This window comes from Aureimonas ureilytica (assembly GCF_001475935.1).
GTDB lineage: Bacteria > Pseudomonadota > Alphaproteobacteria > Rhizobiales > Rhizobiaceae > Aureimonas > Aureimonas ureilytica_A.
Map to the genome: position 1 here is coordinate 1 of NZ_LDQA01000056.1, position 55,633 is coordinate 55,633.

The 55,633-nt window shown below is 65.7% G+C and carries 55 protein-coding genes and 1 tRNA gene (1 of these 56 cut by a window edge); 28 read left to right on the forward strand and 28 right to left on the reverse strand.

The genetic code is table 11. From position 1 onward, the window contains the following. Positions 1-61: 61 nt before the first annotated feature. Positions 62-138 (forward strand) — tRNA-His (locus NS365_RS18785). 406 nt (positions 139-544) lie between these two features. Continuing rightward, positions 545-2,173: a Na+/H+ antiporter gene (locus NS365_RS18790; protein WP_058601836.1), complete on the forward strand. Its 1,629-nt coding sequence runs from the start codon at positions 545-547 to the stop codon at positions 2,171-2,173. Positions 2,174-2,188: 15 nt separating this feature from the next. Here NS365_RS18790 and NS365_RS18795 read toward each other — a convergent pair whose 3' ends face one another. The 5 genes from NS365_RS18795 to NS365_RS18815 all read right to left on the reverse strand — a co-directional run bounded on the left by NS365_RS18795 (position 2,189) and on the right by NS365_RS18815 (position 7,137). Next, positions 2,189-2,845: a Crp/Fnr family transcriptional regulator gene (locus NS365_RS18795; protein ID WP_082675529.1), complete on the reverse strand. Its 657-nt coding sequence runs from the start codon at positions 2,843-2,845 to the stop codon at positions 2,189-2,191. 214 nt (positions 2,846-3,059) lie between these two features. Further along, positions 3,060-4,565 (reverse strand): tripartite tricarboxylate transporter permease, encoded by a 1,506-nt coding sequence (locus NS365_RS18800; protein ID WP_058601837.1) that lies wholly within the window; start codon positions 4,563-4,565, stop codon positions 3,060-3,062. An 11-nt stretch (positions 4,566-4,576) separates the two neighbouring features. Continuing rightward, positions 4,577-5,044, reverse strand: coding sequence for a tripartite tricarboxylate transporter TctB family protein (locus NS365_RS18805; protein WP_058601838.1), 468 nt, complete (start codon positions 5,042-5,044; stop codon positions 4,577-4,579). A gap of 124 nt (positions 5,045-5,168) precedes the next feature. Continuing rightward, positions 5,169-6,152: a tripartite tricarboxylate transporter substrate-binding protein gene (locus NS365_RS18810; RefSeq protein WP_058601839.1), complete on the reverse strand. Its 984-nt coding sequence runs from the start codon at positions 6,150-6,152 to the stop codon at positions 5,169-5,171. Positions 6,153-6,927: 775 nt separating this feature from the next. Then, positions 6,928-7,137 carry a cold-shock protein gene (locus NS365_RS18815; RefSeq protein ID WP_058601840.1) on the reverse strand — a complete coding sequence of 70 codons (210 nt, stop codon included), beginning with the start codon at positions 7,135-7,137 and terminating at the stop codon, positions 6,928-6,930. A 144-nt stretch (positions 7,138-7,281) separates the two neighbouring features. Here NS365_RS18815 and NS365_RS24210 point away from each other — a divergent pair, with 144 nt between their 5' ends. Continuing rightward, complete coding sequence (locus NS365_RS24210; protein ID WP_153003851.1) at positions 7,282-7,665, forward strand: hypothetical protein; 384 nt, start codon at positions 7,282-7,284, stop codon at positions 7,663-7,665. 52 nt (positions 7,666-7,717) lie between these two features. On the opposite strand, the gene NS365_RS18820 is transcribed toward NS365_RS24210, so the two are convergent. From NS365_RS18820 to epmA, 6 genes are all read right to left on the reverse strand, one after another. Continuing rightward, positions 7,718-7,918, reverse strand: coding sequence for a hypothetical protein (locus NS365_RS18820; RefSeq protein WP_058601841.1), 201 nt, complete (start codon positions 7,916-7,918; stop codon positions 7,718-7,720). Between the two features lie 58 nt (positions 7,919-7,976). After that, positions 7,977-8,876: an EamA family transporter gene (locus NS365_RS18825; RefSeq protein WP_058601842.1), complete on the reverse strand. Its 900-nt coding sequence runs from the start codon at positions 8,874-8,876 to the stop codon at positions 7,977-7,979. Positions 8,877-9,281: 405 nt separating this feature from the next. Beyond that, the gene (locus tag NS365_RS18830) at positions 9,282-9,464 is read right to left on the reverse strand and encodes a hypothetical protein (RefSeq protein WP_058601843.1); all 183 of its coding nucleotides are present in this window, start codon (positions 9,462-9,464) and stop codon (positions 9,282-9,284) included. A 175-nt stretch (positions 9,465-9,639) separates the two neighbouring features. Further along, positions 9,640-9,909 carry an HNH endonuclease gene (locus tag NS365_RS18835; protein ID WP_058601892.1) on the reverse strand — a complete coding sequence of 90 codons (270 nt, stop codon included), beginning with the start codon at positions 9,907-9,909 and terminating at the stop codon, positions 9,640-9,642. Positions 9,910-9,964: 55 nt separating this feature from the next. Continuing rightward, entirely contained in the window at positions 9,965-11,014 is a 1,050-nt protein-coding gene (locus NS365_RS18840) for a lysine-2,3-aminomutase-like protein (protein ID WP_058601844.1), read from the reverse strand. Beyond that, positions 11,011-12,063, reverse strand: a complete 1,053-nt coding sequence (gene epmA, locus NS365_RS18845; RefSeq protein WP_058601845.1) for an EF-P lysine aminoacylase EpmA — start codon at positions 12,061-12,063, stop codon at positions 11,011-11,013. Before epmA ends, NS365_RS18840 begins: the two co-directional genes overlap by 4 nt. Before the next feature lie 103 nt (positions 12,064-12,166). Between epmA and efp (NS365_RS18850) the strand changes: the two genes are divergently transcribed. Then, positions 12,167-12,736, forward strand: coding sequence for an elongation factor P (gene efp / locus NS365_RS18850; RefSeq protein ID WP_058601846.1), 570 nt, complete (start codon positions 12,167-12,169; stop codon positions 12,734-12,736). A 220-nt stretch (positions 12,737-12,956) separates the two neighbouring features. After that, positions 12,957-14,234, forward strand: coding sequence for an O-antigen ligase family protein (locus tag NS365_RS18855; protein WP_153003852.1), 1,278 nt, complete (start codon positions 12,957-12,959; stop codon positions 14,232-14,234). Between the two features lie 76 nt (positions 14,235-14,310). Here the strand turns inward: NS365_RS18855 and NS365_RS25060 are convergent, their stop codons facing one another. Then, on the reverse strand, positions 14,311-14,610 hold the full coding sequence (locus NS365_RS25060) for a general stress protein (protein WP_058601848.1): 300 nt from the start codon (positions 14,608-14,610) through the stop codon (positions 14,311-14,313). 418 nt (positions 14,611-15,028) lie between these two features. Here NS365_RS25060 and NS365_RS18865 point away from each other — a divergent pair, with 418 nt between their 5' ends. Beyond that, the gene (locus tag NS365_RS18865; RefSeq protein ID WP_058601849.1) at positions 15,029-16,996 is read left to right on the forward strand and encodes a methyl-accepting chemotaxis protein; all 1,968 of its coding nucleotides are present in this window, start codon (positions 15,029-15,031) and stop codon (positions 16,994-16,996) included. A 107-nt stretch (positions 16,997-17,103) separates the two neighbouring features. On the opposite strand, the gene hemH is transcribed toward NS365_RS18865, so the two are convergent. The 4 genes from hemH to NS365_RS18885 form a co-directional block, all read right to left on the reverse strand. Then, positions 17,104-18,165, reverse strand: a complete 1,062-nt coding sequence (gene hemH, locus NS365_RS18870; RefSeq protein ID WP_058601850.1) for a ferrochelatase — start codon at positions 18,163-18,165, stop codon at positions 17,104-17,106. Between the two features lie 115 nt (positions 18,166-18,280). After that, entirely contained in the window at positions 18,281-18,655 is a 375-nt protein-coding gene (locus NS365_RS18875; protein ID WP_058601851.1) for a hypothetical protein, read from the reverse strand. A 61-nt stretch (positions 18,656-18,716) separates the two neighbouring features. Continuing rightward, a complete protein-coding gene (locus tag NS365_RS18880) occupies positions 18,717-19,175 on the reverse strand; it encodes a hypothetical protein (RefSeq protein WP_058601852.1) in 459 nt (152 codons plus the stop codon). A gap of 131 nt (positions 19,176-19,306) precedes the next feature. Continuing rightward, positions 19,307-20,752, reverse strand: a complete 1,446-nt coding sequence (locus NS365_RS18885) for a homospermidine synthase (protein WP_058601853.1) — start codon at positions 20,750-20,752, stop codon at positions 19,307-19,309. A gap of 171 nt (positions 20,753-20,923) precedes the next feature. Here NS365_RS18885 and NS365_RS18890 point away from each other — a divergent pair, with 171 nt between their 5' ends. After that, positions 20,924-21,895: a small ribosomal subunit Rsm22 family protein gene (locus NS365_RS18890; protein ID WP_058601854.1), complete on the forward strand. Its 972-nt coding sequence runs from the start codon at positions 20,924-20,926 to the stop codon at positions 21,893-21,895. Positions 21,896-21,899: 4 nt separating this feature from the next. Here the strand turns inward: NS365_RS18890 and NS365_RS18895 are convergent, their stop codons facing one another. Next, positions 21,900-23,741 carry a M3 family oligoendopeptidase gene (locus NS365_RS18895; RefSeq protein ID WP_058601855.1) on the reverse strand — a complete coding sequence of 614 codons (1,842 nt, stop codon included), beginning with the start codon at positions 23,739-23,741 and terminating at the stop codon, positions 21,900-21,902. A 114-nt stretch (positions 23,742-23,855) separates the two neighbouring features. Here NS365_RS18895 and NS365_RS18900 point away from each other — a divergent pair, with 114 nt between their 5' ends. The 3 genes from NS365_RS18900 to NS365_RS18915 all read left to right on the forward strand — a co-directional run bounded on the left by NS365_RS18900 (position 23,856) and on the right by NS365_RS18915 (position 28,546). Next, positions 23,856-25,289: a sigma-54-dependent transcriptional regulator gene (locus NS365_RS18900; protein ID WP_244498500.1), complete on the forward strand. Its 1,434-nt coding sequence runs from the start codon at positions 23,856-23,858 to the stop codon at positions 25,287-25,289. 175 nt (positions 25,290-25,464) lie between these two features. Next, positions 25,465-27,360 carry a DUF882 domain-containing protein gene (locus tag NS365_RS18905; RefSeq protein WP_058601856.1) on the forward strand — a complete coding sequence of 632 codons (1,896 nt, stop codon included), beginning with the start codon at positions 25,465-25,467 and terminating at the stop codon, positions 27,358-27,360. 757 nt (positions 27,361-28,117) lie between these two features. Continuing rightward, entirely contained in the window at positions 28,118-28,546 is a 429-nt protein-coding gene (locus NS365_RS18915; RefSeq protein ID WP_153003853.1) for a MucR family transcriptional regulator, read from the forward strand. Between the two features lie 125 nt (positions 28,547-28,671). On the opposite strand, the gene NS365_RS18920 is transcribed toward NS365_RS18915, so the two are convergent. Then, a complete protein-coding gene (locus NS365_RS18920) occupies positions 28,672-28,929 on the reverse strand; it encodes a DUF2312 domain-containing protein (RefSeq protein ID WP_058601858.1) in 258 nt (85 codons plus the stop codon). A gap of 124 nt (positions 28,930-29,053) precedes the next feature. Further along, positions 29,054-29,371 (reverse strand): DUF1244 domain-containing protein, encoded by a 318-nt coding sequence (locus NS365_RS18925; RefSeq protein ID WP_058601859.1) that lies wholly within the window; start codon positions 29,369-29,371, stop codon positions 29,054-29,056. A gap of 199 nt (positions 29,372-29,570) precedes the next feature. Between NS365_RS18925 and NS365_RS18930 the strand changes: the two genes are divergently transcribed. After that, a complete protein-coding gene (locus tag NS365_RS18930) occupies positions 29,571-30,041 on the forward strand; it encodes a DUF1036 domain-containing protein (RefSeq protein ID WP_058601860.1) in 471 nt (156 codons plus the stop codon). After that, positions 30,038-31,474 carry a pyruvate kinase gene (gene pyk, locus NS365_RS18935; RefSeq protein WP_058601861.1) on the forward strand — a complete coding sequence of 479 codons (1,437 nt, stop codon included), beginning with the start codon at positions 30,038-30,040 and terminating at the stop codon, positions 31,472-31,474. The genes NS365_RS18930 and pyk overlap by 4 nt, the downstream gene beginning before the upstream one ends. 83 nt (positions 31,475-31,557) lie before the next feature. On the opposite strand, the gene NS365_RS18940 is transcribed toward pyk, so the two are convergent. From NS365_RS18940 to NS365_RS18960, 5 genes are all read right to left on the reverse strand, one after another. Beyond that, positions 31,558-32,166: a hypothetical protein gene (locus NS365_RS18940; RefSeq protein WP_058601862.1), complete on the reverse strand. Its 609-nt coding sequence runs from the start codon at positions 32,164-32,166 to the stop codon at positions 31,558-31,560. 248 nt (positions 32,167-32,414) lie between these two features. Beyond that, positions 32,415-32,540 carry a type B 50S ribosomal protein L36 gene (gene ykgO, locus NS365_RS18945; RefSeq protein ID WP_058601863.1) on the reverse strand — a complete coding sequence of 42 codons (126 nt, stop codon included), beginning with the start codon at positions 32,538-32,540 and terminating at the stop codon, positions 32,415-32,417. Positions 32,541-32,689: 149 nt separating this feature from the next. Then, positions 32,690-33,778, reverse strand: coding sequence for a 5-(carboxyamino)imidazole ribonucleotide synthase (locus NS365_RS18950; protein WP_153003854.1), 1,089 nt, complete (start codon positions 33,776-33,778; stop codon positions 32,690-32,692). After that, entirely contained in the window at positions 33,775-34,269 is a 495-nt protein-coding gene (purE, locus tag NS365_RS18955) for a 5-(carboxyamino)imidazole ribonucleotide mutase (protein ID WP_058601896.1), read from the reverse strand. Before purE ends, NS365_RS18950 begins: the two co-directional genes overlap by 4 nt. Positions 34,270-34,298: 29 nt before the next feature. Then, a complete protein-coding gene (locus NS365_RS18960) occupies positions 34,299-34,502 on the reverse strand; it encodes a YdcH family protein (RefSeq protein WP_058601864.1) in 204 nt (67 codons plus the stop codon). Between the two features lie 241 nt (positions 34,503-34,743). Between NS365_RS18960 and NS365_RS23775 the strand changes: the two genes are divergently transcribed. The 7 genes from NS365_RS23775 to NS365_RS18990 all read left to right on the forward strand — a co-directional run bounded on the left by NS365_RS23775 (position 34,744) and on the right by NS365_RS18990 (position 40,747). Beyond that, positions 34,744-34,917, forward strand: coding sequence for a YdcH family protein (locus NS365_RS23775; protein WP_082640277.1), 174 nt, complete (start codon positions 34,744-34,746; stop codon positions 34,915-34,917). A 171-nt stretch (positions 34,918-35,088) separates the two neighbouring features. Next, entirely contained in the window at positions 35,089-35,748 is a 660-nt protein-coding gene (locus NS365_RS18965; RefSeq protein ID WP_058601865.1) for a thiamine phosphate synthase, read from the forward strand. A 2-nt stretch (positions 35,749-35,750) separates the two neighbouring features. Beyond that, positions 35,751-36,914, forward strand: coding sequence for a tetratricopeptide repeat protein (locus NS365_RS18970; protein WP_058601866.1), 1,164 nt, complete (start codon positions 35,751-35,753; stop codon positions 36,912-36,914). A gap of 95 nt (positions 36,915-37,009) precedes the next feature. After that, entirely contained in the window at positions 37,010-37,573 is a 564-nt protein-coding gene (efp, locus tag NS365_RS18975) for an elongation factor P (protein ID WP_058601867.1), read from the forward strand. A 121-nt stretch (positions 37,574-37,694) separates the two neighbouring features. Further along, positions 37,695-38,528 carry an inositol monophosphatase family protein gene (locus tag NS365_RS18980; RefSeq protein WP_058601868.1) on the forward strand — a complete coding sequence of 278 codons (834 nt, stop codon included), beginning with the start codon at positions 37,695-37,697 and terminating at the stop codon, positions 38,526-38,528. 151 nt (positions 38,529-38,679) lie between these two features. Next, entirely contained in the window at positions 38,680-39,717 is a 1,038-nt protein-coding gene (locus NS365_RS18985) for a hypothetical protein (RefSeq protein ID WP_058601869.1), read from the forward strand. 4 nt (positions 39,718-39,721) lie between these two features. After that, positions 39,722-40,747 carry a peptidoglycan -binding protein gene (locus NS365_RS18990; protein WP_058601870.1) on the forward strand — a complete coding sequence of 342 codons (1,026 nt, stop codon included), beginning with the start codon at positions 39,722-39,724 and terminating at the stop codon, positions 40,745-40,747. 164 nt (positions 40,748-40,911) lie between these two features. Here NS365_RS18990 and NS365_RS18995 read toward each other — a convergent pair whose 3' ends face one another. Then, positions 40,912-42,723 (reverse strand): ABC transporter transmembrane domain-containing protein, encoded by a 1,812-nt coding sequence (locus NS365_RS18995; protein ID WP_058601871.1) that lies wholly within the window; start codon positions 42,721-42,723, stop codon positions 40,912-40,914. A 166-nt stretch (positions 42,724-42,889) separates the two neighbouring features. Here NS365_RS18995 and rpmE point away from each other — a divergent pair, with 166 nt between their 5' ends. Next, positions 42,890-43,111 (forward strand): 50S ribosomal protein L31, encoded by a 222-nt coding sequence (gene rpmE / locus NS365_RS19000; protein ID WP_058601872.1) that lies wholly within the window; start codon positions 42,890-42,892, stop codon positions 43,109-43,111. 152 nt (positions 43,112-43,263) lie between these two features. Here the strand turns inward: rpmE and NS365_RS19005 are convergent, their stop codons facing one another. Further along, positions 43,264-43,788: a DUF1465 family protein gene (locus NS365_RS19005; protein ID WP_058601873.1), complete on the reverse strand. Its 525-nt coding sequence runs from the start codon at positions 43,786-43,788 to the stop codon at positions 43,264-43,266. Positions 43,789-44,175: 387 nt separating this feature from the next. Between NS365_RS19005 and NS365_RS19010 the strand changes: the two genes are divergently transcribed. Together NS365_RS19010 and NS365_RS19015 are read left to right on the forward strand one after the other, a co-directional pair. Continuing rightward, positions 44,176-45,177: an NAD(P)H-quinone oxidoreductase gene (locus NS365_RS19010; protein ID WP_058601874.1), complete on the forward strand. Its 1,002-nt coding sequence runs from the start codon at positions 44,176-44,178 to the stop codon at positions 45,175-45,177. 115 nt (positions 45,178-45,292) lie between these two features. Further along, entirely contained in the window at positions 45,293-45,991 is a 699-nt protein-coding gene (locus NS365_RS19015) for a DUF1013 domain-containing protein (RefSeq protein WP_058601875.1), read from the forward strand. Between the two features lie 56 nt (positions 45,992-46,047). Here the strand turns inward: NS365_RS19015 and NS365_RS19020 are convergent, their stop codons facing one another. Both NS365_RS19020 and NS365_RS19025 read right to left on the reverse strand, forming a co-directional pair. Then, complete coding sequence (locus NS365_RS19020) at positions 46,048-46,863, reverse strand: SDR family oxidoreductase (RefSeq protein ID WP_058601876.1); 816 nt, start codon at positions 46,861-46,863, stop codon at positions 46,048-46,050. After that, the gene (locus tag NS365_RS19025) at positions 46,850-48,730 is read right to left on the reverse strand and encodes a glycoside hydrolase family 15 protein (RefSeq protein WP_244496414.1); all 1,881 of its coding nucleotides are present in this window, start codon (positions 48,728-48,730) and stop codon (positions 46,850-46,852) included. Before NS365_RS19025 ends, NS365_RS19020 begins: the two co-directional genes overlap by 14 nt. 247 nt (positions 48,731-48,977) lie before the next feature. Here NS365_RS19025 and NS365_RS19030 point away from each other — a divergent pair, with 247 nt between their 5' ends. From NS365_RS19030 to pstB, 6 genes are all read left to right on the forward strand, one after another. Continuing rightward, positions 48,978-49,958 carry a hypothetical protein gene (locus NS365_RS19030; protein ID WP_058601877.1) on the forward strand — a complete coding sequence of 327 codons (981 nt, stop codon included), beginning with the start codon at positions 48,978-48,980 and terminating at the stop codon, positions 49,956-49,958. 140 nt (positions 49,959-50,098) lie between these two features. Next, positions 50,099-51,379 carry an ATP-binding protein gene (locus NS365_RS19035; RefSeq protein ID WP_193753486.1) on the forward strand — a complete coding sequence of 427 codons (1,281 nt, stop codon included), beginning with the start codon at positions 50,099-50,101 and terminating at the stop codon, positions 51,377-51,379. 145 nt (positions 51,380-51,524) lie between these two features. Continuing rightward, positions 51,525-52,571 (forward strand): PstS family phosphate ABC transporter substrate-binding protein, encoded by a 1,047-nt coding sequence (locus NS365_RS19040; protein WP_058601898.1) that lies wholly within the window; start codon positions 51,525-51,527, stop codon positions 52,569-52,571. Between the two features lie 117 nt (positions 52,572-52,688). Next, positions 52,689-54,164 (forward strand): phosphate ABC transporter permease subunit PstC, encoded by a 1,476-nt coding sequence (pstC, locus tag NS365_RS19045; protein ID WP_058601879.1) that lies wholly within the window; start codon positions 52,689-52,691, stop codon positions 54,162-54,164. Beyond that, positions 54,164-55,489, forward strand: a complete 1,326-nt coding sequence (gene pstA, locus NS365_RS19050) for a phosphate ABC transporter permease PstA (RefSeq protein ID WP_058601880.1) — start codon at positions 54,164-54,166, stop codon at positions 55,487-55,489. Before pstC ends, pstA begins: the two co-directional genes overlap by 1 nt. 17 nt (positions 55,490-55,506) lie before the next feature. Continuing rightward, a protein-coding gene (gene pstB, locus NS365_RS19055; protein ID WP_058601881.1) for a phosphate ABC transporter ATP-binding protein PstB crosses the window boundary here: on the forward strand, positions 55,507-55,633 show its 5' end (the start). The gene runs 683 nt beyond the window's last position; the window shows 127 of its 810 coding nt (coding positions 1-127); the start codon lies at positions 55,507-55,509; its stop codon lies off the right edge, out of view.

The window sequence follows — 55,633 nt, forward strand, 5'->3', positions numbered from 1 at the left end:
GCGCGGCCCTTGCCATCCCTTTCGAAAAGCCGTATTGGCGGTCTCGTCGTCACGACGATATGCGGTTGTAGCTCAGTTGGTTAGAGCGTCGGATTGTGGCTCCGAAGGTCGGTGGTTCGAACCCACTCAACCGTACCATCTCAAAATCTCCAAACGATCATCGCTGGCGACTGCGCATTGAGCTGAGGCCATTGCGCCGAGTATGCCTCATGTCCAAGCCCATGGGACGGCACGTGATGGCGCGGAGTGTTGATTTCAGCCGGTAGTGTCTTCTGTTTCAGCGCTTTTGGTGGCCGATCGGCGGAACAAGCGCGCCATGCGATCGCTCGCCATCTGTCTTCGGCGAGAGCGTCCCTGTGTCGCCTCGTGCGGGGTGGTCCGTGGATGGGGCCGGGATTTCGCCGCGTGAGTCCGGCTACAAAGCCGCGTTGCGGTTGACAAGCGACGGGCCCGCCGGGACATGTGCGGGCGGATCGGTTCCGATCCGTTGAGCGAGTGGCACGTAGCCTCCCGCGCTCGGCCACCAGCCTGCCCGGAGACGTCTTTGGAAACCGTCACGATCACGCTCGTGCTTCTTCTGGCCGTCGTCGCCAGCGGCATTTTCCTGCGCGTCCTGCCGTTTCCCGTGCCGCGTCCCCTGTTTCAGATCGTACTGGGGGCCGCCATCGGCCTGTTCGCGGACCTGCGCGTCAGCCTCGACCCTGAAATCTTCTTTCTTCTCTTCCTGCCCCCGCTTCTGTTTCTGGATGGCTGGCGCATTCCACGCGAGGAACTGTTCAAGGACCGGATCATCATCGTTGAACTGGCCTTGGGTCTCGTGGTCGTCACGGTCGCGGGCATGGGCCTGTTCATTCACTGGCTGGTGCCGGCCATGCCCTTGGCTGTGGCCTTCGCGCTGGCAGCCATCGTCTCGCCCACCGATCCGATCGCGGTGTCCGCCATCGCCAACCGCGTGCCGATCCCCAAGCGGATGCTGCATATCCTGGAGGGCGAGTCGCTGTTGAACGACGCGTCGGGCCTCGTCTGCTTCCGCTTTGCGGTCGCCGCCGCGCTGACGGGCACGTTCTCGTTGGGCGACGCGGTGCTGAATTTCGTCTGGGTGGCGCTGGGCGGGCTGGCGGTCGGGACCTTTGTCACGCTCGCCATCACGCGGGCCAAGGATTGGGTGTCCGAGCGCTTTGGCGAGGACACGGGCTCGCAGATCCTGATCAGCCTGCTGATCCCCTTTGCCTGCTATCTTCTGGCGGAGCATCTCGAATGTTCCGGCATTCTCGCCGCCGTCGCGGCGGGCGTCACGATGAGCTTCGCCGAAAGCCGGGGCCGCGTCATGGCCGTCACGCGCGTTCGCCGCAGCACGGTCTGGGACACGATCCAATATGCCGCCAACGGCATCATCTTCGTGCTTCTGGGCGAGCAATTGCCGGCCATCGTCTCGCGCGCGGCCGAGACGGTCGGCCAGCCCGGCCAACACGAGATCACCTGGCTGATTCTCTATGCGGTCGCCATCACGGCCGGGCTCGCCGCCCTGCGCTTCACCTGGGTCTGGCTGTCGCTGCAACTGACGCTTCTGCGGCGGCGCGACCGTACGACCTCGCCGAGCTGGCGCATCGTGGCGGCCATGTCCTGCGCGGGCGTTCGCGGCGCGGTGACGCTGGCCGGCGTCCTGACCTTGCCGCTGACGCTGAGCGACGGCTCGCCCTTTCCGGCACGCGATCTCGCCATCTCGCTGGCGATGGGCGTCATTATCGTGTCGCTTCTGGTCGCGACCTTCGGATTGCCGCTGCTCCTGCGCGGCCTCGAACTGCCCCCCGAGCCCTCGCAGCAGGCGGAAGAGGATGCCGCCCGCATCGCGGCGGCCGAGGCGGCGATTGCCGAGATCGGCCGACTCCTCAGCCAGACCGCCGATCAGGGCAAGGACGCCGATCTTTATGTCGCGGCCGCCTCGCAGCTCACCGATCTCTACCATCGGCGCATCGAGCGCCGTTCGGCGGAGGGCGACAGTGCCGAGACGGCGCAGCGCTCGGACCGGATCGAACGCGAGATGCGGTTGGCGGCCTTGAACGCCGAGCGGGCCGAAATCTTTCGCAAGGTGCGCCGCCGGCAGCTGGGCTCCGAAACGGCGCGCCGGCTGGTGCGCGAAATCGACCTGTTGGAAACGCGCTACGCCGGGTGAGGGCGCAGACGCGTCTCAAGCCACCGTCCCGGCCACAGCCTCCAGCGAGCGCCGGTCCACGATCTCCACCAGATGCGCGTCGGGCAGGCGAATGAGGCCCTGGTTGCGCAGCTTGGTGAAGGAGCGGGACACGGTTTCGATGGTGAGGCCGAGATAGTCCGCAATATCGGCACGCGTCATGGCGAGCGGCACGGGATTGTCGGCCAGCTTGTTTTCCGCCATCCGGCGCGACAGGGCGAGAAGAAAGGCCGCGAGCTTTTCCACCGGGGCCAGCCGGCCGAGAATGACCTGATTTTCCCGCGCCTGACGCAGCGCCGCTCGCGTGAAGCGGAACAGGCGGTCCTTCAGCCGGGGATAGGTTTCGATCAGGGCATCCATTTCCCGCACCGGGAAGGAGCAGAGCGCGGCCGGCACCACCGCTTCGACGCTGGCCGTATAAACCTCGTCGTCGGCCAGGCCGAGATAGTCGCCGGGCAGCAGGAAGCCTGTGATCTGGCGGCGACCGTCCGGCAGGGCGATCGACAGGCGCAACATGCCCTCCGTCAGGCTGTAGACGCGCTTGCGGGTTTCGCCTTCCACCACCAGCGTTTCATCCGCGCCCAGCCGGCGCGCGGTCATGATCCGCTCCAGCGCGCTGATCTCGTCATCCGCCAGGGCCGCGCAGACCGCCATGGTCCGCACACCGCACTCGGCGCATGCGCCGCAGGGCGGACGATGGGCGCGCTCGGGCAGGGGTGAGACGGCGGGGTGGAGGGCGACGGGCCGCGACACGGATCTTCTCCGGAAAGCCGATTGCGAAGGCTTCCATACTGGTGCGCCCGCCGCGACGAAGGGTCAACCCTCGCAGGGACGGGCGCAGCCATGCTCCTAAGTTATGGCATAAGGATCAATCGTCTTCGACGAAGACCTCCTTGCGCTTGGCGCGAATGGAGGGCAGCAGCGCGACGATGACGGCGGCAAGACCAAGGGCGAGCAGCGTGGCCGAGATCGGGCGCTCCAGGAACACCATGGCATTGCCGCGCGAGATGATCATGGCGCGGCGCAGATGCTCTTCGAGCAGCGGGCCGAGCACGAAGCCGAGCAGCAGAGGCGCGGGCTCGCATCCCAGGCGGATCAGCACGTAGCCCAGAAGGCCGAATACGCCGATCGCGTAGACGTCGAACGGGTTGTTGTTGATCGAGTAGCAGCCGATGGCCGCGAAGAGGACGATGGCGGGAAACAGCACGCGGTAGGGAATGGTCAGCATCTTCACCCAGAGCCCGATCAGCGGCAGGTTCAGGATGACGAGCAGCACATTGCCGATCCACATGGAGGCGATGATGCCCCAGAAGAGCGCGGGCTGGGTGTTGATGACGTTCGGGCCGGGCGTAATGCCCTGGAGGATGAACGCGCCGACGATCAGTGCCATGACCGGGTGAGCCGGGATGCCGAGCGTCAGAAGCGGGATGAACGAGGTCTGCGCGGCGGCGTTGTTGGCGCTCTCGGGGCCGGCGACGCCCTGGATCGCGCCATGGCCGAACTCGGACTTGTTCTTGGCGAGGTTCTTCTCCAGCGAATAGGAGGCGAAGGAGGAGAGGACGTGGCCACCGCCCGGCAGAACGCCGAGAATGGAGCCGAGCACCGTGCCGCGCACGACAGGGGCGGCGATGCGCTTGAAATCGTCCTTGGTGAGCCAGAGGCCCGAGACCTTCTTGACGCCGACCTCACGCGTCGTCTCGTTTTCGAGATTGCGGAAGATTTCCGCCACGCCGAACACGCCGACGGCGATCGAGACGAAGTTGATGCCCTGGTAGAGTTCGAGCTGGCCAAGCGTGAAGCGCGGCGTGCCGGTGTAGATGTCCTGGCCGACCGTGCCGAGCAGGAGGCCCAGAAAGATCATCGCCAGCGCCTTGATCACCGAGCCATGGGCGAGCGAAATCGAGACGAGAAGGCCGAGCACGATCAGCGCGAAATATTCCGGCGCGCCGAACTGGAGCGCGACGCGCGACAGAGGCGGGGCGGCGACGGCCAGAAGCAGGGTGGCGACCGAGCCGGCGAAGAAGGAGCCGAGCGCGGCGGTGGCGAGCGCCTTACCCGCATGGCCCTTGCGGGCCATCTGATAGCCGTCGATGGCCGTCACCGCCGAGGAGCTTTCGCCGGGCAGGTTGATCAGGATGGCGGTGGTGGAGCCGCCATATTGCGCGCCGTAATAGATGCCCGACAGCATAATGAGGGCGGTGACGGGCGAGAAGGTGAAGGTGATCGGCAGCAGCATGGCGATGGTCGCCGTCGGCCCGATGCCGGGCAGGACGCCGACAAGCGTGCCGAGCAACACGCCGATGAAGCACCAGAAGATATTGGTGACCGTGAAGGCCGTCTCGAAGCCGAGCGCGAGATTGGACAGGAGTTCCATGCGCTGCTCCGTCAGGAAAAGAGGGGGCCGAAGGTCGGCAGGGTGATGCCGAGCCCGATCTTGAAGACGAGCCAGCACAGCGCCGACATGCAGGCGGCGATGGCGAGCGAGGAGAGGATGGTGTTGCGCGCGGATGCCAGTGCGACGATCGCGGTGCCGACGAACACCACGGGCACGAGGCCGAGCAGGGCGCCGAACTCGCCGAAGATCACCAGCGCCAGAACCACGAGGGCGATGCCCTTCCAGGGTATGGGCGAGGGTTGAATCCGCTCATGCTTGCGCAGGCCGGTAAAGCCGATAATCACGCCGAGAAGGGCGAGAACGACCGCCAGAACCAGTGGAATGAAGCCCGGCCCCATGCGCAGCGCGCTGCCGAGCGGATAGTTCAGCGACTCCAGCCCGAAGGCGAGCGCCACGGTGACGAAGATGAGGGCGGCGAAAAAATCGCGGCGTGAGCGAATATCGGCGCTCGAAGACATCTGGCGCGGGGTTCCCTTCTCTCGATAGTCAAAGATCCCCGTCCGCGCCGGGCCGCTAGGCGGGCGCGCATCGGGCAGGGGCGGGCCCAGCCAGTTCGATCGAACGGCGGGGCCCTGCCGCTCGTCAGTTGGCGTAGACGCCGGCCGCCTCGATGATCGGCTTCCACTGTGCGATCTGCGAGGAAAGCTCCTTGCCCAGAGCCTCGGGGCTGGCCTCGTCGGCCGAAACCGGCGCGGTGCCGAGTTCTGCGAAGCGCGCCTTCACGGTCTCGTTGGTTAGGGCCTTCTTCAGGGATTCCTGAAGGCGGGCGACGATGGCCGGGTCCATGCCCGCCGGCCCGTAGATGCCGTGCCAGACGCCGATGTCGAGCTTTTCGAGGCCCGCTTCCTTGGTGGTCGGCAGGTCGGGCAGGGAAGCCAGACGCTCAGGCGAGGTCACGGCATAGGCCTTCACTTCGCCGGCCTTGATCTGGTTGGTGGTGTTGGTGGTCTGGTCGCAGATCAGATCGACCTGACCGCCCACGATATCGGTCATGGCCGGGGCCGCGCCCTGATAGGGCACCGTCACCATCTGCACGCCCAGCGTTTCCTGAAGCAACATGCCACAGAGATGCGAGGCGGAGCCGATGCCGGCATTGGCATAGGTCACGTTGGTGCCATCCTTCTTGAGATGGGCGACCAGCGCGGCCATATCCGCGGGCTCGAAATCCTTGCGCGCCACGATGGTCATGGGAACCGAGGTGACGAGGCCGACGGGGGAGAAGTCCTTGACGGGGTCGAAGCCGAGATTGCGATAGAGGGTCGGCGCGGTGGACATGCCGATATGGTGGAGAAGCAGCGTGTAGCCGTCCGGCTTGGCCTTGGCGACCTGACCCGCGCCGAGCGTGCCGCCCGCCCCGCCGACATTCTGCACCAGCACCTGCTGCCCGAGATCGCTCGACATGGACTGCGCGATCAGGCGCGTCACCGTATCGGTCGGGCCGCCGGCGGAGAAGGGAACCACGATGGTGATGGGCTGCGTGGGATAGGTGCTTTGTGCTGCGGCCGGCAGTGTCAATGCGGAGGCCAGCGCGAAGGACGCGATCAAGCCCTTGAGTGAGAACGACATGGTTCCTCCCAGAAATGTCGGTTCCGCCTTTCGGCATGACGATATGAGGGACCGAAGGGAGAAGGCTTGTCCAGTCGAGGAAGAGGCAGGTCGGATACGAAGTATGGCTGACAGGTGATGAGGCGACGACGACCGGAGCGTGCCTTCTCCCATGTTTCGAGCGATTTTGATCGATTGAAGCGCGAAAGGGGATTGGCATTTGCTCCTTCATCTCCATAGGCGACGTCACGCTCGTTCACGGCGATTTGATGGGTGGAAGGTCGGGCTTGCCACCGTCGCGTCATGCTTGAACGCAGCCTCGACGCTTGAAGGACGTTTCGGCCGCGAATCAAAAAGGAGACTGCGCCGAAATTTCGAGCGGAAAGCGGGGCGCGAAGGGAGGGCGGCGAGGGTCTCGGGACCTCAAAGGATGGCTCGCCGGGTCGTGTCTGTGTCGCGCAGTGCTGGAGGACGCCTATGCCTTCGGCGCGGACTGCGCATCGCTTCGCGTGGACGGGCGAAAACTCCATTTAAACTTCAGCGGAGAGGCGTTTGGCAACTGCTTGATAGCGCGGATACGGAGCGCTCGACAGACGTAGCTCGTCCTAGCCCTGATCGGAAAAAGCAAAACCCTGCGGCTCGGCAGAGCGCAGGGTTCGCAAAGGAATGGGATCTTGGGAATCGACCATCCCGCCGTCACTATCCCAGGCCGCCAGTACATCCGTGGTCGGCGTTGGGATGAGTGTTGCTGTTGTAACTGGTGGAGCTTGCGTGAAGCTGAACCAGCAGGTCTGGCTTAGAGAGCCTTGAGGCTGTCGGCTGCCATCTTGCCCGTGCGGCGATCGGCCACGAGCTCGAAGCTGACCTTCTGACCGTCCTGCAGGGTCTGCAGGCCGGCGCGCTGCACAGCGCTGATATGAACGAAGGCGTCCTGGCCGCCGTTGTCCGGGGCGATGAAACCAAAGCCCTTTTCGGTGTTAAACCACTTAACGGTTCCCGTAGCCATGGGATACCTTTCTGAATAGTCGTGTGCCCTGAAGGCGCAAAAATTGCGCCCAACTGCATCGAAGTCTGCGAAGAAATGGATTGATCATGCGCTGGGCCGCAGCGCGTCGACAAACTTTCCGGCCATCATTCGATGGGTAATACTATGAGCAGGCCCCATCTCTTTTTCAAGGCGGGCATCCGCATTATTTTGCCGCCCGGCCATCAGCTTCAGGCAAGGATTCGTGACCGATCAAAAGCGGCTGTCCCGCAAGGGGTGGACGCCTTTTCGCCAAAACCTGGGCTGATGTGGCAAGGGGAACACAGCAGGAACAATGTCCGAATTCGGCCATCGTTCCTAACCAATCCTCAACCGAATCGAACCAATTTCGGACGGGCCAGCAAGGATTGGATGACCATGCTTCTCGACCGTTTCATGACCTTTGTCGTCGATATGACCGCTCTCGCCCTGACAGCGGCCGGAATCTTCGCTGCCGCCTGTCTGGCCTTCCCGCCCCTGCCGCAGTTCGTGCTGCGCATGGTGGGCTGAACGCTTCCGCGAATGCGCCGTGCTCTCGGCTTTCGAGCCTATGGCCCCGGCGCTACGACGGATGCGCTTCCACTTCGGCTTCGCCGTCCTCCCCGAGCAGCGTCTTGCGAAGGCGCTGTTCGTCTTGCGGGCTGATATCGAGCGGCTTGGCGCCGTCGTCCGGGAGGCCTGTACCGCTTTGGGCGATGCCATCATGAAGCGGGCGGGAATTCATCCCGTTCGAGATCGCGTCGCGTTCCGTTGAAGAGCTCATGGGAACCTGCCGTGTTAAAGTGTCGGTTCCTTTTCAACGCGCCAAGGCTGGAAAAGTCTCATGCCGGTTTGGCGGATCGCGCGGCCTTCCAGCGAGGATAGAGCAAGCCGATCACCAAGCCGCTCATGACGAGCAGAGCCGCCACGATCTTCCAGACTGGCAGCGGCTCGCCCAGCCAGAAGGCCGAGGCTCCCATTCCGAAGAGTGGCACGAGCAGCGCCAGCGGCGTCACCAGCGCGGCCGGGTGGCGCGACAGGAGCCAGCCCCAGGCGGCGTAACCAAACATCGTGTTGCCGATCGTCTGCCAGAGCACGGCCGCCCAGGTCGCGGCATCCGCCGAGACCAATCCTTGGCGGATGGCCGGCCAGCCTTCCAGGGCAAAGGACAGGATAAAAAGCGGGGGCGCCGAGAACAGGCTGGCCCAGACGACATAGGGAAGCATGTCCGTCGTCTTGCTGGCACGCGACACGATGTTGCCGCCCGCCCAGGCGAGGGCCGCCAGAAGCACGAGCACGAGACCGAGAGGCGTCGCCGATCCGTCCGTATGCGTCAGGATGACGCCGAGGCCGGCGATGCCGAAGAGAAGCGCCACCCATTGATAGGACTGCACCCGCTCGCCCGACAGGCGCATGGACAGGCCGATGGTGAAGAAGACCTGCGCCTGGACCACGAGCGAGGCGAGGCCGGGCGAGATCGATCCGCGCAGCGCCATGAAAAGCAGCCCGAACTGGCCCGCGCCGATCAGGACGCCATAGGCGGCGAGATGGCTCCAGGGCACGTTCGGCCGCTTGAGAAAGAACACGCCGGGAAGCGCCGCAAAGAGAAAGCGCAGGGCCGCGAAGAGAAGCGGGGGTAGATGTTCGAGACCCATATGGATCACGACGAAATTCGTGCCCCAGACGGCGACCACGGCCAGACCCAGCAGAAAATGCCGGAAGGGGAGGAGGGACGTGTCCATGGCCAGCCTTTCGCGATCGGGAAAGCGCCGGGAGAACAAGGCTCCGCCGAAAGCGCTCTCACGTCCTGTCTTGCGCAGTCTCCATGCGGAGGGCGGATGCCGTTCTCGCCGGGAATGCTCGGGTGCAAGGCTGAGAACGATCGGCCTTGCCGGACGCTGGGCAGCGCCCGTCGGCGTCTCGCTTGGGGAGAGCGCAAGGCATCGAGCTTGGGGCGGGAGAAGAACGGGAAACTGCCTGGAGGCAGGATCACCTTTTGTCGCCTCGCGCCGCCCTGTCGGGCCTCGGTCTCGCTCCTGCGAAACACCGCGAGGCAAGCTCTTAGGCTTTTCACATGCGCTTGAACAGCGCCGTCAGCCGAGCGGCAAGCGGGAAGGGCGGCGTGCGCCCTTCCGCGTCATGAAGGGTTAGGCTGCCGGGCGGCGGCGCACATAGCCGGCCGAAACGGTGCGGCTGAGTTCCATTTCCAGTTCGCGCTGGCGCATGACGAGATTGCGCAGGGCCTGAAGCGTGTCGCCATCGACCTCGGCCAAGGCCAGTTCGATGGTGCGGTCGAGTTCGTCCGGGTTCTGTAGGGCGGGATGCGCCATGGCTCGATCTCCGATTCTGATCGGGTCCAGCATCGCATGGAGCTCTCTTGTGAAATCTTGCGTCTCGCTGGATTTCCCCTGCAAAATCAGCACGAAGCGCGTTTTAAATGTCTGGAAAACTCCGGTTTCGGCCTTGCCTTGCGAGGGCGGCGCACCAGGCTTTCTGGGGAATCACTTAACGCGTCGGCGCGTGGAAGTCGGGCGGCTTGCGCGCGATCCAGCTGAGGAACCGCTCCAGCTTGGGATGGGCTGCCAGCGCCACGCCATCGGCCTCGAAGCGCGCCAGTTCGGCGTTGGTGAAGCTCGCATGAATGGTGCGATGGCAGATCGGGTGAACCGGCACCGTGTCGCGCCCGCCCCGGCTTTTGGGCTTGGGGTGGTGCCACTCGACCTTTCGGCCGAGCGGGCGGCGGCAGAGCCAGCATTCGGATGGAAGAGCGCTCATCGCCAAGAGATGAGTCCTCGCCGCCCCGCCTCGCAAGAGCCTGCGGCCAAAGGGATCAGTCGTCGCCCTCGGCTGAGGGAGGATAGGCATGGCGCGCACCGGAGGGATCTTCCACCTGCCAGCCGTCGCCGTCCCCTTCCAGATAGGACGGTCCCACCGGAACCTTGCCGTAGCCGCCGGGAATGTCGAGCACATAGGTCGGCTGGCACAGGCCCGAGACGCGCCCGCGTAACGCGCGCATCAGCGCTTGGCCCTCATGAAGGCTGGTGCGCAGATGGCCGGTGCCCGGCGCGAAATCGCCCTGATGAAGATAATAGGGCTTGATCCGGTTCTCCACGAAGCGGCGCATCAATTGCCCCAAAGTGTCCGCATCGTCGTTGACCCCGCGCAGGAGCACGCTCTGGCTCACCATCGGAAGGCCCGCATCCACCAGCCGCGCGATGGCAGCCTCGGCCTCGGGCGTGAACTCAAGTGGGTGGTTGGCATGAAGCGCGACGAAGACCGCGCCGGGAAAGCGCTTCAGCGCGGCCACCAACTCGGCTGAAACGCGGGACGGCTCCACCACGGGCACGCGCGTGTGAAAACGCAGAACCTTGATGTGCGGGATCGCGCCGAGCCGGTCGCTCAAATGGGCCAGCCGGCGCGGCGACAGGGCGAAGGGATCGCCGCCCGTCACCACGACTTCCCAGATCTCGGGATGGGCCGCGATATAGGCGAAGGCCGCGTCCAGCTCCGCGTCGGACAGGGTGCCGAGCCCTTCCGGGCCAACCATCTCGCGCCGGAAGCAGAAGCGGCAATAAACGGGGCAGACATGTAGCGGCTTCAGAAGCACGCGGTCGGGATAGCGATGGACGATGCCGGTGAGGGGCGAATGCGCGTCGTCACCGATCGGATCGGCCTCGTCTTCCGGCGCGTGGATCAGTTCCCTGATATCAGGCACGAATTGCAGGCCGATCGGATCGTCCGGCGCCTCGATCAAGGCCGCCATCTCGGCCGTGATCGACACGGCATAGCGGGAGGCGACCGCCGACAGGGCCTCCAGCCGCTCCTCCGGGGCAAGGCCCGCCTCCACCAGCGCCGCCGCGCTGCGAACCGGCCGGCTCACGGCGCGAACTCCGCAACCGGCGTCCAGATCACATCGTCCACCCGGCTCGCTCCGAGCGCCAGCATGACGAGACGATCGAAGCCGAGCGCGATGCCGCTCGCCTCCGGCATGACGGCGAGGGCTTCGAGGAAATCTTCGTCCAGCGGATAGCGCTCGCCATAGACACGCTCCTTCTCGTCCATCTCGGCCAGAAGCCGGCGGCGCTGCTCGGCCGCATCCGTCAGCTCGCCGAAAGCGTTGGCAAGCTCGACGCCGCAGGCATAAAGTTCGAAACGCTCCGACACGCGCGGGTCGCGCGCCGAGCGGCGGGCGAGCGCGGCTTCGGCGGCCGGGTATTCGTCCAGGATCGTCGCGCGGCCATTGCCGATCATCGGCTCGACGCGCTCCACCAGCGCGCGGCTGAAGAGGTCGGCCCATGTATCGTCGGGCGTGGCGCGCAGCCCCGCGCCGCGCATGGCCTCGGCCAGCGCATCCCGGTCCGTGCCGCCAGCCTCGTCCACGCTGTCCAGAATGTCGAAGCCGACGAAGCGGCGGAAGGCCTCCGACACGCTCACCCGCTCAGGCTCGGCGAACGGGTCCGCCTCGCGCCCCCGGAAGCGGAAGCGCCCGATATCGGCCACCTCTGCGGCAAGGCGTAGGAGCGCCGCACTGTCCTCCATCAACCGGTCATAGGTCTCGCCGGCGCGATACCATTCCAGCATGGTGAATTCGGGCGAATGCAGCGCGCCCCGCTCGCGGTTGCGATAGACCGGGGCGAAGGTGAAGAGTCTCTGCTCGCCGGCGGCCAGCAGTTTCTTGCAGGCAAATTCCGGTGATGTGTGGAGATAGAGCAGCTGGCGCTCGCCGTCGATGCGCAGCATTTCGGTGGCGAAGGCGGCAAGATGCGCCTCGTTTCCGGGCGAGACCTGAAGCGCCGCCGTCTCGACCTCCACGAAGTCCTGCGCCTCGAAAGCCGCGCGGAAGGCGGCCTTGATCCGGCCCCGAGCCAGAAGGCGCGGGCGGCGGTCGGCATGGACGTGAGGGGTCCACCAGGGGGATCGGTCGGTCATATCGGCTGAAACTCGGAAAGTCCGTGGCGGCTGGCGGATGGGCCGAAGATGGGTTAGGCCGCTCCCCAGCCATATCCAAGGCCATTCATAAGGAACAAGACCCGTGAAGGTGATCGCCAGCTCGCTCCGCAAGGGGAACGTCGTCGAACGCGAAGACGGCAAGCTCTATGTCATTCTCTTTGCCGAGAACATTCATCCTGGCAAGGGCACGCCCGTCACCCAGCTCGACATGCGCCGCATTTCGGACGGCACCAAAGTGTCGGAGCGCTACCGCACGACCGAACAGGTGGAGCGCGCCTTCGTGGAAGAGCGCGACCACACGTTCCTCTACACGGACGGCGAAGGCTTCCACTTCATGAACCCGGAAAGCTTCGAGCAGCTGGCCGTGCCTGAATCGGTGATCGGCGATGCCGCGCCCTATCTTCAGGAAGGCATGACGGTTCAACTCTCGGTCTATGACAACAGCGCCATCGCGATCGAGCTGCCGCAGCGCGCGATCTACGAAGTGGTCGAGACCGAGCCCACCACCAAGGGCCAGACGGCCTCCTCGTCCTACAAGCCGGCTGTCCTGTCGAACGGCGTGCGCACGCTCGTTCCCCCGCATATCGCGACCGGTACCCGCATCGTCGTCATGACGGCGGACGGCTCCTATGTCGAGCGCGCCAAGGACTGATATCGAAGGTGGCGGGTCGCAATCGCCTGGCGCCCTGCTTTCCCCTCGCTTCGAGCGCCGCCTGGTGAGGCGGCGTTAACCCTCCTGCGCGACAGTCGTCCCAGTGCCGAAGACGGGTCTTCGGCGGGCGTCGTCGCGCGAGGGAATTCGTGGATATGTCTTCGTTCGCAGCTTGGGGCAGGGGATCGCGGCCCGCCAGGCCCAAGGGGCTGAGCGCGCGATGAGCGATCTCGCCCTAGCCTCGCCTTCGCAAACGGCGTCCGCCGAAGCGGTCTATGCCCTGCGCACGGTGCTGGCGACACTGATCCTCACGGTCGGCTTCGTCAGCCTCACGCCCTATGCCTCGATCTATACGGGCGATGCGGGCGGCAATATCCTGAACCAGCTCGGCTACGGGCTGCTCGCTCTGATCGTCATGGTCGGCCATCTCGTCTTCACCGAGCGGCGCGTGGCGCGCGCGCTCCTGCGCCCGAGTTGGGTGCTTCTTCTGGGATGGTTAGCACTCTCCTCCCTCCAGACGGCGGACCCGGCCGACACGTTTCGCGGCGTCGTGTTTGCCGGCATCTCCATGCTCGCCGTCACCGGGGCGCTCTGCCTGCCGCCGGACGGGCGCTCCCTGCGTATCGCGCTCGGGTTCGCGGTCATGACGGCGCTGGTCATGTCCTATGCCGGCGTCTTCATCTGGCCGAGCCTCGGCCGGCATGTCGGCGATGTCCATGCCGGGCTCTGGCGTGGCATCTACAGCCACAAGAACGTCGCGGGCGCGGCCATGGCGGTGTTCTTCTTCGCGGGCGTCTATCTCTTCCGCATGAAGAGCCACATGATCGGACTCCTGATCATGCTTCTGTCGGCCGTCTTCATCCTGCGAACGGGGTCGAAGACCTCGCTCGGCCTCACCATTATCGTCTTCGTCGTGGTCATGTCCGCCCATGTTTCGAAGGTGCGGGCCGCGCCGGTGATCGTGGCGCTGCTGGCGCTTCTGGGCGCGGCTTATTTCACCATCGGCACCGTCCTGTTTTCCTTTTCCCGCGAGATCGTACAGGCCATCGCGCCCGGCACGAGCTTCACCGGGCGTCTCGAGCTTTGGCGCATGGCGCTCGGCGCGATGGAAGGGCATGGCTGGACGGGCTATGGGCACGGCGCCTTCTGGACGCTCGCCAATCTGATCCATCAGGAGATCCCGATGGAATTCTCCTGGGACCCGCGCGGCGCCGTGAACGCGCATGAGGGCTATCTCGACATTGCCCTGTCGGTCGGCTGGCCGGGGCTGATCCTGGCGCTCTGGGTGCTCGTCGGCGCGCCGCTGAAATCCTATCTCCATGTGGCGCCAGGGCGCGAAAGCACACGACTGGCCGATTTCTTCCTGATGTCGCTTCTGTTTCTGCTGCTGAACGCCATGCTCGAAAGCTTCTTCTTCGAACGCGCCAACTCGCTCTGGGTCATGACCTTCTTCGTCGTGGCCGGGCTCAATCTCCTCGGCCGCTTCCGCACGGACTGAGCCGCGCGACCTCAAGCAAAAGGCGCCGAGCCCGTGCGGGCCCGACGCCTTTCTTGTTTTTGCCGTCGCAGATCGTTCAGCGATGCCCGCCGGAGGCCTCGCCGCCCTTGCGCCCGGCCTCGGCCGCGCGTTCGGGGTCGTTCTTGAAATTGCCGCCCGAGGCTTCACCGCCCTTGTGGCCGGCTTCTGCCGCGCGCTCCGGGTCGTTCTTGAAATTGCCGCCCGAAACTTGACCGCCCTTGTGCCCGGCCTCGGCCGCGCGTTCGGGATCGTTCTTGAAATTGCCGCCGGAGTTCTGTCCTCCCTTGTGGCCGGCTTCGGACGCCTTCTCACGGTCGTTGGCGAAATTTCCTGGATTCTGATTCTGCGTTGCCATGATGGCACTCCCTGTTCGTGTGGCTGAAAAACGGGAATACTCGTCGCGCGTTCCGAATGAACTGTTTTCGTATGACGTATTGAGCCGGGTATATTGTCTTCTTAAGTTGCTTCGACGGCTATATAGAATTCTGCAAGTTTTAATCTTTCAAAGCCCTGTGTCGCATCTTCCGTAAGGTCATTGGCGCGCGACAGACTTACGGGCGAAATTTCATCGTGAAGTTTTCATAACGCTTGGCGTGCCGCGCAAGCCACGGTTTCCGCTGATGTCTTTCCCAAGAGGTGTTTTTCGCAAGCGCTGCTCGAGAGAAAACTGCGCGCAATTTTCAGGATGGGATTGAGCCTCTGATAAGAACGGCCGCCCCAATTGTCCGCCGAAAGCCCTCCAGAAGGCCGTTCGGGCGAACGGACATACTCGCATGAAACTGACCATCCGTACCAAACTCGCAGCCACGTTCGGTGCCGTCCTGCTTCTGACCGGCGGGGTCGGCTTTTCCAGCCTCCTCGCGCTGGAGGCCGGTCGCCAAACCATGGACGAGTTCACGCATCGGCCCTTCCAGATGGTGCAGGCGACCATCGGACTTTCGGGTGATCTGGAGCGCATCCATCGCATCGTGCGCGCGGCCTATTCCACCGTGAAGCCGGCCGATCTCAGCGCCGATTATGCCCAGGCCTGGCGGGCGCTGGACGAGCACATGACGCGCTACGAGGCCGCGCGCTCGCAAGGGGCAACAGGGCAGGGAACCGACCTTGCCGAACTCGTACGCGCCCTGCGGCCGGTCTCCGACCAGGCCTTCGCCCATGCCTCGAAAGCCGATCTCTGGGCCGTGGCCGGCGCGCGCAGCGCACTCGCTCCCATCGAAAAGGATTTGACGGGCAAGTTGCGCATGGTGCGCAGCCAACTGGCTGGCAAGGGCGATACGGGTTTCGCCGCGCGCCAGACGCTTTCGGATATCGAGACCAATATGATCGAGGCCCGCCTGTCGCTGGTGGACCTTCTCGCCACTGCCGATCCCATAGCGCGGCAGGCCGCGTTCGAGCGGTTCGAGGCGCTGAAGAAACTGGTGAGTCGCAAATTCGGCGATCTCAATGCCATGGCGCCGATCGGAACGGAGCGCATGATCGGCCAGCTTCTGGACACCTGGAACCGCGCCTATGACGAGATGGTCCCGCTGGTGCAGGAGGGGATGAAGGCGCGTGCGACCGAGGCGACGCACTATCTCGAAACCGTGCAGCGGCCTGCCGCCGAGCGGGTGCAGGCCCGGCTGGACGAGTTGACCGGTGAGGCGCAGGAGGCCGCGCGGGGCTTTGCCGCACAGGCCGAACAAAGCTACGAACACACGCGCAACACGCTTCTGGCGCTGATCGGCGCGGCCCTCCTTTTGGGCGTCGGCATGATGCTGTGGCTCACCCATTCGATCGCGGTTCGCCTGCGCCGCACGCTGCGCTGCGTATCCGCCATCGGCGGGGGAGATTTGACGCAGCGGCTGGAGGCCGCCGGCTCGGACGAGATCGCCGATCTGCAACGTGCCATGGCGGAGATGACGGAGAACCTGTCGCGAATCGTCTCGAACGTGCGCGCCTCGTCGGATCTGGTGGCCGCTGGGTCGGTGCGCTCGGCGCGAACATCCGGCACGCTCTCAGCGGGCTCCAGCGAGCAGGCCTCGGCGAGCGAACAGGCGTCCAGCGCCATCGAGGAGATGAGCGCCAACATCCGCCAGACGGCGGAGAATGCGGCGCACACCGAAACCATCGCCCGTCTCGTGCGCGAGCACGCGGCGTCGACCCAAGAGGCCGTATTGCAATCCGTCGAAGCCATGAAGACGATCGCGCAGTCGGTCGGCGCGATCGGCGAGATCGCGCGCCAGACCGATCTTCTGGCGCTCAACGCCGCGATCGAGGCCGCGCGCGCCGGCTCGTCCGGCAGGGGCTTCGCCGTGGTGGCGGCCGAGGTTCGTAAGCTTGCGGAGCGCTCGCAGATGGCGGCCCGGCAGGCCGCCAGCGTGTCCGCCGATACGCTCGGCATCGCCGAAGGGGCCGGGGCGCGGCTGGCCCGGTTGATGCCCGAGATCAGCCGAACCAGCGAGCTTGTGTCGGAAATCTCGGCGGCCTGCCGTGAGCAGGCGATCGGCACGCAGCAGATCGCCGAGGCGATCCAGCTACTGGATCAGGTGACCCAGGCCAATGCCGCCGCCGCCGGCGACATGTCCCACACCGCCGCCAACCTGTCGGACGAGGCGGGCCAGTTGGCCCACACGATGGAATTCTTCCGCATCGGCTGCGAGAGCGAACAGGCGGAGCCGGCGTCACCCGACGACTCGCCCGCCCCACTCGAAGGGACCGGCGAGAAGGACGCTTTCGACCCTCGGCTGCGCCACGCGGCCTGACAGGCCCGCAGGAGAGGTTGACGGCGCGGCACCCGCTCATCCGTTCGGCGCGTGTTCGGTGTTCCGCTCGCAGCGAGCCCAAGCGTCTGCGCTTGGGCACCCGGCCTTCAGCCGACCCAGCCGCGCAATTCGCGCCGCACCATATGCTCGATCACGTCCATTCCCGGCCCCGAATCGTTGAGGCAGGGGATATGGGCAAAATGCGTGCCGCCGTTTTCGTGGAAGATTTCGCCGGCTTCCCCCGCGATTTCTTCCAGCGTTTCCAGGCAGTCCGACACGAAGCCGGGGTTGAGCACGGCGATCTTCTTGATCCCCTGTTTGGCCAGCGCCTCCACGGTCTTGTCGGTGTAGGGCTGGAGCCATTCTTCCGGCCCGAAGCGCGACTGGAAGGTCGTCATCAGCCGCCCCTTGGCCCAGCCGAGGCGCTCCTCCAGAAGCCGCGAGGTCTTCTGGCAATGGCAGTGATAGGGATCGCCCTTGCGGAAATAGCTCTGCGGAATGCCGTGATAGGAGGTGATGACGCGCTCGGGCTCGAAGTCGAGTGTGGCGAGATGCGTCTCGATCGAGCGCGCCAGGGCGTCGATGTAGATCGGCTCGTCGTGATAGGCGGGCACCGTGCGCGAAGCCGGCATCCAGCGCTTCGACATGAGGTGCTCGAAGAACTTGTCGTTCACCGTCGCCGTGGTCGAAGCCGAATATTGCGGGTAGAGCGGGAAGCAGAGAATGCGCTCGCAGCCCTGTGCCATCAGCGCGTCCACCCGCTCGGCGATGGAGGGATTGCCGTAGCGCATCGCCCAGTCCACCACGATGGTAGCCTCGCCCGACAGGCGCTCGGCGAGCTTCTCCCCTTGCGCGCGCGTGAAGGTGCGCAGCGGGCTTTCGTTGCGCTCCTTGTTCCAGATCTGCTCATAGGCATGGCCGGATTTCTTCGGCCGCGTGTTGAGGACGATGCCGTAGAGGATCGGATACCAGGCGGCGCGCGGCCATTCGATCACGCGCTTGTCCGACAGGAACTCCTTGAGATAACGCCGCATCGGCTTGAAATCGGTGCCATCGGGCGTGCCCAGATTGACGAGAAGCACGCCGACCTTCTTCGCCTTGACCGGAGGATGGCCGACAGGAAGCGGGCCGATGGCAGTGCTGGCGAGCGTGGGGGCGTGAGCGTTCATGACAGGTCCGGGACGTGAGCGATGCGAGGGCCGACGAAAGCAAAGCGGCGGCGCCCTCTCGCGAGGGCGCCGCCGGGCATATGGGAGCCGGATCGGCAGCTGGCAATGGAGGCGGTCAGGCGCGCCGGGTCAGTTCGAAGCGCGCGCCTGCCGAATTGACGCAAGCCATGCGATCGGCAGCCATGAGGTTGCAGTTCACCGACTCGCGCGTGTTGCGCGTGGTGGAGGTGAAGATGATGCTCACCTGCGTCGGGTTGGTCTTGGTGTAGGACCCATCGGCCAGAACCCGCGCGCCATCGGCGGTCTTGGACGTGAAGCGGCCGGCCGAGAAGTTGGAGACATAGGCGACCGGGCCGCCGACCGAATTCCACTGACCCTCGATCGTCGCCGGCTTGGGCGCGACGGCGATCTGTCTCTGTGGTTCGAGCTGGCAGCCCGAAAGCGCGGTGGCGGCGCCAAGAAGGCTGGCAAGGGCGAGGGCGGGGCGCATGGTGGAAAGCTCCGTCGAGAAGAATGTCAGAGAAAAGAAGGCGGCATTTGCTCACCCAACGTCAAGTGACCGAGGCGTCGTTGCGCCGCGCCGAAATGACGGAGTGAATGGAAGCGATGGTTTCGATGGAGCGGATGCGCCCGTCGCTGGTGAAGCCGAACCAGTACATGGTCGTTCCCGTGACAAGAGAGCCGCTGTCGTCCTGCCGCGTCCAGTCGCAGCGGCTGGCGGCTTCGTCGTCTTCAACCACCGTCCCACGCGCCTTGTAGGAAATGTAGCTGGCGCGGCGCAGCAGTTCGTTCAGGAAGGACTTGGCCTCATCTTCCCCGGTCAGCTTGTATTCGCCCTCCATCCGGTCGAACCAGGGAGCGTCGATCACGCCGGCATTGTTTTTGTTGGAGAAGATGGCGCCGGGCGCAAAATGTTGGGCAACGGACCCTGCGGCGCCGGACATGACGGCGTCCATGATGTCCTTGACGACCATACGCTTGCGCTGGGCATCGTCCGAAGTCTCGCCCACTTACCAACTCCCAAGCGCTATCAAGCAGTTAACAGGCTCTAGGTTAGCGCACGCGAAACGTTTGACCAGCAACCAACGAAAAAGCCGCGGGATTTCCGCGGCTTTTTCACTGTTTTTTTCGTTTGCCGGGATCAGCGAACGAGAATGTTGCGGAACTGCCAGGGATCCTTCTCGTCCAGGTCCTCCGGGAAGAGGCCGGGGCGATCGGTCAGCGGCGTCCAGTCGGTGTAGTAACCCTTCACCGGGCCGAGATACGGGCGCTGCACTTCGAGGCAGCGGCGATAGTCCATCTCGTCGGCTTCCACGATGCCGGCTTCCGGATTCTCCAGCGCCCAGACCATGCCCGCGAGCACGGCCGAGGTCACCTGAAGGCCCGTCGCATTCTGGTAGGGAGCGATGCGGCGCGTCTCTTCCAGCGAAAGCTGCGAGCCGTACCAGTAGGCATTCTTCTCGTGGCCGTAGAGCAGGACGCCCAGTTCGTCGATGCCTTCCACCAGCTCGTTCTCGTCCAGAACGTGGTGCTCCGGCTGGATCTTGCCGGCAGCGCCGAACAGTTCGTGCAGCGAGAGCACGGCGTCGTTGGCCGGATGGTACGCATAGTGGCAGGTCGGACGGAAGGTGACTTCGTCCTCCTTGTTGCGATGCGTGTAGTAGTCGGCGATCGAGATGGACTCGTTATGCGTCACCAGGAAGCCGTACTGCGCGCCGGGCGTCGGGCACCAGGTGCGAACGCGCGTGTTGGCGCCCGGCTGGTCCAGATAGATCGCGGCCTTGCAGCCCTTCTCGTGGTCCTTGGCGTTCTTCGGGCGCCACTTCTCGTGCGTGCCCCAACCGAGTTCGGCCGGCTGCATCCCTTCCGACAGGAAGCCCTCGACCGACCACGTGTTCCAGAACACGTTGCGGGGCTTGGGCTTGGCGGCGACCTGTGTGTCGCGCTCGGCGATGTGGATGCCCTTGACGCCGACCTTCTTCATCAGCTTGGCCCAGCCTTCGCGGTCGTTCGGACCGGGCTCGGAGAAGTCGAGATTGGTGTCGCGCGCGATGTCCACCAGCGCCTGCTTCACGAACCAGGAGACCATGCCGGGGTTGGCGCCGCAGGTGGAGACGGCCGTGGTGCCGCCGGGGTTCTTGCGCTTCTCCTTGCGCAGGGTCTCGCGCAGCGCGTAGTTCGTGCGGTCGGAATTGGAGAGCTTGTCGTCGAAATAGAAGCCGAGCCAGGGCTCGATCACCGTGTCGATATAGAGAACGCCGAGTTCGCGGCACAGGCGCATGAGATCGACCGAGCCGGTATCGACCGAAAGATTGACGCAGAAGCCCTGGCCGCCGCCTTCCGTCAGGAGCGGGGTGAGCAGGTCGCGGTAGTTCGACTTGGTGACGGCTTCCTGGCGGAAGCGGATGCCGCGCTCGTCGAGCAGGTGCCGATGCGTGTCGCGCGGGTCGATGACCGTGAAGCGCGACTTGTCATAGTTGAAGTGACGTTCGATGAGCGGAAGCGTGCCACGCCCGATGGAGCCGAAGCCGATCATCACGATCGGGCCAGTAATCTCGGCATGGATCGGGTGGTTCTCGTTCGTCATTCGACGGTCCTTTCGATCTGGACTGATTTCTAGTCGCCGGGCTAGAGCAGATTGCTGTCAAATAAAAGGGGCTGACGGCCGGCTGGCAGCGATGCAGGCCGGCAAGGGCTTCGTTTTCTGCGCAGCGGCCTCCTTTACCGCCCCTCCACCGTCTCCCGAAAGGACATCTGGATGGAACTGCCGCGCCCCTTGCGCGCCGCGATCGACGCCGAGCTGGACGGCGTGCCGGGTGAGGCGCTGCGCAAGGCCTCCGATATCCTGTCGGGTCGCTACCGCGCCGAGACGCGCGACGGGCGGCTGCATCTCTCCGACGATCTCTTCGCCAAGGCCTATGTCGCCGCCCGAATGCCCGCGACCTTCGCGGCGCTGTCGAGCGCGCTCGGCGAAGCCGCCGAAGCGCTGCCCGAGTTCTCGCCGCGCACGCTTCTCGATGTGGGCGCAGGGCCAGGAACCGCGCTTTGGGCCGCCACCGAGCGCTTCGACACGCTGGAGGGCGCGACGCTTCTGGAAGCCAGCAAGCCGATCCGCGCGATGGGCGAACGGCTAAGCAAAGGGGCCTTCGCCTTTCGGCCGGACTGGCGCGAGGGGCAGGTCGAGCGGGACATGGACGCCGCGCCCTCCGCCGATCTCGTGACGCTCTCCTATGTTCTGGACGAGTTGCCGCCCGCGCGCCTGCGCCCCCTCGTGGAAGCGCTCTGGGCGCGCACGCAAGGCCTGCTTCTGATCGTCGAGCCCGGCACGCCGGCCGGCTACGGGCGCATTCTGGACGCGCGCCGCGCTTTGATCGAAAGCGGCGCGACGATCGCCGCGCCGTGTCCGCATGAAGCGGCCTGCCCGCTGGAAGCGCCGGACTGGTGCCATTTCGCGCGCCGCGTGGCGCGCTCGCGCATTCACCTGCGCACCAAATCGGCCGAAGTGCCCTGGGAGGACGAGAAGTTCAGCTATGTCGCGGCGACGCGGCTCGCCCCCGCCATGCGCGCGGCCCGCATCCTGGCGCCGCCGGAAGCCGGCAGCGGCAAGGTGCATCTGAAGCTCTGCGAAGGCGACGGGCAGATGCGCCGCCGCCTCCTGACCAAGCGGGACGGCGAAGCCTTCCGCCGCGCCCGCCGGGCCGATTGGGGCGCGGCCATCGACCTCGCCTGAGCGCTCAGTTCGTGGCTCGGTCCATCGCCTCCAACTCGTCGATGAAGCCGGAGATCATCGACAGGCCACGCTGCCAGAAGGCGGGGTCCGAAGCGTCGAGGCCGAAGGGTTTCAACAATTCGGAATGATGCTTCGTGCCGCCCGCGCGCAGCATGGCGAAATATTTCTCCTGGAAGCCCTGATCGGCCTGTTCGTAGACCGAATAGAGCGAGTTCACGAGGCAGTCGCCGAAGGCATAGGCGTAGACATAGAAGGGCGAGTGGATGAAGTGCGGGACATAGGTCCAGAAGCTTTCATAGCCCGGTCCGAGCCGCACGGCGGGCCCGAGCGAGCGCGCCTGCACCTCGACCCAGATCTGGCCGATCCGCTCGGCCGTTAGCTCGCCCTTGCGCCGCTCGGTGTGGATTTCGCGTTCGAACAGATAGAAGGCGATCTGGCGGATCACCGTGTTGATCATGTCCTCCACCTTGGACGCGAGCAGCGTGCGCCGCTCGGCCTTGTCAGTGGCCTTTTCCAGAAGCGAGCGGAAGGTCAGCATCTCGCCGAAGACCGAGGCCGTCTCGGCGAGCGTCAGCGGCGTCGAGGCCATGAGCGCGCCTTGCGGCCCGGCCAGAACCTGATGCACGCCGTGGCCCAGCTCGTGCGCGAGGGTCATTACATCACGCGGCTTGCCGAGATAGTTCATCAGGACATAGGGATGCGCGGAGGGCACGGTCGGGTGCGAGAAGGCGCCCGGCGCCTTGCCCGGCCGCACGCCCGCGTCGATCCAGCGATGCTCGAAGAAGCGGCCGGCGATCTCGGCCATTTCCGGGTCGAAGCCGCGATAGGCCGAGAGCACGGTTTCGCGCGCTTCCGTCCAGGGGATGGTGCGGCGCGAGGCACCCGGAAGCGGCGCGTTGCGGTCGTAGAATTCCAGTGCGTCCAGCCCCAGCCACTTGGCCTTCAGGCTGTAATAACGATGCGAGATCGAGCCGTAGCTGTCGGACACGGCCTTTGCCAGCGCATCAACCACGTCGCGCTCGACGCGGTTGGCGAGGTGGCGGGAATCGGCGACATCCTCGAAGCCGCGCCAGCGGTCGGAGATTTCCTTGTCCTTGGCGAGTGTGTTGGTGATCAGCGCGAAAGTGCGCACGTTCTCGCCGAAGACCTTGGCCAGCGCTTCCGCGCCCTTGCGTCTGATATCGCGGTCGGCATCCTGCAGGAGGTTCAGCGTTTCTTCGAGCGCCAGCGTCTCTCCATCCACCTCGAAGCGCAGCGAGGTCATGGTCTCGTCGAACAGGCGGTTCCACGCACCATGGCCGGTGACGGATTTCTCGTGGAAGAGTTCCTCCACACGATCCTCCAGCTGGTAGGGCTTGTCCTGCCTGAGATCCACGATCCAGGGCCGGTAGCGACCGAGCGCCGGATTGGCATCCATGGCGCGGTCCATCGCCGCGTCGTCCACGCGGTTCAGTTCCAGCCCGAAGAACAGAAGCGCGGAGGAAATATCCGTCACCTCGCCCTGGATGTCGCCGTAGAACTTGGCGTTGGTAGGGTCGGACGTGTCGCCGGAATAGACGAGCCCGGCATAGGAGACGAGCCGGCCGAGAATTTCCTCGATCTCTTCGAACTCCACGATGGCGGCCGCCAACTCGCCGCCGCCGGGCTTCCGCGCCTCTTCGGCCAAGCGGCCGCGCCAGCGCTCGTTGAAGGCCTTGGCGCGCGAGCGCGAGCGCTCGATATCGGTCGCGATCTGCGGGCTGTCGATCGAGGCGTAGAGATCGGCCAGATTCCAGCGGGGCAGGGCGCCCAGATCCTCCTCTCCGGCCCGTGCGGAGGATGTGGGGGAAACGGACGAACGGATCATGGACACCTCGCAAATCGGGAAAGGAGCGGCCCGACGCGCCGCCCCGCTCGTGTGGCAGAAAACTCTTCATCCCTGCCGTGTCAAATAGGGGCGATGAGCGCGAAAAGCGAACCCATGACAAGCGAACCCATGGCCGGGCCGCCCTTCCACGTTCTGATCGTGGATGACGACGGCGTGCAATGCCGCCTGAGCGAGGCGCATGTGGCGCGGGCCGGCGGGCGGGCCGAGATCGCGGGGACGCTCGCCGCCGCGCGCGCCATGCTGGCGGCGGCACCTAGCCGCTTCGCAGCCCTCTTCCTCGATCTCGGCCTGCCCGACGGGAGCGGGCTGGAGCTTCTGCGCGAGTTGCGCGCGGGCGGCCATTCCGTGCCCGTCATCGTGCAGACGGGGGAGGGGCGGCTCGACCGCGCCGTGGAGGCCATGCGCGCCGGCGCGACGGACTTCCTCGTCAAACCCGTCTCGCCCACCCGTGTCCGCGCCGCCCTGGAGGCCGCCATCCGGTTGGGGGCCGACGAGGAGAGCAAAGGGATACGTCCGGGCCTGTCGGCCAGCCAGGACGAAGACGACCCCAGCCCCGCCATGCGCCCGGTTCTGAATGCGGCCACGCGCGTGGCCCGTTCCATGGTGCCGGTGCTGCTGCTCGGCGAAACGGGTACCGGCAAGGAATGGCTGGCACGGCGCATCGTGGCCTCCGGCGCGCGAGCTGCCCGGCCTTTCGTTCCCATCAATTGCGGGGCGCTGCCGCGCGATCTCACCGAGAGCATCCTATTCGGCTTCGAGCGTGGGGCCTTCACGGGAGCCGAGCGCCGCAGCCTCGGCAAGTTCGGCGAAGCCGATGGCGGCACGCTGTTTCTGGACGAGGTGGGCGAACTGGCCCCCGAGGCGCAGGTCAAGCTTCTGCGCGCGCTTCAGGAGGGCGAGATCGATCCGATCGGCGCGGCGCGGCCCGTGCGCGTGGACATCCGCATCATTGCCGCCACGCATCGCGACCTTCGGGCCGATGTCGAGGCCGGACGGTTTCGCGAAGACCTGTTCTATCGGCTTCATGTCGTGCCGATCGAGCTGCCGCCGCTGCGCGAGCGGCGCGAGGACATTCCGAGCCTCGCCCGCGCCTTTGCCGCGCGAAACGTGCCGGGCCGCGCGCTCCTGCCGGCTGCGCTGGCGCGCCTGCAAGCGCATCGTTGGCCCGGCAATATTCGTGAACTGGAAAACGCGATCCGGCGCGCCTGCGTCATGGCCGATGGTGAGGGCCTGCGCGCGGAGGATTTCCAGCTTGCCGACGCGTGGCAGCCGATACCGAGGACGCAAGTAATTGAGCCGAGACGCGAGCCTGCCGCCGCAGCGATGGGCGTGCCGCCAGCCTCGGCCGCGTTCCCCACCCTCGCGCAAGTCGAGCGTGAGCATATCCTGCGTGCGCTGCAAGAATGCGGCGGGCAGCCGACCAAGGCGGCCAAGCTTTTGGGGATCGGTCGTACGACCCTTTATCGTAAGCTCAAGGAATACGGGCTTTTCGCGCCTGATTCGGCCGCAGAGACGCCCAAGGTTTAATCCTTAGTCCGAATTTTCACTGGTCGTTAACCATTTTCGCGTGTAGTGCCAAAGAAATTGGAGCTGTGTCATTTTCGTGCCGCACTCTCCTGTGATTGGATCCCTCTGTTGGGGGACTGGTCGCACGAGCCGTGGGCACGGGCGTCGACACGACACACCGGGGGAATGGTTCCGCATGTTCGGATGGACCGAATGCGTATCGCGCGCGGCCTTGAGGCGCGCTGCGGTCTTCCTGGCAGGCTTCGTGGTGATGAGTTCCGTGGGGGCCGCCGCGGCTCGCGCCGAAACCCGAACCCTCAAGCTCTACCACGTCCATCTCAACGAGAAGACGGAAATCACCTACAAGAAGGACGGCAAGTTCCTTCCCGAGGGCCTCAAGAAGGCCAACTGGGCCCTGCGCGACTGGCGCGAGAACAAGCCCACGAACATGGATCCGAACCTTCTCGACGTGCTCTGGGAAGCCTATCGTCAGTCGGGTTCGCGCAGCTACATCCACATCATCGGCGGCTACCGCTCGTCCGGCACCAATGCGATGCTGCGCTCGCGCTCGTCGGGCGTCGCCGGCAACAGTCTCCACATGGCCGGCAAGGCCGTGGACTGGTATCTGCCCGACGTTCCCCTGAAGAAGCTGCGCGACATCGGCCTGCGGATGCAGATCGGCGGCGTCGGTTATTATCCGCGCTCGGGATCGCCCTTCGTCCATTACGACACGGGCAAGGGCCGCTATTGGCCGCGCATGAGCCGCAGCGAACTCGCGGCCGTGTTCCCCAAGGGCAATACGATCCACCTGCCGGCCGACGGCAAGCCTCTGCCGGGCTACGAGACCGCGCTGGCCTCCTATAACAAGCGCAAGGGCTCCAACGACATCCAGATCGCTTCGTCGCGCTCCAGCGGCGGCCGCTCGCTTCTGGCCATGCTGTTTGGCGGAGGCAACGAGGAGGCCGAGGACGAGGCCGAGGCGTCCGCCGCTCCGGTCGGCAAGCCGAGCCGCGCTCCGGCGCCCGCTCGCGCCGCGCCTAAGCCCGAGCCGGAGGTCCAGGTCGCGAGCGCCTTGCCCACGCGCCCCGCGCCGCCGCCGGCCTTGCCCGCCGGGGTGCCCATGGCCGAGCGTGACGTGTTCGACAGTTCCGCTCCCCGCCGATCCGCGCCGCCCGCCGCCATTCCCGCCGCGCCGCCGCCGCGCCGCGAGGAGGAGGAAGAAACGGAAGTCGCAGCCCTTGCGCCGTCCCGCGTCCCGCTGCCCTCCAGCGCGCCCGATCGTCCGTCCGTTCAAGCGCTGGATCAGACTCTCGTCGCCGCGCTCGAAGAGGCGGAGCCGCCGCCCGCAGCGCCGGCCCAACTGGCCTATGCCGTGCCCATGCCCCGCGAGCGCCCACCGTTCGAGGCCGTTCTGCGCGGCGATCAGGCCGCGCTGCCGACCCAGAAGCCCGAGTTGGCCGAGGAGGAGGGCCTGACGCCCGAGGCCATCATCGCCGCCGCCATGCCCGAGGTGCCGCCCGCCGCCGCCGCACAGGCCGCCGCGACCACCCCAACGCCCGCTGTTGCTTTGGCCGGTGCCGCGCCACATGTCGCAACGCCGTCCGCCCGCCCGCAATCGGCTATTGCCGCCGCAATGACGCGGCCGTCCGAAACGCCGGACGCGAAGCCGGGAGCAGGCGTGCAGGTCGCCTCGCTCGGCAACGAGCCGACGCCGGCCCGCTCCAGCGTCGCGGCTGCCGTCGCCGCTGCGCCCGTGCCGGCCAAGGGGGTGTCCAGGACCGCTACCAAAGCTCCGGCAAAACTCGCCAAGGGCGGCCGAGTGGTCGGCGACGCGCCAGCGGCCAGCAAGGCGGCGCGCAAGGTCAGCCCGGATGCGATCGAACAGCGAATCGCCATCGCTTCGCTGATCACCAGCCCGGAGCGCCGCGCCATCGAAAGCAAGCTCGCGCGTCCGGTGGCCGATAATTTGATCGGGCAGATGCCGAGCGCGGTGTTCGCCCGTGGCTTCTCCCGCAAAGGCTCGTCGCCCGCCGCTGCGCAGCATTTCGAGGGAACGGCGGTGAATTTCCTGCCGGTTCACAAGCTGGACTGAAACATTCGGCGGATCGGCAAAGCCGCACACGCTTCGATTCGGGAAAGGGCGCCTTCGAGCGCCCTTTTTCGTGACGCTAATCCAACGGTTCGTGTCGGCGATCGCCCGGCTGATGATCGAGGGTTCGATCACGTTGAAAGTGTAAAGGTGCCCCAACGTCACCGGCGAATATTTTGGATGCGCTTCATGCTGCGTTGCGGCATAATGCCTCGCGATTGAACCTGCCTGCGTCAAAGCGATTTGTGCTTTGATCCTCAACACATGGCTGACATCGCAGACGTCTGGGATTGAACTTCCGTATCGGAAATAGAAAGCTGATAAAGCCAAACGTTCGAAGGCGAAACGGGCCTAAAGATTGGGTGAAAGAAGCGTTTGGCGAGCCCTGTCGCTTGGTGAGTGCGCCTCGCAGACGAGCAAATTCTGCCAAGCCTACACCGATAGGTTCACTCTTACCCGCTTGGGCTGAGTTTCCTCCTGTTCAACCATGTGGGTTGCAAGCTAGTCTTCTCAAGAGCGTTCGGGAAGTTCTTGCAGCAGCTCCTGCGACGTGTTGACAAGGAGGTGTTTTTCCCAGAATACGACTGGAGTGTTTCGAAGGTTGAGTGCCGCACCGAGATGTTTTCTGCCATGCGGGACTCGTCAAACTGGAACAACTGGGTAATTCTTTATCGGGTCTTTCAGTTCGGCACCGCGAACGATCAGCAGTAAACGCACGCCGTGCCCGGCGTGATTGTTTGTCTCAAGCCAGGTTGGAACGATGAGCGAGATCGACGAGGTCGACAACTCGGATATGCTGATGGAATTGACGGCCGAAGTGGTCGCCGCCTATGTCAGCAAGAATTCTTTGCCGGTCGGCGACCTGCCCGGTCTGATCCACGATGTCCACAATGCCCTGAGCCAGGCCGGCGCCGCAGCCCCGCCGGTTCAGGTGGAAAAGCCCAAGCCCGCGATTTCCGTGAAGCGCTCGGTGACGGACGATTACATCGTGTGTCTGGAAGACGGCAAGAAATTCAAGTCGTTGAAGCGTCACCTGATGACGCATTACAACATGTCCCCCGAAGAATACCGCGAGAAGTGGGATCTTCCGGCGGATTATCCGATGGTGGCACCGAACTACGCCGCCGCGCGCTCGCGCCTCGCCAAGCAGATGGGCCTGGGTTACACGCGCCGCCGCGCGCGAGGCTGAGCCCCGCCTACCTCCGGCGCGAGGCATAGAACGCCATCGACCTCCGTATGAAAAAAGGGGCGCCCGATACGGGTCGCCCCTTTTTCTACGCCGTCCGCCTGCCGGGGAGGGGGCGGCGCATCGGATCAAAGGCTGGCGGCCATGCCCAGCGCCTGAAGATAGAGGTCCAGAATGGCCTCCTGCTCCTGCCGCTCCTGCGCGTCCTGCTTGCGAAGCGAAATGACTTTGCGCAAGACCTTGGTGTCGAAGCCATTGCCCTTGGCTTCGGCGTAGACATCCTTGATGTCGTCCGAAATCGTCTTCTTTTCTTCTTCCAGGCGTTCGATCCGTTCCACGAAGGAGCGGAGCTGGTCCTGTGCGACCTCGTCGGTGGCGTTCGACATGGGAGCCTCTTCTCAAGCAGGGCCAAGGCGCCGGTCAGGCCGGACGCGTTTATCAACTCTTCGATGACGCGGAATGGTTACTCAAGCGTTACCGCGAGGCCGCGACAGGGTTTTGCGCTTCATCTCAACGCGGTTCACTCTCGTCTTTCGGGCGGTTCTGCTCGAACGCAGCAAGCTTGTCGTCGCCCGCTTCCTTCTGGTGCAGGGCGCGCCATTCGTCATAGGGCATACCGTAGACGATCTCGCGCGACGCTTCCTTGCTCATCGTCTCGCCGCTGGCCTCGGCCGCGTCGCGATACCAGTTGGACAGGCAGTTGCGGCAGAAACCCGCCAGATTCATCAGGTCGATATTCTGCACGTCGCCGCGCGCGCGCAAATGATCGCGCAGGCGCCGGAAGACGGCGGCTTCGATCTCGATTTCCTGTTCGCGGCTGAGGCTCATGGGACACCTTGGAAACGGGCGGCGAGGCGACCGGGCCTCGCGCGGGAAGGATATCACTGGATATTGCGCGCCCGCTCCCGCGTCGCAAGGCCGGCGAAGCTTGCGCGAGGCCGGTCCTGCGCGGGCGGCCCTTGCTTTGCCGGCTTGTTCGCTTATGCCAGAACGGAACCGCTCGAACCCTTCCCCTCAAGGATCGCCCATGCCGTTCCGTTCGATCAGGGGGCCGCGTGCTCCGGCCGTGGCCTTTTGTCTGGCCCTCGGCGCCTCCACTCTTGGCGCACCGGCGCTGTCTCGCCCCGCCCATGCCGATTTTCGCGTTTGCAACGGAACCCAGACCCTGGTCGGCGTCGCCGTCGGCCAGCGCACGCCCGAGGGCTGGGTCAGCGAGGGCTGGTGGCGCATTCCGGCGACCACCTGTCGCTCCGTCGTGGAGGGCGAGCTGCACTCGCGCTACTATTATCTCTATGCCGAAGACGCCGAGGGGCTGGGCCGCTGGGCCGGCAAGGTCGATATGTGCATCGCCGAAAACGAATTCCGTATCGTCGGTGTGAAGGATTGCTTCGCTCGCGGGTTCCAGAAGATGGGGTTCCGGGAGTATGACACCGGCGGACAAGGAAGCTGGATGGTTCAGCTCACCGAATCGCCTCGTGGGGAGACTCCCAAGCCATGAAACGCAACCGTCGAGTCAAGATTCTCGCCACCCTCGGGCCGGCCTCGTCCGACGAGGCCATGATCCGCAAGCTGTTCGATGCAGGCGCGGACGTGTTCCGCATCAATATGAGCCATACCGAACATGACGCGATGCGCGAGCTGGTGCGCCGCATTCGCAACGTCGAGGCAAGTGTCGGCCGCCCGATCGGCATTCTGGCCGACTTGCAGGGGCCGAAGCTGCGCGTCGGCAAGTTCAAGGACGGCAAGGTCGATCTCGCCCCCGGCGACATCATCACGCTGGACGACAACCCGGAGCCGGGCGACGCGACGCGCGTGTATCTGCCCCATCCCGATATTCTCGAATCGGTGCGCCCCGGCCATCGCCTCCTGATCGATGACGGTCGCCTCCATCTCGTGGCGCTGGAATGCGACGGGCGCTCGATCCGCTGCATGGTCGTCGCCGGCACGCGCATTTCCGACAAGAAGGGCGTCAGCCTGCCCGACACGCTGCTGACCTCCGGCGCGCTGACCGACAAGGACCGGCGCGACCTCGACGCGGTTCTGGCCGAAAATGTCGACTGGCTGGCGCTGAGCTTCATTCAGAGGCCCGAAGACCTGGCCGAGGCGCGCAAGCTTTCGCGTGGCCGCGTCGGCCTCCTTTCCAAGATCGAGAAGCCGCAGGCCGTCGAGCGGCTGGACGAGATCATCGAGATGTCGGACGCCATCATGGTGGCGCGCGGCGATCTCGGCGTCGAGATGCCGCTGGAGCAGGTGCCGGGCATTCAGAAGCGCATCACGCGCGCCGCGCGCCGCGCCGGCAAGCCCGTCGTGGTCGCGACCCAGATGCTGGAATCGATGATCACCGCGCCGGTGCCGACGCGCGCCGAAGTGTCCGACGTGTCGATCGCCGTGTTCGAAGGTGCGGACGCGGTCATGCTGTCGGCCGAATCGGCGGCCGGCCAGTATCCGGTCGAGGCCGTCGCCACCATGGATCGCATCGCGGTCGAGGTGGAGAAGGACCCGCTTTATTCCGGCATCATCTTCGCCCAGCGCCCGACCGCCGAGCCGACGGGCGCGGACGCCGTGTCGCTCGCCGCGCGCCAGATCGCCGAAACGCTGAAAGTGGCGGCCATCGTCACCTATACCGGCTCGGGCGCTTCGGGCCTGCGCATGTCGCGCGAGCGCCCGCAGATTCCGATCCTGCCGCTGTCGCCGATCGAGAGCACCGTGCGCCGCCTCAGCCTCGGCTGGGGTCTCCATTGCATCATTTCCGAAGATGCGAAGGACATGGAAGACATGGTCGACAAGGCGTGCCGCCTCGCCGTCGAGCACGGCTTCGCCCAGCCCGGCGAGCGCATCATCGTGACTGCGGGCGTGCCGCTCGGCACACCGGGCGCGACCAATATGATCCGCATTGCCTATGTCGGCTCGGACGGCGCGCACGCGGCCTGACCGGCCCTATCCCTCAGAATTCAGAAAGGCCGCGTTCGTTGCGGCCTTTTTTATGGGTGGTGCCGGCGGGCACGGGATGCGTGTCAGGCGCGTTCGCCGGCGAGAGCGTCGGAGAGCTTGAGCGCGGCGTCCTGCGCGTCCTTGAGGGCAGGGTAGATGTCGAGAACCCGCAGATAGGTTTGCAGGGCTTGGCGATCCCGGCCCATTTCCTCCTGCATGGCGGCGAGCCCCATGAGCGATGCGAAATGCCGCGGCTCGCGCCTGAGTGTTTCCTCCACATCCGCCGTCGCCAGCCCGTAGCGATCCTGCGCGTAATGGACGGTCGCGCGGCGGTTCCAGGCTTCGGGGAAGGTCGGCTGGAGCACGATGGCCTGATCCAGAAGATCGAGCGCGGCTGCCATGTTCTTGGCGGCGACGGCGCTGGCGGCGCGCTGCATCAGAAGATCGGTCGTCGCGCTGCCGCTGGCCTGCCATTCGGCCTGGATCTGGTTTGCCAGCGTCTCGGCGCGCGCGGGGTCCTGTTCGCGTTTCAGCCGCGCGAACAGCGCATCCAGCCGGCCCGCATGGTCGCTGGGAAGTGCCTCGGCCGCCGGCTGGGGCGCGGGCGGGGCTGGCGGCGTCGCCTCCCCTTGCGCCCAGGCGGGCAGGGCGGCGAGTGCGAGAAGGGCGAGAGGATAAGCAAAGGCGCGCATGGGACGAGCTTAGTCTTCGCCTGCGCGTCGTCAATCGTCCATGTGCGAGGTCGAGGCCTGCGCTCGTCGCGCGGATCGGACGTCTGGGGATGTGGAGCGCGCCGGGGAATGTCGTAAGGCGCTTGACCCTTGAGCGTCGGGCGGGTGGGGAGGTGGGAGTCGGCCTTCCCCAAAGAGCGCGACCAGCCGCACCCCGCCGGAAACAGCCCAAACGAAAAAGGCCGGCTTGAAAGCCGGCCTTGATCTCGTCAGCCCTGACGCGCCTTGAAGCGCGGAGCCTGCTTGTTGATGATGTAGATGCGGCCCTTGCGACGAACCAGGCGGTTGGCGCGGTGGCGGCCCTTGAGCGACTTCAGCGAGTTCTTGATCTTCATGGGTTTGACCGTCGGTGTGGATGGCGACGATCGGATGGTCCGCTCTGCCGCACAATGAAAAACGCGCCCAAGGGGCGCGTCTGCCTGGGGGGTTCGATAGCGTCCGCGGCGGTTTCTGTCAACCATGTGACCGTCGCGGACCCTTAATGTCAGGGCGCGGATCGCGGAGAAACCCGCGTGAAATGGCCCATTTTTCGCCCCGGACGGGCTTCCGCCTTGCCATAGAGCGTCAGCATCACGTCAGCTTCGCGCAGCAGCGGCAAGGCGCGCTCCACATCCTGGCCGATGAGATTCTCCATCACGCAGTCGCTGTGGCGCTTGGGATCGCCGAGCGGCAGGCCGGCCACGGCGCGGATATGCTGCTCGAACTGCGAGACCGTGCAGGCCGCTTCCGTCCAGTGGCCGGAATTGTGAACGCGCGGCGCGATCTCGTTGACCAGAAGCTCGCCGTCCCGGCCGACGAAGAACTCGACGCCGATGACGCCGACATAGTTCAACTTGTCGAGAATCGCACGGGCGATCGCGCTGGCGGCCTCCGCCTGCTCGGGGCGCACGCTCGCGGGCACGGTGGAGCTTTTGAGGATGCCGAGGCCATGAACGTTCTCGGCCGGATCGTAGGCGGCGAAGCTGCCGTCCTGCCCCCGCGCGGCGATCACGGAAATCTCACGCTCGAAGGCGATCTTCTTTTCGAGAATCGAGGGAACGCCGCCCAGACTGTCGAACGCCTCGCCATGCGTGCCGTTCTCTCGCAGCACCGCCTGACCCTTGCCGTCATAGCCGAGGCGGCGGGTCTTCAGGATGCAGTCGCCGCCGAGATCCAGAAAGGCGTGGTCGAGTTCAGGCGCGTCGTCCACCGCCCGCCAGGGTGCGGTGCGAATGCCCGTGCCGTTCAGGAAGGCCTTTTCGACCACGCGGTCCTGCGCGACTTCCAACGCTTCCGGCGGCGGAAAGACGGGCACGATATGGCTGAGCGCGCGCACGGGCGCGACGGGCACGTTCTCGAACTCGTAGGTGACGACCGCGACGCTGGCGGCCAGACGCTCCAGCGCCTCCCGGTCGTCATAGGCGGCTGTTATCGTCTCGTTCGCCAACTGTGCGGCCGGGCAGGCGGCATCGGGATCGAGCACGATCGTGCGATAGCCGAGGCGGGCTGCGGCCGACACCATCATGCGGCCAAGCTGGCCGCCGCCGATCATGCCGATCGTGGCGCCGGGCGGAAGCGGGAAGGACGTCTTCAATGGCTGGCTCCCGCTTTCGGCTCTGCCGCGGGCTCGTCGCTCGGACGCTCGGCCACGGCGTCGGTCTGGCGCTGGCGCCACTGGTCGAGCCGCTCGGCGAGACCTGAATCATGCAGCGCGAGCACGCTGGCCGCCAGAAGCGCGGCGTTCACCGCGCCGGCGCGGCCGATGGCGAGCGTGCCGACGGGAATGCCGGCGGGCATCTGGACGATCGACAGGAGGCTGTCCTCGCCCGACAAGGCGCGGCTTTCCACCGGCACGCCAAATACGGGGAGCGGGGTCATGGAGGCGGTCATGCCCGGCAGATGCGCCGCGCCGCCCGCGCCCGCGATCACGACCTGAAAGCCGGCCGCCTTCGCGCCCTTGGCAAACGCCACGAGCCGGTCGGGCGTGCGATGGGCGGAGACGATGCGCGCGTCATAGGCGATGCCGAGCGCGTCCAGCGTGTCGGCGGCATGTTTCATGGTCGCCCAGTCGGACTGGCTGCCCATGATGATGGCGACGGGGGAAGGGGCTGACGTCACGCGGTCAGATCCGGGATGACCTGATCTTCGATGTCCTGAAGCCGGTCCTTGATGACGAGCTTCTTCTTCTTCATGCGCTGGACCGCGAGCCGGTCGCAGCCCGTGGCTTCCATCGCGTTGATGGCCAAGTCGAAATCCATATGCTCCTGCCGGAGCCGCGCCAATTGCAGTCTGAGTTCGGCCTGTTCCTGATCCGCCACTCCGGTCCCCTCGAACGCTTCCCACGGCCGCTCGCCCGGCCGGAGCCGGGCACGCGGACAGCGCCCGGTTCAGGCCGGGCATATCCTATTCACGAAATCTCGTACCAGTCTCGCTCAAAAATCGAAACCCGGCACTTGATCCTCATTCGACAGTGCAAAGCTTATGTGACACTTTCCTATCGTCCACAGCGGTTCCCTTCGGGTGCCGGTGGGAGGAAAGCAGTCAGAAGGAGCCTCAGGAATGCCTTTGGATGCCCATCTTGCGACTTTGCAGCAGCGCCACTCGGCGCTTGAGCAGGAACTGGCGGCCGCTAAGACCAAGCCCGCTATCAGTGACAACGAGTTGCAGGACCTCAAGCGGCGCAAGCTGCTTCTGAAGGATGAGATGGAGCGCCTGCGCGCCTCCGCTCACTGACGTGACCCCCCTGTTTGGCTAGGTGGAAGGGCGTGGCCATGGCTGCGCCCTTTCTCTTGAAAGCGCCCCGGCAAGGGCCGCTAGGCGGGCAAATCTCTTGTAGTGTTGCCGCAATGCGTATTTACAGAACTCGAAACCGGGCCACACCGCTCGGGCCACCATGAGTTCGACATGACCGACGACGCGCCGATCCGCCCCCGACTGGTTCTCGCCACGACCCTTTTGCCCGATGGCCCCGAGGGGCTGGAGCGCCTGCGCGAGGCCTTGTCCGCCGGAGATGTCGCCTCCGTGTTTCTCGACCCGGCGGGCCGGGCCGACGCGGCGTTTCAAGATTTCTGCGAAGCCGCGGTTCCGATCGTGCAGGAGGCGGGCGCTGCCGCCATCGTCGCCGAGGACACGCGCTGCGCCGGCCGCGTGAAGGCCGACGGATTCCACACATCAGGCGGCTCGATCGAAGCTTTGGGCGAGGCCATGGCCCGCTTTTCGCCGCGCCTCATCGTCGGCGCCTCGGGCTTCAACACGCGACATGACGCGCTGGAAGCGGGCGAGCGGATGCCCGACTACGTCCTGTTCGGCAAGCTCGGCGCCGATGGCGACGCCGAGCCGCATCGCCGCAACGTCGAGTTGGGCGGCTGGTGGTCCTCGATCGTCGAGATCCCCTGCATCGTTCAGGGCGGCGGCGATCTGGCGACGCTTCCCCAGGCCATCGCCACGGGTGCCGAGTTCATTCTCCTGTCGCGCGCCATTTTCGGCGAGGCCGAGGGCGTCGCCGCCCGCGTCACGGAGGCCAACCGCCTGTTCGACGAGGCGGCGGCGGTGGAGGCCGCCTGATCATGCGCGCGCGGCCCTCTGCCCTGTGCCTCGTCTCGGTTTTGGCCCTTTTAGCGAGCCCCGCTTTGGCGCAGGAGAGCGCCGGTGGGGGCGTTCCGGGCGTGGCCGTTCCGCCCAGCACGCTTCTGCCCCTCCAGGCCGCGCCGACGCCCTTCGAGCTGCCGGGCGAGGCCGAGGCGCTGCAAGGCCCGCTCGACGTGCCGCCCGCCGCCGCAGCGCTCGCTCCGCCGCGCTTTCTGCCGACGCCGCTCGGCCCCGCCCCAGGGGAGGGCAAGGCGCTGGCCGGCGTGTCGCTGTCGGATGCGCCCGCCGTGCCCGGCGACATGGAGCCCGCGTCGCCCACGGCCGAGGCCTATGGCGCGTTCCAGCGCGGCTATTATCTTTCGGCCATGCGCTTGGCCGAGCCGCTCGCCAATCTCGGCGATCCGGCGGCGCAGACGCTGCTGGGTGAAATCTACGCGCGCGGCCTCGGCGTGCCGCGCGACGAAAAGGAATCGGCGCGCTGGTACGCCATCGCCGCCAAGGCGGGCGTCGCCGAAGCCCAGTTCCGCTATGCGCTGATCCTGCTCGAGGGCAAGGCGGCCGAGCGGGACGACGCGACCGCGCGCGACTTAATGAAGGCGGCGGCCGACTCGGGCAATCCGCTGGCGGCCTTCAATTATGGCCAGATGCTGATCCAGTCCGCGCCGACGGGCGGCTTCGGCGATGCGATCACCTATTTCCGCATGGCCGCCGACAAGGGCGTGCCGGACGCCGAATATGCGCTGTCGCAGCTCTATGCCTATGGCAAGGGCGTCGAGAAAAAGGACGACGCGCAGGCGCGCCACTGGTTGCAGGAAGCGGCTCGTTCTGGCCACGACCTCGCGCAGATCGAACTCGGCATCTGGCTCATCAACGGGCGCGGCGGCCCGGCCGACCCGACTGAGGGCTTTCTTTGGCTGAAAGGCGCGGCCGAGCGAGGCAATCCGATCGCGGTCAACCGAATCGCCCATCTCTACAAGGACGGGGTCGGTACGCCACGCGACCGTGTCCAGGCCGCCAAATGGGTGGTGCTCGCCCGCCGCGCGTCGAATTCCGACTCCGGCCTCGACATCTGGTTCCGGGGCCTGCCCGAGGCCGAGCAGAAGTCCGCGCTGGAGGCGGCGAACCGTTTTCGCGCGGGATGACGGCTTTGAAGCTTGTGCGGACTTGAACAAATCGGGCTTTTGTGGTTCCAAGCCCGCTTGCATCCCCTGACAATTTCCGAAAGCCGTCCCGTTTCATGAAGATCAACGGAAGCGAAATCCGTCCCGGCTATGTCATCGAACATGCCGGTGGCCTCTGGGCCGCCGTGAAGACGGCCCATGTGAAGCCGGGCAAGGGCGGCGCGTTCAACCAGGTCGAGCTGAAGAACCTGATCGACGGCACCAAGCTGAACGAGCGCTTCCGCGCTTCCGAGTCGGTCGAGCGCATCCATCTCGATCTCAACGACTATCAGTTCCTCTATGCCGAGGGCGAGAACCTCGTCTTTATGGACAATGAGAGCTACGAGCAGCTCGAACTCCAGAAGGATTTCGTGGGCGACCGCGCCGCCTTTCTGCAGGACGGCATGAAGGTGACGGTGCAGAGCCACGAGGGCCGCCCCATCGGCATTTCGCTGCCCGATCAGGTCGTGCTCGCGGTGGCGGAAGCCGATCCCGTCGTGCGCGGGCAGACGGCCGCGTCCTCCTACAAACCGGCCATCACGGAAAACGGGTTGCGTGTGATGGTGCCGCCCTTCGTGGAAGCGGGCGAGCGCATCGTGGTCGACACCAACGAGATCACCTACGTCCGCCGCGCGGACTGACCGAACCCGTTCAACCGGGCGGGCCGCCTTGAAAGGCCCGGCCGGTTTCGCATCTCCGCAGCGTGCCCTTTGGTGCGCGCCGCGTGTTCTTTGTCACGATTGAAGAAAGTTGTCCCAAGCCATGGCCCGTTCGGCATTGATGAACGTCATGACGCAGGCCGCCATGAAGGCTGGCCGCTCGCTGACCCGCGATTTCGGCGAAGTCCAGAACCTTCAGGTGTCCATGAAGGGCCCGGCGGACTTCGTGTCCAATGCCGACCGCAAGGCCGAAGAGATCGTTTTCCAGGAACTCTCGCGCGCCCGCCCCGAATGGGGTTTCCTTATGGAAGAGCGCGGCACCGTCGAAGGGCGCGACCCGCAGCACCGCTGGATCGTCGATCCCCTGGACGGCACGACCAACTTTCTTCACGGCATTCCGATGTTCGCCATTTCGATCGCGCTGGAGCGCGACGGGCAGATCGTGGCGGGCGTCATCTTCAACCCGGCGCTGGACGAGCTTTACACAGCGGAGAAGGGCGGCGGCGCCTTCCTGAACGATCGCCGCCTGCGCGTCGCTGCCCGTGCCAAGCTGCCTGAATCCGTGATCGCGACGGGCATGCCCTTCCTCGGCCATGGCGATCATGCGCGCTTCCTGTTCGAATCGCGCCAGATCATGGCGGAGACGGCCGGCATCCGGCGCATGGGCGCGGCTTCGCTCGATCTCGGCTATGTCGCGGCCGGGCGCTTCGACGGCTTCTGGGAGCATGAGCTGAAGCCCTGGGACATCGCGGCCGGTTCGCTTCTGGTGCGCGAGGCCGGCGGCTTCGTCACCGACACGGAGGGCGCGAAGTTCGACGTCATGCAGGGCGATATCTGCTGCGGCAACGAGCTGATCCACCGCCAGCTTCTCGCCGAACTCAAGAAGGCCAACACGGCCCATCGCGGCGGCGGGGAGCCGGTGGCCGCCAAGGGCTGAGCCGAGCGCGCGTTGGCAAGCTCCGATTCACCAAGTGCTTGACAACACGCGACATTGGCTGGCGCTGGCCGGCGCGGCGGGTTAGAAGAACATTCCACCGTTCCGGCCCGGCCGCGCGGCGTCCAGCTGTCGGCGATGCGGATGAGGCGTCATGCAGGTCTTTTCTCCCACGCCCGAAGCGCCGCCTCCTGCGGCTTCCGCCCCGGCGGAGCCGCTGAGCAGCCCGCTCGTCTATCTCGGCGTGATGCTGGTGTTTCTGGCGCTGGCTGGCTTCGTCGCGCTGATTCTCGGCCGGCAGGTCCAACAGGCCTTCTTCACCAATCCCGGCCTCAACGGCTTGATCCTCGGTGTTCTGGCCATCGGCATTCTCCTGTCGCTCGGGCAGATCCTCAAGCTCTCGCGCGAGGTGCGCTGGGTCAACGGCCTGCGCGAGGGCGATGCGACGGCGCGGGGCGGGCGCACGCGCCATCCCGTTCTCTTGTCGCCCATGGAGGCGATGATGCAGGGCCGGCGCGGCCGGCCACGCCTGCCGCTGGCCGCCGGTCGCTCGCTACTGGAATCGGTCGCCACGCGGCTGGACGAGGCGCGCGATACCTCCCGCTATCTGATCGGCCTCCTCGTCTTCCTCGGCCTTCTCGGCACGTTCTGGGGCCTTCTCACCACGATCGGCTCGATCTCGGCCACCATCCAGTCGCTCGATCCCACGGCCGGCGATGCCGCGACGGTCTTGGATTCCGTCAAGAACGGCCTGTCCGCGCCTTTGTCGGGCATGGGCACGGCCTTTTCCTCCTCGCTCTTTGGCCTCAGCGGCTCGATGGTGCTGGGCTTTCTCGATCTTCAGGTCGGCCGTGCGCAGAATCGCTTCTACACCGAGCTGGAAGACCTCCTGTCCTTCGAGGCGGAGACGCCGTCCTCGTTGGCGCTGATCCCCAATGTGCCGAACGGGGCGGAAGAGTTCCGCGTTCTGGCCGACCGGATCAACCGGCTCGTGCTGGAGCAGAGCAACGCGCCGCGCACCAGCGCCGCCATGGCGAGTCTGGCTGAAAGCATTCAGGGCCTCGTTCAGCATATGCGCGGTGAGCAGCAGCTTCTGCGAGACTTCGTGGAAGCGCAGGCGGGCGAGCAGCGCGAGATGCGCCGGGCGCTGGAGCGGCTGAACAATTCCCTCTCCGAGATCGAGCGGAACTGAATCGATGGCCCTTTCGCGCCGCCGCCAGCGCCGGGATATCGATTACTGGCCGGGCTTCGTCGACGCGCTGTCGACGCTGCTTCTGGCCATCATGTTTCTCCTGTCGGTCTTCGTGATCGCGCAGTTTCTCTTGAGCCGCGATCTCTCGGGCCGTGACACCGTGCTCGGCCGCCTCAACGCGCAGATCGCCGAACTGACCCAGCTTCTGGCGCTGGAGCGCTCCAACTCGGGCGAGTTTCAGGATCAGATCGCGGCGCTCCAGGCCTCTCTCGCCGGCGCGGAAGGCGAGCGCAGCCGGCTCCAGGCCGCGCTGGATGCCGGGCGCACGAGCGCGCCTGCGCCCGGCGCGACGGTCGGCGATCTCCAGGCGCGGGTGGAAAGCGAGCAGCGTGTGTCCGCGCAGGCGAGAGCGCAGATCGATCTCCTGAACCAGCAGCTTTCGGCCCTGCGCCAGCAGATCGCGGCGCTGGAGGACACGCTCGGCGCCTCCGAACAGCGCGACCGCGAATCGCAGACCCAGATCGCCGATCTCGGCCGCCGGCTGAACGTGGCGCTGGCGCAGCGTGTGCAGGAACTCGCGCGCTATCGCTCGGACTTCTTCGGCCGGCTGCGCGAGATTCTGGCCGATCGCGACAATATCCGCATCGTCGGCGACCGATTCGTCTTCCAGTCGGAAGTCCTCTTCCCCTCCGGCTCGGACGTGCTCCAGCCGCAAGGGCAGGACGAGATGCGCAAGCTCGCCGACGCCATCATTCAGCTCAACCGCGAGATTCCCTCGGATATCAACTGGATCATCCGCGTGGACGGGCACACCGACAATGTGCCGGTCAGCAGCGGCCGCTTTGCCGACAATTGGCAATTGTCCACCGCGCGCGCGGCGGCCGTTGTGCGCTTTCTCGTGGCGGCCGGCGTTCCCGCGCAGCGTCTTGCTGCCACCGGCTTCGGCGAGTTCCAGCCGCTGACGCCCGGCGATGACGCCGCCTCCCGCGCCCGCAACCGCCGCATCGAGCTGAAGCTGACCGAGCGCTAAGGCGCGGTTGTTGCACGTGTGATAACAAGCTCGGGCCGGACGTAAGCGAGCGCGCCTGTTATTTTTTCAGCTCACGGTGCGGCCGAGCCCTTCCGGGGAATGATCGCTGCACAGACACCCGGAAGGCGTCCCACCAGGACGCCTTCGGAGCTTCCGTTCGTGCCTTACTCCGCCGCCGTCGAGGCTAGAGCCTCGCGGCCGGCGTCGAACTGAAGGCGCGCGAGGCGCGAATACAGCCCGCCGCGTGCGATCAGCGCGGCATGGGTGCCTTCTTCCACGATGCGTCCCCCATCCATGACCAGGATGCGGTCGGCCTTCAGGATCGTGGCCAGACGGTGCGCGATGACGAGCGTCGTGCGCTGGCCCATCAGCCCTTCTAGCGCGCGCTGCACCAGCACCTCGCTTTCGGCATCCAGCGCCGAGGTCGCCTCGTCCAGAAGTAGGACCGGCGCGTCGCGCAAGATGGCGCGGGCGATCGCGATGCGCTGGCGTTGGCCGCCCGAGAGCGTGACGCCGCGCTCGCCGATCACGGTGTCGTAGCCCTCCGGCAGGGCCTGAACGAACCCGTCCGCCTGTGCGGCGCGGGCCGCCGCGATGATCGCCTCGCGCGGCGCGTCGTCGGCCCCGAAGGCGATGTTGTCGGCGACGCTCCCGGCGAAGATGCTGGCATCCTGCGGCACGAAGGCGATGCGCGCCCGAAGCTCGCGCAGATCGGCCTCTCGGATATCCACGCCGTCCAGCAGCACGCGGCCTTCGCTCGGATCGTAGAAGCGCTCGATCAGCGCGAAGACGGTGGACTTGCCCGCGCCCGACGAGCCGACCAGCGCCACGGTCTCGCCGGGGCGAATGTCGAAATCGACCTCGCTGAGCGTTGGCCGCTCCGGCGCGCCCGGATAGCGGAAGGACACGGCGTCGAACTGCAGGCGCCCCCGCGCCGGGGAGGGGAGGGGCGTTGGCACCGCCGGGGAGGCGATGGCGGGTTCCTCTTCCAGAAGCTCGGACAGGCGCTCCGTCGCGCCGGAGGCCGCCGTCAACTCGCCCCAGACTTCCGAAAGCTGCCCAAGGCTGGAAGCGGCGAAGACGGCATAGAGCAGGAACTGGCCGAGCGTGCCGGCCGTCATCGCGCCCGCGACGACGCGATGCGCGCCGATCCATAGCACGATGATGATCGAGACCGTGATGAGGAAGATGGCGAAAGCGGTGAGAAAGGCGCGCGCCGTGACTGAGCGGCGGGCAGCCTCGAAGGCTTCGTCCACCGCCTGGCCGAAGCGGCGGCGGGCGGCGGGCTCGGCGGTGAAGGCTTGCACGGCACGCACCGCGCCGATGGCCTCGCCCGCATAGGCGCTGGCGCTCGCCAGCCGATCCTGCGCTGCGCGCGAACGGCGGCGCACGGAGCGCCCGAAGGCCACCAGCGGCAGAACGATCAGGGGAATGGCCGATATCACCACCAGCGACAGGCTGGGGCTCGTATAGGCCATCATGGCGATGGCCCCGAGAAACAGGATGATGTTGCGCAGCGCCAGCGAGGCCGTGGCCCCGACGGCGGATTTGATCTGCACCGTGTCGGCCGTCAGCCGCGAGACGATCTCGCCCGAAAGATTGCGGTCATAGAAGCCCGGCGACAGGCGCATGACATGGGAGAACACGTCCTTGCGCAGCTCCGCCACGATGCGCTCGCCGATCGTGATCACGAAATAATAGCGCCCGGCGCTGGCCAGCGCGAGCACGAGGCTGAGCACGGCGAGGGTGGCGAAATACGTGTCCACGAAGCCCGTGTCGCCCGACATGAAACCGTGATCCACCACGCGGCGCACCGCGAGCGGGAAGGACAAGGTCGTGACGGAGGCCAGTGTCAGAAAGAACAGCGCGCCGGCCACCAGCTTTCGGTGGCGTCTGACATAGGGCCAAAGACGGGCGAGGGGCTTTAGCGTGCGGGGCCTTTTTTCGCCCCCGCTCTTCTCGTCGGATCGTGCCAAGATGGGATCGCCTTTGCGGCCTTGTGCGCTAACCCCCCCTCATGTATAGGCTCGCCCTTGAATTTGAAAGCGATCGCGCTCCTCATTCCAGTTCGCTTGGCCCGATTCCCTCGGGGCGGCCAGACGGGCTTGGTGAGTGCGAGCGCGTATCGGCTGTGAGGGCATCATGAAGCAGAACATTCACCCCGACTACCACAACATCACCGTCGTCATGACGAACGGCACCGAGTACCAGACCCGCTCGACCTACGGCGCGGCTGGCGACAAGCTGAACCTCGACATCGACCCGACCAGCCACCCGGCCTGGACCGGCGGCAACCAGCAGATGCTGGATCGCGGTGGCCGCGTGTCGCGCTTCAAGAAGCGCTACGAAGGCCTCGGCATCTAATCTGCCGACCCTTGTGTTTCGAAAAAGCCCGGCCATCGCGCCGGGTTTTTTTGTGCCTGCGCGCTTCTCTCACCAGTTCGGCGCATACGAAAACGCCGCCGAACCCGAAGGCGCGGCGGCGTGAAACTGGCCAGCTTTGCGGCGTGGCGGAATTACATGGCGAAGGCGGTGCGCAGAAGGTCGATCTGCTGGCCGACCGGATTGTGAACCGCGTCCGGTTCCGGCGCGGGCGAGCCGTAGATTTCGCGATCGAGCATGGCGATGCGCCGCTCCAGAAGCAGGGCGCGCTCGACGAGGCCACGGAAGGAGACCGGCAGTTCGTCATAGAACGGCGAATCCACGCCCTCCGCTTCGCTGTCGAGCCGAACCTTGCCCTTCTCGGCCTCGACCTGCGAGCGCGACATGTCGCCCTGGTTGGCGGCGCGCTGGAGCAGCAGCCAGGAGGCAACCTGCATGAGGCGCGTGGTCAGGCGCATAGACTCGGCGGCGTAAAGGGTCGCGGCACCCCTCGAGAGGGATTTGGCGTCCCGGCGCCCATCTCCGTCGAGATAGGCCGCAGTCTCATCGACCAGATTCATGCCCGTATCGAAGATCGGCTGGAACGACGCCGAAAAGGCGAGGCGCTCCGCGATGCGAACGGTCTGGAATGAGGTCTGATCGGACGGCTTTTGTGTCATCAGGGGAAAACCAGCCTCGGGAGGAATCGTTGCATGGTTCGTGCGGTCATCTGCCGGACGAACTCGTTACGCAAAACCCTCTACCCAAGCTCCCTCAGGCGCAACCCCATTCGCTGCGAATTGGTTAACGGCCGAGCGGGCGCGCCTGCTGAATCGCGGAAAAAAAGAGAGCCGCACGGAGCGGCTCTATCAAGTTTCAACAGGGAGACGTCGACAACCATCAGGGTCGCCATCCAACGAATTGGACAATCACAGCTTTATCCAGACAGGGTAAATGCTTGGTTAGCGCGGCTCGCGATTCTCGACACAAACCCTATCTTTCCTGCTCACCATGTTGGGCAGCGCAACCGCGCCGCCCATTCATGCCCTTTGAAAGGCACCGAGCCCATGATCCTGCCGCGCACCATGACGATCGTCGCCCTCGATGGCCACGGAGAGCCCGAGGTTCTGGTGCCGCGCGAAGTCGACGTGCCTCGTCCGGGCGCGGGGCAAATCCTGATCGAGGTTCATGCAAGCGGCGTGAACCGGCCCGACATTCTCCAGCGCAAGGGCTATTATCCCGCGCCAGAAGGCGCACCGGACTGGCCGGGGCTGGAGGTCGCCGGTCGCGTGGCCGCCGTCGGGCCGGGCGTCTCGAATTTTCGCGAGGGCGACACGGCCATGGCGCTTCTGCCGGGCGGGGGCTATGCCGAATTCGCACTGGCGGATGCGGGCAGCGCGCTGCCGATCCCCGGCGCTTTGAGCTTCAGCGAAGCCGCCGCCATTCCCGAAACCTTCCTGACCGTCTGGCACAACGTGTTCCAGCGCGGGCGGCTCGTGGCGGGCGAGACGTTCCTCGTGCATGGCGGAACATCCGGTATCGGCACCACGGCGATCCAACTGGCCCACGCCTTCGGCGCGCATGTGGCGACGACGGTGGGCAGCCCGGAAAAGCTTGAAGCCGCGCGCGCGCTGGGCGCCGATCTCGCAGTCGACTATCGCCGTGAGGATTTCGTGGCGGCGCTGAAGAACTGGCGGGATGGGCATGGCGTCGATCTGACGCTCGACATGGTGGGCGGCGACTATACGAACCGCAATCTTCAGGCTGCGGCGGTCGATGGGCGCATCGTGCAGATCGCCTTTCTGCAAGGAGCGAAGGTGGAGATCGATCTGAACCTCGTCATGCAGAAGCGCCTCGTACTCACCGGCTCGACCCTGCGGGCGCGCGACCATGCTTTCAAAGCGGCGCTGGCGGCGGATCTGCGCGAGAAGGTCTGGCCGCATCTCGAATCGGGCCGCGTGCGCCCGTTGATCGAGGCGACCTATCCGCTGGTGGAGGCCGCCGAAGCGCATCGGCACATGGAGCGCGATCATATCGGCAAGATCGTGCTCGTGACCGGCCGGCAATAGATCGCCGGACTTCCTTGCGATTGCGGCTGGCACCCCCTATAGTTCGCGTTAATTCCCGCATTCGTGGCATGACCACAGCCCGCCTTCCCGGGGGGCCACTAGGAGACTATTACCCATGGCTCAGCAGCTCCTGATGCCGAAGGCCACGGCCGTCTGGCTGGTGGACAACACCTCGCTGTCCTTCGAGCAGATCGCCGAATTCTGCACCCTGCACCCGCTCGAGGTGAAGGCGATCGCGGATGGCGAAGCGGCGCAGGGCATCAAGGGCATGGACCCCATCATCACGGGGCAGCTGACGCGCGACGAGATCGTGCGCGCGGAAAAGGACCCGCGCCACAGGCTGAAGATCGCGCCGCCCAAGGTTCGCGTGCCGGAGGCCAAGCGCAAGGGACCGCGCTACACGCCCGTTTCCAAGCGGCAGGACCGTCCGAACGCGATCCTCTGGCTGGTGCGCAACCATCCCGAGCTGAAGGACAACGCGATCTCGCGCCTCGTCGGCACGACCAAGCACACGATCGAGCAGATCCGCGAGCGCACGCACTGGAACTCGGCCAATCTCCAGCCGATGGACCCGGTGACGCTCGGCCTCTGCTCGCAGATAGACCTCGATCTGGAAGTCGAGAAGGCCTCGCGCGGAATGCCCCGCCCGGAGGAACTCGCCGAGGAAGAGCGCCTCCTGTCGGCCGCACAGACGCAGAACTACCGTCCCGCCCCGCGCGAGGACGACGGAGAGCTGGACGCGGCCGCCGTCTTCGCCAAGCTCTCCTCCATGCGCCGCACCGAGCCCGAGGAAAGCGAAGACGAAGCCTATTGAGGCGCGTCGGCATCGCGGAATGAAAAAAGGCGGCCTATGGGGCCGCCTTTCTCGTTTCAGCCGTTGCCGCGAAACTCGGGATAGAGCGTCATGCCGCCATCGGTGAACAGCGTCTGGCCGGTGATGTAGTCGGCCGCGTCCGACACGAGAAAGGCCGCGACGCGCCCGATATCGGCGGGCTCGCCGATGCGCCCATAGGGAATGAGCTTGAGCATGGCGTCCAAGCCGCCCGGCTTCTCGCGCTCCGACTGATTGATGGCGGTCGCGATGGCACCGGGAGCGACGGCGTTGACGCGGATTTTCTCGTGCGCGACCTCCTGCGCCAGCGATTCCATCAACAGCCGCAAGCCGCCCTTGGAGGCCGCGTAATTGACGCGGAAGGCCCAGGGAATGCGCTGGTGCACCGAGTTGTCAAAGAGGAGCTTGCCGAGCGAGCGGCTGACATCCTCGCGCAGTCCCTTCTTGCGAAAGCGCCGGATCGCCTCGCGCCCGACCAGGAAGCCGCCCGTCAGATTGGTGGAGATCACCGTGTTCCAGTCGTCCAGCGACATGTCGGCGATGGCCGAGTCCCGCTGCAAGCCGGCATTCGACACGACGATGTCGAGCGGCCCCAGCGCCGCTTCCGCCTGATCGAACATGGCGATGACATCGGCCTCGACCGAAACGTCGGCTTGCACCGCGACGGCGCGCCGGCCCAGCGCCTCGACACTGTCCACCGTGCCCTTCGCGCTGTCGGCCGAGCCGCGATAGTTCACGATGATATCCGCGCCAGCGCGGGCGAGTTCCACCGCGATCGCCTCGCCGATGCCGGAGGAGGAGCCGGTCACGAGCGCGGTCTGGCCGTGAAGGGAATGAAGATCAGTAGATGCCATCGGGGTCCTCGATCATCTGATGGGAGGCGTTCACGGGGTCGTCGGAATGCGACGACAGCGCCCGGTCGAGCCAGATCGCGGCCGAGATCAGCGACAGGTGCGTCAGCCCCTGCGGGAAATTGCCGAGATGGTCGCCGGATGTGGAGAGTTCCTCGGAATAAAGGCCGAGGTGATTGGCGTAGGAATGCAGTTTCTCGAACAGAAGTCGGGCCTCCGCAACGAAGCCGGAGCGCGCCAAGGCCTCGACATACCAGAAGGAGCAGATGGTGAAGAAGCCTTCTTCGCCTTCCAGCCCGTCATGGTTCTCGTCGGTGTTGATGTAGCGCCGGACAAGGCAGTCATGGACGAGATTGGCCTGCACGGCCTTCAGCGTCGAGGTCCACATCTGGTCGCGCGGGTTGATGAACTTCACGAGCGGCATCAGGAGAACCACGGCGTCGAGCGTTGAGGAGCCCTTGAACTGGGTGAAGGCGCCCAGGTCCTTGTTCCAGAACTCCTCCAGAATGCTGCGCTGGATCGCGTCGCGCTCGGAACGCCAGCGCAGGATGTCGGCCGGTAGGGATTCCTGCTCGGCGATCTTCATGCCGCGATCGAGCGCCACCCAGCACATGAGGCGCGAGGACAGATATTCGCGGTCCTCGCCCCGGCTTTCCCAGATGCCCTTGTCGGGCAGGTGCCAGTGGTCGCAGAGCCAGTCCATCAGCCGCGACAGCTTGGCCCAGACCGCATAGGCCGGCTTCCCGCGCGCCTTGGTCGCGATATAGACCGCGTCCATGAACTCGCCGAAAATGTCCATCTGGCGCTGGCGATAGGCGGCGTTGCCGACGCGCACCGGGCGCGAGCCGAGATAGCCGCTCAAATGGTCAAGCGAAACTTCGGGCAGCTTCTCCGCGCCGTCCATCGCGTACATGATCTGGAGGCCGGACTCGACATCCTCATGCGGCTCGACGATGCGCTCCATCAGGAAATGGATGAAGGCTTCCGCCTCGTCGAAATAGTTCAGCCGCGACAGGGCGTAGAGCGTAAAGGCGCTGTCGCGCACCCAGCAGAAGCGATAGTCCCAGTTGCGCTCGCCGCCCACGACCTCCGGTAGGCCGAACGTCGCGGCGGCCGCGATCGAGCCATGGCGCGCCGAGGTGAGAAGCTTGAGCGTCAGCGCCGAGCGCACCACCAGCTCGCGCCAGAAGGTGGGATAGCGCCCTTGTTTCACCCAGCGGTGCCAGAATTCGCGCGTCTGCCCGAAGGCGGCGCGCGCGTATCCGGGCTCGATCTTCGGTGCGTCCTTCCGGCCGGGGCAGAAGATCACATAGACCGACTCGTCCTCCTTCAGGTCCACCTCGCCGGAGATCGTGCCGTTCTCGACCTGCAAGGGGATCGAGGAATAGAAGAAGACCTCTTCGCGCCCGCCATCCGACGCGCGGTCCCAGGACACGGCGAAGCCGCCTGGAATGGCTCGGAAGTCCGGGTGGATCGAGCCATATTCGGGGCGCGGGCGAATCTGTACGCGAAAGCGCACCGGGCCCATGATCGCCTTGCCCCGGCGCACGATGCGCCCCGAGCCATCGATCGGCATGAAATCGGTGATCTCGCCGATCCCGTTCGCGCCCAGAAAGCGTGTGAGGAGAATATTGGTGTCGGGCAGATAGATTTGCCGACAGGCCAGCGCGTCACCTTCGGCCCAGAGCCGGAACTCGCCGCCCTTGTCGGTGTCGAGCAGCCCGGCGAACAGACTGGGTGAGTCGACATTGGGATGACAGAAGAAATCGATCCGCCCGTCCTGCGCCACGAGGGCGATGGTGTTCATGTCGCCGATCACGCCATGGGCGGAAATCGGGTTCGGCAGCGCGGGGGCGGAAACGGACTGCATCACAAAAACCTGTTGGTCGGGCAGGCGTGACACATTGGTCGTTTGGCCGGGAAGTAAAGTCAGCTCGGGGGTCTCGCGCGGCGGAAGGCCCGTGGGGAAGGCGGCTGACCTTTTACGTAAAAAGGCAAGACGAACGGGATGCGCGCCTTTCAATTGCTCCATCCGCCTGCTTTCAGTATCCACGACGTTCGAAGCAGCGGAGGTAAGCGTACCTTACCCCCGCTGGCTGACGCAGTTCGGAGTGACTATGAGCGCCATGGAAGACAGCCTGCGACGAGCCCTCGAAGGCGGCGACGCGCGCGATCCCGCCTTTCGGGAGAGCATCTATGCCGCCTCCGAACGGGCCTTGGAGCGGATGCTGGAGGCGCGCGGCGCGGAGGAGGGGATCGCCCACGAGCAGCGCTCGCGCCTGGCCGAAACGATCAACCGCGTCGAGGCCGACTTCGCGCCGCAAAGCTTTGCTCCGCAGAGCTATTCCGCCGAACCCCATCCTGATGAGCACGAGCCGGAGCCCTACGAGGAACGGCTGACGGATGAAGCTCATCCGCACGCCGCGCCGGACGGTGACGAGCGGGACGAGCGGGGCGAGGATGGCGGCTGGACGCCGGGCCGACCGCGCGCATCCGACGAAAAGACCCGCGCTTTGCCAAGCTGGAAGGTGCCTGCCTTGGCCGCTCTTCTGGCGCTCGGGCTGGGGCTTCTCGCCTATGCCATCACGGGCGCGCTGCGCGGCCGCGACACCCCGGAGGTCACGGGCTCGACGGAAGCGGTCGATACGCTTCCCAAACTCGCCTGGATCGACGTGTTCGACGGCAACGACCTCGAACGTCTCTCGACTCCCGCGGGCGGGCGCATCGAGGCGGTGAAGAAGGACAGTGCGCGCGAGGCCGTGCGCATTTCGGCGCCGGCCGGCAGCCCGAACGAGGCGCTTCTGGCGGTCGGGCCGGGGACGCTGCATCAGATCGCCGGGCGAAACGTGCGCATCGAAATCGTCGCCGGTTCGCCCGATGGCACGCCGCGCGAATTCTCCGTTCGCTGCCTCGTCGGCAGCCGAAGCTTCTGCGACAGCCAGCGCTTCACCACCGACATGCCGGAAGAGGCCTTCGTCTTCGATGTCACCGTTCCGGCCGTGGCCAGCAACGATACCAGCATCGCCATTGCGCCGGGTGTCGCGGGGCAGACCAACGATGTGGACATCTATTCCCTGCGGCTGCGCCAGCTCGGCTGAGCTGCCGCGACGTCGCTGAAACTTGCTCTCGATTTTTCGTGAGAAATGACCGCTTCGTGTCATCTGATTGACGATCGAACATGCGAATCGTGTCGCTTGTTCGATCGGGATGCGCAAGCGGAGCGATGATGTCCATTGGCATGACCGAGACAGGCTTACCCGGCGGCGGTGCGCGTCGTGGCAGTTTTATCTCGCTTTCCACGCTGGTTCTGGTCGGGGCGCTCGTCTGGGCGGCTTGGGTGATTCCGCAGTTGCGCCCCGTCGTCGCCGGGGTTCTGGTGCTGAGCGCCTTGGTCGAGCTGATTCAGCGCAGCGCGCGCGCATCGCTCCGCGCCAAAGCCGGCAAGGTCGGCGAGGTCGCGCCGCTCTGGCCCAATGCCAGCGTCAAGAGCGTGGTGAACGCGATGCGCGAGCCGGCCTTCGTTCTGGACCGCGATCTCGCGCTGCGCTTCTCCAACGCCGTTGGCATTCAGACCTTCGGCAACATGGTGCTGGGCGATCCGATCGCCATGCGCTTTCGCGCGCCCGAATTCATCGCCGCCATGGCCGAGGCGATCGAGGCGGACGAGCCGCAGCTGACCGAATATGCCGAGCGCGCCCCCTCCGACCGCGCCTGGGCCGTTGATATCCTGCCCATGCCCATGCCGGGCGAAGCGCAGACGCATTTCTTTCTGGCGCTGTTTCGCGACCGCACGCAGATGCGCCGGATCGAGAAGATCCGGACGGATTTCGTCGCCAATGCCAGCCACGAATTGCGCACGCCCCTGGCCTCGCTGTCGGGCTTCATCGAAACGCTGAAAGGCCCGGCGCGAGACGACCCCAAGGCGCGCGCGCAGTTTCTCGACATCATGCAGGATCAGGCCCGGCGCATGTCGCGCCTGATCGACGATCTCCTGTCTCTGTCGCGTATCGAGATGCGCCGCCGGCTGGAGCCGGGCGAGCGAGCCGACATCGCCTCCGTTCTGCGCGTCGTGGCGCAGCAATCGGCGCCGACCGCAGCGGAGAAGGAGCTGGCGCTGGAACTCGTCGGGCTGGACGAGGGCGAAGCGCTGGTCAATGGCGACCATGACGAACTGGTTCAGGTCTTCGGCAATCTCGCCGAAAACGCCATGAAATACGGCGACGGGGGCGGGCGCATCCAGATCGGCCTGACGCGCGGCCCCGACACGGTCGAGGCCTTCGTGCGCGATTTCGGCCGGGGCATCGCGCCCGAACACGTGCCGCGTCTGACCGAGCGCTTCTACCGGGTGGAGGACGGAAGCGCGCGGGCGCGGGGCACGGGCCTCGGCCTCAGCATCGTGCGAAACGTGTTGATACGCCACAACACACGGCTATCGATCGCCTCGATTCCCGGGCAAGGCTCGACATTCTCGGTGCGCTTCCGGCTGGCTTCTGTGAGGTCGTCCGGCAAGGCTGCGTGAAATCAATAGCTTAGACTGTCATAAATCGGATATGGCTTTGTCATAGACAGGTTGCGTCGGCCGGCTAGACCGGCCTCGAACAACGCCGCGTCCTTTGATCTTGTCCGGCGGTTCGCATTCGAAACGTTTCGATGGAGAAACGCCTGTGATCAAGTCCCTCTTCGCCACGCTCGCTCTCGGCGCGGCCGTCATGACGACCGGCGCGGCTTTCGCGCAGAGCACGCAGCCGGTTCATGCGGCCGGTTCCTCGACCGTTCTGCCCTACGCGCAGATCGTGGCGCAGAATTTCGGCGAAATCTTCCCGGACTTCCCGACCCCGGTCGTGGAGTCGGGCGGCACGTCGGGCGGCTTCCGCCAGTTCTGCGCGGGCGTCGGCCCGGAGACGGTCGACATCGCCAATGCCTCGCGCCCGATCTCGGACTCCGAGAAGAAGGCTTGCAAGGATTCCGGCGTTACCGAAATTCAGCAGGTTCGCTTCGGCTATGACGGCATCGTCTTCGCCTCCTCGGCGTCCGGCCCGAGCTTCGTCCTGACGCCGGAGACGATCTTCAAGGCGCTGGCCGCCAAGGTCGTCAAGGACGGCAAGGTCGTGGACAACGCCGCCGCCAAGTGGTCGGATGTCGACGCCTCGCTGCCGAACCAGGACATCATCGCCTTCATCCCGGCCGAGAACCACGGCACGCGCGAAGTCTTCGAAGAGAAGACGGTCGTCGCCGGCTGCAAGTCCTCCGGCGCGCTCGAAGCCTTCAAGAAGTCCGGCATGGACGACAAGGCCGCCGAGAAGCAGTGCCACCAGATCCGCAACGACGGCAAGGCCGTGGACGTTGCCGGCGACTACACCGAGACCCTGGCGCGCATCGCCGCCAACCCGCAGGGCGTCGGCGTCTTCGGCCTGGCCTTCTACGACCAGAACCAGGACAAGCTCAAGGTCGCGACCGTCTCGGGCGTCACGCCTTCGGTCGAGACCGTGGCGTCCGGCCAGTATCCGGTGTCGCGTCCGCTGTTCTTCTACGTCAAGAAGGCGCATCTCGGCGTCGTTCCGGGCCTCAAGGAGTTCGTGACCTTCTGGCTCGACGATCAGATGATCGGCCCCGACGGCCCGCTCGCCCAGTACGGCCTCGTGCCGGCCCCTGAGGCGCAGCGCGAAGAAGCCCGCAAGGCTTTCGAAGCCGGCACCACGATCGCCGAATAATCCATCTTCTTCGATGGGAGGCCGGCCCAAGGGTCGGCCTCTTCACTTTCACCGCCAGCCGTCCGCGACCTGAGAGGGGAAGCGCGAGGCTGATGATCCTTCGGGGGACGGCGAACGGTGTCCGTATTTGCTCTCATTCTGATTGTTCTGGCGATTGGCCTTGTGGGCTTCGTGCTGGGACGCCGCAAAGGCGCGGCGCTGCCCGACGCGCCCGGCGCCAAAATCCATTCCCGCCCGGTCTATCACGGGTCCTATGTCTTCTCCTGGGCCGTGGTCCCGGCCTTTCTCCTGATGGCCGCCTGGCTCGCGATTTCGCCCATTGTCGTCTTCTCCACCGTCGAGCGCCGTATCGAAGCCGATACGCAGAGCGCCTCCTCCTCGCTCGGCCGCAGCCTCGTGCGCTCGCTGGGTCAAGGCATTCGCGCGCTTCCCGCCGATGAGCAGGTGGGCCTCGAGACAGCCGGCATCGCCCAGATCAAGCCCTTGTTCGAGCGTCGCGGCATTCCGCTTCCGGGCGGCGCGACGGACGCGATGGTTCCGATCGCCGTCGAGAAGAACCACATGGAGGACGTGAGCCGTCTGGCCATGACGGGCGCCGTTCTGGTGGTTGCGGTCGCCGGGCTCTTCCTGTCCCTGTCCCGCATCGCGGTTCGTCTGCGCGCGCGCAACAAGGTCGAGCGGATCGTCAAGGTCTTCCTGATCCTCTGCTCCTCGATCGCCATTCTGACGACGGTCGGCATCGTCTGCTCGATGCTGTTCGAGAGCATCGATTTCTTCAGCCGTATCTCGCCCTCGAGCTTCTTCTTCGGAACGGTGTGGGAGCCACGCTTTGCCGCCGCCGGGTCGCAGGCGGCCGGGCAGTTCGGCATCATCCCGCTTCTGGCGGGCACTCTCTATATCGCCTTCGTCGCCATGCTCTTCGCCGTGCCGGTCGGCCTGTTCGCCGCCATCTACATGGCCGAATATGCGTCCAGCCGCGTGCGCTCCATCGTCAAGCCGCTGCTCGAAGTGCTGGCCGGCATTCCGACGATCGTCTACGGCTTCTTCGCGCTGATCACGGTCGGCCCGTTCCTGCGCGACATCTCGGCCGACATCAACGGGCTGCTGACGGGCAATTTCACCGGCTTTATCCAGGCGCAGTCGATCCTGACCGCCGGTCTCGTGATGGGCATCATGCTGATCCCCTTCGTCTCGTCCCTCTCGGACGACATCATCACCGCCGTGCCGCGCTCGCTGCGTGACGGCTCGATGGGGCTGGGCGCGACGCCCTCCGAAACGGTGAAGAAGGTCGTGCTGCCGGCGGCGCTGCCCGGCATCGTCTCGGCGCTGCTGCTCACCGCTTCGCGCGCCATCGGCGAGACCATGATCGTGGTTCTGGCGGCCGGCATCGCGGCCAACATCACACTCAACCCGTTCGAGGCCATGACCACCGTGACGGTCAAGATCGTCTCGCAGCTGACGGGCGATCTCGACTTCACCTCGCCGCAAAGCCTCGTGGCCTTCGCGCTCGGCATCACGCTCTTCGTGATGACGCTGATCCTCAACATCATCGCCCTTGCCATCGTGCGCAAGTACCGGGAGCAGTACGACTGATGAGCGATACGACGATTTCCCGCTCGGACGCCGTTCCGACCTCCGCGCGCCCCGCGCGGCGCGACATCGGCCTGCGCCGTCGCTATGCCGCCGAACGTCGCTTCCGCTTCTATGGTCAGGGTGCGATCGCCATCGGCATGATCTTCCTCGCCATCCTTCTTTGGACGGTGATCGGGCAGGGCTACACGGCCTTCTTCCAGACCCAGATCCGCCTGCCGGTCACCTTCTCCAAGAGCATCATCGATCCGAACGACAAGGCCAAAGCCGACCCGACGATCCTGCGCACGGTGAATTACCCGCGCCTCGTGCAGGACGCGCTGGTGAAGGAACTCGGCATCGACCCGAACAACCGGGCCGCCGTCGCCTCGGCCATGCAGCTCGTGTCGCAGGGCGTGCGTGCCCAGCTCGCCAACATGGTGCTGGACGATCTCTCGATCATCGGCACGACGCAGGATGTCTGGGTCTACGCCAACTCGACGGTCGACTCGGCCGTGAAGGGGCAGTTCGATCTGTCGATCCCGGAAGCGCGCCGTCCGATCAAGGACCAGCAGCTCGCCTGGATTCACGATCTCGAAGCCAAGGGCGCGATGGAGCAGCGCTTCAACACCGGGCTCTTCACCTTCGGCGCTTCCGCCCGCGCCGAGACGGCGGGCGTCGGCGTCGCCCTGATCGGCTCGCTCTACATGATGGGCATCGTTCTGGTGCTGGCTCTGCCGATCGGCGTCGCGGCGTCGATCTATCTGGAAGAGTTCGCGCCCAAGAACCGCTTCACCGACCTCATCGAGGTGAACATCAACAATCTCGCGGCTGTGCCTTCGATCGTCTACGGCCTCTTGGGTCTCGCCGTCTTCATCAACTGGATGGGCCTACCGCGCTCGGCCTCGCTGGTCGGCGGCCTCGTCCTGACGCTGATGACGCTGCCCACGATCATCATCGCGACCCGCGCCGCGTTGAAGGCCGTGCCGCCCTCGATCCGCGCCGCCGCCCTGGGGCTCGGCGCATCCAAGATGCAGACCGTGTTCCAGCATGTGCTGCCGCTGGCCATGCCCGGCATTCTGACGGGCACGATCATCGGTCTCGCCCATGCGCTGGGCGAAACCGCGCCGCTCCTCCTGATCGGCATGGTGGCCTTCGTCGCCAACTATCCCGCAACGCCCATGGACCCCGCGACCGCTCTTCCGGTGCAGATCTACATGTGGGCCAACGAGGCCGAGCGCGCCTTCGTGGAGCGCACCTCGGGCGCCATCATCGTGCTTCTTCTCTTCCTGGCGGTCATGAACGTCACCGCCATTCTGCTTCGTCGTCGCTTCGAGCGTCGCTGGTAGGAACGATCGGATTTTATATGATGGAAAATCTTCATTTGACCGCCGCCCCGAAGACCAGCGCGCCCGCCTTCGCCAGCAAGATGAAGGGCGAGAGCGTCTCGGTCTTCTACGGCGCGAAACAGGCGCTGTTCGAGGTCAATCTCG

What these genes read in the sequence shown, in the direction of transcription:
- NS365_RS18940 (WP_058601862.1), bottom strand. Translation starts at nt 32,166, where the DNA reads ATGCGCGCCTTTGCTTATCCTCTCGCCCTTCTCGCACTCGCCGCCCTG.
- NS365_RS19025 (WP_244496414.1), bottom strand. Translation starts at nt 48,730, where the DNA reads ATGCAGTCCGTTTCCGCCCCCGCGCTGCCGAACCCGATTTCCGCCCAT.
- NS365_RS18820 (WP_058601841.1), bottom strand. Translation starts at nt 7,918, where the DNA reads ATGAGCTCTTCAACGGAACGCGACGCGATCTCGAACGGGATGAATTCC.
- NS365_RS23775 (WP_082640277.1), top strand. Translation starts at nt 34,744, where the DNA reads ATGCCTTTGGATGCCCATCTTGCGACTTTGCAGCAGCGCCACTCGGCG.
- purE (WP_058601896.1), bottom strand. Translation starts at nt 34,269, where the DNA reads ATGGGCAGCCAGTCCGACTGGGCGACCATGAAACATGCCGCCGACACG.
- NS365_RS18815 (WP_058601840.1), bottom strand. Translation starts at nt 7,137, where the DNA reads ATGGCTACGGGAACCGTTAAGTGGTTTAACACCGAAAAGGGCTTTGGT.
- pstA (WP_058601880.1), top strand. Translation starts at nt 54,164, where the DNA reads ATGAGCGATACGACGATTTCCCGCTCGGACGCCGTTCCGACCTCCGCG.
- NS365_RS18865 (WP_058601849.1), top strand. Translation starts at nt 15,029, where the DNA reads ATGAAACTGACCATCCGTACCAAACTCGCAGCCACGTTCGGTGCCGTC.
- NS365_RS18925 (WP_058601859.1), bottom strand. Translation starts at nt 29,371, where the DNA reads ATGAGCCTCAGCCGCGAACAGGAAATCGAGATCGAAGCCGCCGTCTTC.
- NS365_RS18900 (WP_244498500.1), top strand. Translation starts at nt 23,856, where the DNA reads ATGACAAGCGAACCCATGGCCGGGCCGCCCTTCCACGTTCTGATCGTG.
- NS365_RS24210 (WP_153003851.1), top strand. Translation starts at nt 7,282, where the DNA reads ATGAGCAGGCCCCATCTCTTTTTCAAGGCGGGCATCCGCATTATTTTG.
- pyk (WP_058601861.1), top strand. Translation starts at nt 30,038, where the DNA reads ATGAAACGCAACCGTCGAGTCAAGATTCTCGCCACCCTCGGGCCGGCC.
- NS365_RS18800 (WP_058601837.1), bottom strand. Translation starts at nt 4,565, where the DNA reads ATGGAACTCCTGTCCAATCTCGCGCTCGGCTTCGAGACGGCCTTCACG.
- ykgO (WP_058601863.1), bottom strand. Translation starts at nt 32,540, where the DNA reads ATGAAGATCAAGAACTCGCTGAAGTCGCTCAAGGGCCGCCACCGCGCC.
- NS365_RS18885 (WP_058601853.1), bottom strand. Translation starts at nt 20,752, where the DNA reads ATGACGAACGAGAACCACCCGATCCATGCCGAGATTACTGGCCCGATC.
- NS365_RS19035 (WP_193753486.1), top strand. Translation starts at nt 50,099, where the DNA reads ATGACCGAGACAGGCTTACCCGGCGGCGGTGCGCGTCGTGGCAGTTTT.
- NS365_RS19005 (WP_058601873.1), bottom strand. Translation starts at nt 43,788, where the DNA reads ATGACACAAAAGCCGTCCGATCAGACCTCATTCCAGACCGTTCGCATC.
- NS365_RS18890 (WP_058601854.1), top strand. Translation starts at nt 20,924, where the DNA reads ATGGAACTGCCGCGCCCCTTGCGCGCCGCGATCGACGCCGAGCTGGAC.
- NS365_RS18810 (WP_058601839.1), bottom strand. Translation starts at nt 6,152, where the DNA reads ATGTCGTTCTCACTCAAGGGCTTGATCGCGTCCTTCGCGCTGGCCTCC.
- epmA (WP_058601845.1), bottom strand. Translation starts at nt 12,063, where the DNA reads ATGACCGACCGATCCCCCTGGTGGACCCCTCACGTCCATGCCGACCGC.
- NS365_RS18795 (WP_082675529.1), bottom strand. Translation starts at nt 2,845, where the DNA reads ATGGCGGTCTGCGCGGCCCTGGCGGATGACGAGATCAGCGCGCTGGAG.
- NS365_RS18835 (WP_058601892.1), bottom strand. Translation starts at nt 9,909, where the DNA reads ATGAGCGCTCTTCCATCCGAATGCTGGCTCTGCCGCCGCCCGCTCGGC.
- NS365_RS18855 (WP_153003852.1), top strand. Translation starts at nt 12,957, where the DNA reads ATGAGCGATCTCGCCCTAGCCTCGCCTTCGCAAACGGCGTCCGCCGAA.
- NS365_RS19015 (WP_058601875.1), top strand. Translation starts at nt 45,293, where the DNA reads ATGGCTCAGCAGCTCCTGATGCCGAAGGCCACGGCCGTCTGGCTGGTG.
- NS365_RS18970 (WP_058601866.1), top strand. Translation starts at nt 35,751, where the DNA reads ATGCGCGCGCGGCCCTCTGCCCTGTGCCTCGTCTCGGTTTTGGCCCTT.
- NS365_RS18920 (WP_058601858.1), bottom strand. Translation starts at nt 28,929, where the DNA reads ATGTCGAACGCCACCGACGAGGTCGCACAGGACCAGCTCCGCTCCTTC.
- NS365_RS18905 (WP_058601856.1), top strand. Translation starts at nt 25,465, where the DNA reads ATGTTCGGATGGACCGAATGCGTATCGCGCGCGGCCTTGAGGCGCGCT.
- rpmE (WP_058601872.1), top strand. Translation starts at nt 42,890, where the DNA reads ATGAAGCAGAACATTCACCCCGACTACCACAACATCACCGTCGTCATG.
- hemH (WP_058601850.1), bottom strand. Translation starts at nt 18,165, where the DNA reads ATGAACGCTCACGCCCCCACGCTCGCCAGCACTGCCATCGGCCCGCTT.
- NS365_RS18895 (WP_058601855.1), bottom strand. Translation starts at nt 23,741, where the DNA reads ATGATCCGTTCGTCCGTTTCCCCCACATCCTCCGCACGGGCCGGAGAG.
- NS365_RS18985 (WP_058601869.1), top strand. Translation starts at nt 38,680, where the DNA reads ATGCAGGTCTTTTCTCCCACGCCCGAAGCGCCGCCTCCTGCGGCTTCC.
- NS365_RS18930 (WP_058601860.1), top strand. Translation starts at nt 29,571, where the DNA reads ATGCCGTTCCGTTCGATCAGGGGGCCGCGTGCTCCGGCCGTGGCCTTT.
- NS365_RS18965 (WP_058601865.1), top strand. Translation starts at nt 35,089, where the DNA reads ATGACCGACGACGCGCCGATCCGCCCCCGACTGGTTCTCGCCACGACC.
- NS365_RS18990 (WP_058601870.1), top strand. Translation starts at nt 39,722, where the DNA reads ATGGCCCTTTCGCGCCGCCGCCAGCGCCGGGATATCGATTACTGGCCG.
- NS365_RS18830 (WP_058601843.1), bottom strand. Translation starts at nt 9,464, where the DNA reads ATGGCGCATCCCGCCCTACAGAACCCGGACGAACTCGACCGCACCATC.
- NS365_RS25060 (WP_058601848.1), bottom strand. Translation starts at nt 14,610, where the DNA reads ATGGCAACGCAGAATCAGAATCCAGGAAATTTCGCCAACGACCGTGAG.
- NS365_RS18825 (WP_058601842.1), bottom strand. Translation starts at nt 8,876, where the DNA reads ATGGACACGTCCCTCCTCCCCTTCCGGCATTTTCTGCTGGGTCTGGCC.
- NS365_RS18875 (WP_058601851.1), bottom strand. Translation starts at nt 18,655, where the DNA reads ATGCGCCCCGCCCTCGCCCTTGCCAGCCTTCTTGGCGCCGCCACCGCG.
- NS365_RS18805 (WP_058601838.1), bottom strand. Translation starts at nt 5,044, where the DNA reads ATGTCTTCGAGCGCCGATATTCGCTCACGCCGCGATTTTTTCGCCGCC.
- NS365_RS18980 (WP_058601868.1), top strand. Translation starts at nt 37,695, where the DNA reads ATGGCCCGTTCGGCATTGATGAACGTCATGACGCAGGCCGCCATGAAG.
- NS365_RS19010 (WP_058601874.1), top strand. Translation starts at nt 44,176, where the DNA reads ATGATCCTGCCGCGCACCATGACGATCGTCGCCCTCGATGGCCACGGA.
- efp (WP_058601867.1), top strand. Translation starts at nt 37,010, where the DNA reads ATGAAGATCAACGGAAGCGAAATCCGTCCCGGCTATGTCATCGAACAT.
- NS365_RS19030 (WP_058601877.1), top strand. Translation starts at nt 48,978, where the DNA reads ATGAGCGCCATGGAAGACAGCCTGCGACGAGCCCTCGAAGGCGGCGAC.
- NS365_RS18915 (WP_153003853.1), top strand. Translation starts at nt 28,118, where the DNA reads ATGAGCGAGATCGACGAGGTCGACAACTCGGATATGCTGATGGAATTG.
- NS365_RS19020 (WP_058601876.1), bottom strand. Translation starts at nt 46,863, where the DNA reads ATGGCATCTACTGATCTTCATTCCCTTCACGGCCAGACCGCGCTCGTG.